This window comes from Capnocytophaga sp. H2931 (genome assembly GCF_002302535.1).
In the GTDB taxonomy this organism is placed as follows: domain Bacteria; phylum Bacteroidota; class Bacteroidia; order Flavobacteriales; family Flavobacteriaceae; genus Capnocytophaga; species Capnocytophaga canis.
This window is the reverse complement of record NZ_CP022381.1, coordinates 512,843-570,513: the sequence shown is the minus strand read 5'-3', so window position 1 is coordinate 570,513 and position 57,671 is coordinate 512,843. Positions and strand designations below refer to the sequence as shown.

General features: G+C 36.0%; 55 protein-coding genes (2 of these 55 running past the window's edge). 18 read left to right on the top strand and 37 right to left on the bottom strand.

What is annotated here, in order from left to right; translation table 11 throughout:
- From CGC52_RS02415 to lpdA, 8 genes are all read left to right on the top strand, one after another.
- Positions 1 to 45 carry the end of a DUF6089 family protein gene (locus tag CGC52_RS02415; protein ID WP_095893341.1) on the top strand. It extends 651 nt beyond the left edge of the window, so 45 of the gene's 696 nt are visible here — the last part of the coding sequence; its start codon lies beyond the left edge, outside the window; its stop codon occupies positions 43 to 45.
- Between the two features lie 4 nt (positions 46 to 49).
- Positions 50 to 778 carry an isoprenyl transferase gene (locus CGC52_RS02410; RefSeq protein WP_042008751.1) on the top strand — a complete coding sequence of 243 codons (729 nt, stop codon included), beginning with the start codon at positions 50 to 52 and terminating at the stop codon, positions 776 to 778.
- 1 nt (position 779) lies between these two features.
- Positions 780 to 3,323: an outer membrane protein assembly factor gene (locus CGC52_RS02405; protein ID WP_042008755.1), complete on the top strand. Its 2,544-nt coding sequence runs from the start codon at positions 780 to 782 to the stop codon at positions 3,321 to 3,323.
- Between the two features lie 95 nt (positions 3,324 to 3,418).
- Positions 3,419 to 4,237, top strand: coding sequence for an OmpH family outer membrane protein (locus CGC52_RS02400; protein ID WP_095893340.1), 819 nt, complete (start codon positions 3,419 to 3,421; stop codon positions 4,235 to 4,237).
- 57 nt (positions 4,238 to 4,294) lie between these two features.
- A complete protein-coding gene (locus tag CGC52_RS02395; RefSeq protein WP_095893339.1) occupies positions 4,295 to 4,828 on the top strand; it encodes an OmpH family outer membrane protein in 534 nt (177 codons plus the stop codon).
- Between the two features lie 115 nt (positions 4,829 to 4,943).
- The gene (locus CGC52_RS02390) at positions 4,944 to 5,192 is read left to right on the top strand and encodes a FeoA family protein (protein ID WP_042008762.1); all 249 of its coding nucleotides are present in this window, start codon (positions 4,944 to 4,946) and stop codon (positions 5,190 to 5,192) included.
- Positions 5,189 to 7,309: a ferrous iron transport protein B gene (gene feoB, locus CGC52_RS02385; protein WP_042008764.1), complete on the top strand. Its 2,121-nt coding sequence runs from the start codon at positions 5,189 to 5,191 to the stop codon at positions 7,307 to 7,309. Before CGC52_RS02390 ends, feoB begins: the two co-directional genes overlap by 4 nt.
- Before the next feature lie 137 nt (positions 7,310 to 7,446).
- Entirely contained in the window at positions 7,447 to 8,850 is a 1,404-nt protein-coding gene (gene lpdA, locus CGC52_RS02380) for a dihydrolipoyl dehydrogenase (RefSeq protein ID WP_095893338.1), read from the top strand.
- 90 nt (positions 8,851 to 8,940) lie between these two features.
- On the opposite strand, the gene CGC52_RS02375 is transcribed toward lpdA, so the two are convergent.
- The 4 genes from CGC52_RS02375 to pdxH form a co-directional block, all read right to left on the bottom strand.
- Positions 8,941 to 9,465 (bottom strand): methylated-DNA--[protein]-cysteine S-methyltransferase, encoded by a 525-nt coding sequence (locus CGC52_RS02375; RefSeq protein WP_095893337.1) that lies wholly within the window; start codon positions 9,463 to 9,465, stop codon positions 8,941 to 8,943.
- The gene (locus CGC52_RS02370; RefSeq protein WP_042008772.1) at positions 9,465 to 10,034 is read right to left on the bottom strand and encodes a hypothetical protein; all 570 of its coding nucleotides are present in this window, start codon (positions 10,032 to 10,034) and stop codon (positions 9,465 to 9,467) included. Before CGC52_RS02370 ends, CGC52_RS02375 begins: the two co-directional genes overlap by 1 nt.
- Complete coding sequence (locus CGC52_RS02365; protein ID WP_095893336.1) at positions 10,034 to 11,182, bottom strand: hypothetical protein; 1,149 nt, start codon at positions 11,180 to 11,182, stop codon at positions 10,034 to 10,036. Before CGC52_RS02365 ends, CGC52_RS02370 begins: the two co-directional genes overlap by 1 nt.
- Positions 11,183 to 11,262: 80 nt before the next feature.
- The gene (gene pdxH, locus CGC52_RS02360; RefSeq protein WP_095893335.1) at positions 11,263 to 11,910 is read right to left on the bottom strand and encodes a pyridoxamine 5'-phosphate oxidase; all 648 of its coding nucleotides are present in this window, start codon (positions 11,908 to 11,910) and stop codon (positions 11,263 to 11,265) included.
- Between the two features lie 97 nt (positions 11,911 to 12,007).
- On the opposite strand from pdxH, the gene purB reads away from it, so the two are divergent.
- Positions 12,008 to 13,342, top strand: a complete 1,335-nt coding sequence (purB, locus tag CGC52_RS02355; protein WP_095893334.1) for an adenylosuccinate lyase — start codon at positions 12,008 to 12,010, stop codon at positions 13,340 to 13,342.
- A 64-nt stretch (positions 13,343 to 13,406) separates the two neighbouring features.
- Here purB and rmuC read toward each other — a convergent pair whose 3' ends face one another.
- From rmuC to CGC52_RS02305, 10 genes are all read right to left on the bottom strand, one after another.
- Positions 13,407 to 14,735, bottom strand: a complete 1,329-nt coding sequence (rmuC, locus tag CGC52_RS02350; RefSeq protein WP_095893333.1) for a DNA recombination protein RmuC — start codon at positions 14,733 to 14,735, stop codon at positions 13,407 to 13,409.
- 197 nt (positions 14,736 to 14,932) lie between these two features.
- A complete protein-coding gene (gene hemN / locus CGC52_RS02345; RefSeq protein WP_042008786.1) occupies positions 14,933 to 16,297 on the bottom strand; it encodes an oxygen-independent coproporphyrinogen III oxidase in 1,365 nt (454 codons plus the stop codon).
- A 716-nt stretch (positions 16,298 to 17,013) separates the two neighbouring features.
- Positions 17,014 to 18,363 carry an acetyl-CoA carboxylase biotin carboxylase subunit gene (gene accC / locus CGC52_RS02340; RefSeq protein ID WP_042008789.1) on the bottom strand — a complete coding sequence of 450 codons (1,350 nt, stop codon included), beginning with the start codon at positions 18,361 to 18,363 and terminating at the stop codon, positions 17,014 to 17,016.
- Positions 18,364 to 18,456: 93 nt separating this feature from the next.
- Positions 18,457 to 18,951, bottom strand: a complete 495-nt coding sequence (gene accB, locus CGC52_RS02335) for an acetyl-CoA carboxylase biotin carboxyl carrier protein (RefSeq protein ID WP_095893332.1) — start codon at positions 18,949 to 18,951, stop codon at positions 18,457 to 18,459.
- 50 nt (positions 18,952 to 19,001) lie between these two features.
- Positions 19,002 to 19,991: a beta-ketoacyl-ACP synthase III gene (locus tag CGC52_RS02330; RefSeq protein ID WP_095893331.1), complete on the bottom strand. Its 990-nt coding sequence runs from the start codon at positions 19,989 to 19,991 to the stop codon at positions 19,002 to 19,004.
- A 191-nt stretch (positions 19,992 to 20,182) separates the two neighbouring features.
- A complete protein-coding gene (locus CGC52_RS02325; protein WP_095893330.1) occupies positions 20,183 to 20,797 on the bottom strand; it encodes a deoxynucleoside kinase in 615 nt (204 codons plus the stop codon).
- Positions 20,798 to 20,799: 2 nt separating this feature from the next.
- Complete coding sequence (locus CGC52_RS02320; RefSeq protein ID WP_042008799.1) at positions 20,800 to 21,297, bottom strand: Lrp/AsnC family transcriptional regulator; 498 nt, start codon at positions 21,295 to 21,297, stop codon at positions 20,800 to 20,802.
- Positions 21,298 to 21,389: 92 nt separating this feature from the next.
- Positions 21,390 to 22,469: a mannose-1-phosphate guanylyltransferase gene (locus CGC52_RS02315; protein ID WP_095893329.1), complete on the bottom strand. Its 1,080-nt coding sequence runs from the start codon at positions 22,467 to 22,469 to the stop codon at positions 21,390 to 21,392.
- Between the two features lie 155 nt (positions 22,470 to 22,624).
- Positions 22,625 to 23,146 (bottom strand): porin family protein, encoded by a 522-nt coding sequence (locus CGC52_RS02310; protein ID WP_052458347.1) that lies wholly within the window; start codon positions 23,144 to 23,146, stop codon positions 22,625 to 22,627.
- 428 nt (positions 23,147 to 23,574) lie between these two features.
- Positions 23,575 to 24,504, bottom strand: coding sequence for an SPFH domain-containing protein (locus tag CGC52_RS02305; RefSeq protein ID WP_369800737.1), 930 nt, complete (start codon positions 24,502 to 24,504; stop codon positions 23,575 to 23,577).
- Positions 24,505 to 24,858: 354 nt separating this feature from the next.
- Between CGC52_RS02305 and fabG the strand changes: the two genes are divergently transcribed.
- From fabG to coaBC, 4 genes are all read left to right on the top strand, one after another.
- Positions 24,859 to 25,605, top strand: coding sequence for a 3-oxoacyl-[acyl-carrier-protein] reductase (gene fabG / locus CGC52_RS02300; RefSeq protein ID WP_095893328.1), 747 nt, complete (start codon positions 24,859 to 24,861; stop codon positions 25,603 to 25,605).
- A gap of 28 nt (positions 25,606 to 25,633) precedes the next feature.
- The gene (locus CGC52_RS02295) at positions 25,634 to 26,431 is read left to right on the top strand and encodes an outer membrane protein assembly factor BamD (protein WP_095893327.1); all 798 of its coding nucleotides are present in this window, start codon (positions 25,634 to 25,636) and stop codon (positions 26,429 to 26,431) included.
- Positions 26,432 to 26,456: 25 nt separating this feature from the next.
- Positions 26,457 to 26,771, top strand: a complete 315-nt coding sequence (locus CGC52_RS02290; protein ID WP_042008807.1) for a DNA-directed RNA polymerase subunit omega — start codon at positions 26,457 to 26,459, stop codon at positions 26,769 to 26,771.
- Between the two features lie 305 nt (positions 26,772 to 27,076).
- Positions 27,077 to 28,303 carry a bifunctional phosphopantothenoylcysteine decarboxylase/phosphopantothenate--cysteine ligase CoaBC gene (coaBC, locus tag CGC52_RS02285; RefSeq protein WP_369800736.1) on the top strand — a complete coding sequence of 409 codons (1,227 nt, stop codon included), beginning with the start codon at positions 27,077 to 27,079 and terminating at the stop codon, positions 28,301 to 28,303.
- Between the two features lie 85 nt (positions 28,304 to 28,388).
- Here coaBC and sucC read toward each other — a convergent pair whose 3' ends face one another.
- The 3 genes from sucC to CGC52_RS02270 form a co-directional block, all read right to left on the bottom strand.
- Positions 28,389 to 29,582, bottom strand: coding sequence for an ADP-forming succinate--CoA ligase subunit beta (sucC, locus tag CGC52_RS02280; protein WP_095893326.1), 1,194 nt, complete (start codon positions 29,580 to 29,582; stop codon positions 28,389 to 28,391).
- 119 nt (positions 29,583 to 29,701) lie between these two features.
- On the bottom strand, positions 29,702 to 30,412 hold the full coding sequence (locus CGC52_RS02275) for a phosphatidylcholine/phosphatidylserine synthase (RefSeq protein WP_095893325.1): 711 nt from the start codon (positions 30,410 to 30,412) through the stop codon (positions 29,702 to 29,704).
- A gap of 106 nt (positions 30,413 to 30,518) precedes the next feature.
- Positions 30,519 to 31,334 carry an FKBP-type peptidyl-prolyl cis-trans isomerase gene (locus CGC52_RS02270; RefSeq protein WP_042008080.1) on the bottom strand — a complete coding sequence of 272 codons (816 nt, stop codon included), beginning with the start codon at positions 31,332 to 31,334 and terminating at the stop codon, positions 30,519 to 30,521.
- A gap of 84 nt (positions 31,335 to 31,418) precedes the next feature.
- Here CGC52_RS02270 and CGC52_RS02265 point away from each other — a divergent pair, with 84 nt between their 5' ends.
- The gene (locus tag CGC52_RS02265; RefSeq protein WP_095893324.1) at positions 31,419 to 31,808 is read left to right on the top strand and encodes an RNA-binding S4 domain-containing protein; all 390 of its coding nucleotides are present in this window, start codon (positions 31,419 to 31,421) and stop codon (positions 31,806 to 31,808) included.
- Positions 31,809 to 31,959: 151 nt separating this feature from the next.
- Here the strand turns inward: CGC52_RS02265 and CGC52_RS02260 are convergent, their stop codons facing one another.
- The 15 genes from CGC52_RS02260 to CGC52_RS02190 form a co-directional block, all read right to left on the bottom strand.
- The gene (locus CGC52_RS02260) at positions 31,960 to 32,559 is read right to left on the bottom strand and encodes a DUF4254 domain-containing protein (RefSeq protein ID WP_042008074.1); all 600 of its coding nucleotides are present in this window, start codon (positions 32,557 to 32,559) and stop codon (positions 31,960 to 31,962) included.
- A gap of 78 nt (positions 32,560 to 32,637) precedes the next feature.
- Positions 32,638 to 33,417, bottom strand: coding sequence for an ABC transporter ATP-binding protein (locus CGC52_RS02255; protein ID WP_042008072.1), 780 nt, complete (start codon positions 33,415 to 33,417; stop codon positions 32,638 to 32,640).
- A 39-nt stretch (positions 33,418 to 33,456) separates the two neighbouring features.
- Entirely contained in the window at positions 33,457 to 34,194 is a 738-nt protein-coding gene (locus CGC52_RS02250; protein WP_042008069.1) for an ABC transporter permease, read from the bottom strand.
- Positions 34,195 to 34,305: 111 nt separating this feature from the next.
- A complete protein-coding gene (locus tag CGC52_RS02245; protein ID WP_095893323.1) occupies positions 34,306 to 35,868 on the bottom strand; it encodes an OmpP1/FadL family transporter in 1,563 nt (520 codons plus the stop codon).
- A gap of 36 nt (positions 35,869 to 35,904) precedes the next feature.
- Positions 35,905 to 37,014, bottom strand: coding sequence for a hypothetical protein (locus CGC52_RS02240; RefSeq protein ID WP_095893322.1), 1,110 nt, complete (start codon positions 37,012 to 37,014; stop codon positions 35,905 to 35,907).
- Between the two features lie 261 nt (positions 37,015 to 37,275).
- Positions 37,276 to 38,499 carry a peptidase T gene (pepT, locus tag CGC52_RS02235; protein WP_042008063.1) on the bottom strand — a complete coding sequence of 408 codons (1,224 nt, stop codon included), beginning with the start codon at positions 38,497 to 38,499 and terminating at the stop codon, positions 37,276 to 37,278.
- A gap of 9 nt (positions 38,500 to 38,508) precedes the next feature.
- On the bottom strand, positions 38,509 to 40,938 hold the full coding sequence (locus tag CGC52_RS02230; RefSeq protein WP_095893321.1) for a glycoside hydrolase N-terminal domain-containing protein: 2,430 nt from the start codon (positions 40,936 to 40,938) through the stop codon (positions 38,509 to 38,511).
- Between the two features lie 110 nt (positions 40,939 to 41,048).
- Positions 41,049 to 42,236, bottom strand: coding sequence for an OmpA family protein (locus CGC52_RS02225; protein WP_042345687.1), 1,188 nt, complete (start codon positions 42,234 to 42,236; stop codon positions 41,049 to 41,051).
- A gap of 94 nt (positions 42,237 to 42,330) precedes the next feature.
- Positions 42,331 to 42,621 carry a ribosome hibernation-promoting factor, HPF/YfiA family gene (gene hpf / locus CGC52_RS02220; protein ID WP_042008057.1) on the bottom strand — a complete coding sequence of 97 codons (291 nt, stop codon included), beginning with the start codon at positions 42,619 to 42,621 and terminating at the stop codon, positions 42,331 to 42,333.
- Between the two features lie 37 nt (positions 42,622 to 42,658).
- Complete coding sequence (locus tag CGC52_RS02215) at positions 42,659 to 43,564, bottom strand: tyrosine-type recombinase/integrase (protein WP_042008055.1); 906 nt, start codon at positions 43,562 to 43,564, stop codon at positions 42,659 to 42,661.
- 70 nt (positions 43,565 to 43,634) lie between these two features.
- The gene (gene ggt / locus CGC52_RS02210; RefSeq protein WP_095893320.1) at positions 43,635 to 45,335 is read right to left on the bottom strand and encodes a gamma-glutamyltransferase; all 1,701 of its coding nucleotides are present in this window, start codon (positions 45,333 to 45,335) and stop codon (positions 43,635 to 43,637) included.
- 5 nt (positions 45,336 to 45,340) lie between these two features.
- The gene (locus tag CGC52_RS02205; protein WP_095893319.1) at positions 45,341 to 46,345 is read right to left on the bottom strand and encodes a M28 family metallopeptidase; all 1,005 of its coding nucleotides are present in this window, start codon (positions 46,343 to 46,345) and stop codon (positions 45,341 to 45,343) included.
- A 111-nt stretch (positions 46,346 to 46,456) separates the two neighbouring features.
- The gene (fmt, locus tag CGC52_RS02200) at positions 46,457 to 47,404 is read right to left on the bottom strand and encodes a methionyl-tRNA formyltransferase (protein WP_095893318.1); all 948 of its coding nucleotides are present in this window, start codon (positions 47,402 to 47,404) and stop codon (positions 46,457 to 46,459) included.
- 164 nt (positions 47,405 to 47,568) lie between these two features.
- Positions 47,569 to 48,438, bottom strand: a complete 870-nt coding sequence (gene dapA, locus CGC52_RS02195) for a 4-hydroxy-tetrahydrodipicolinate synthase (RefSeq protein WP_095893317.1) — start codon at positions 48,436 to 48,438, stop codon at positions 47,569 to 47,571.
- Positions 48,439 to 48,445: 7 nt separating this feature from the next.
- Positions 48,446 to 48,961: a hypothetical protein gene (locus CGC52_RS02190; protein ID WP_231549978.1), complete on the bottom strand. Its 516-nt coding sequence runs from the start codon at positions 48,959 to 48,961 to the stop codon at positions 48,446 to 48,448.
- Positions 48,962 to 49,010: 49 nt separating this feature from the next.
- Between CGC52_RS02190 and CGC52_RS02185 the strand changes: the two genes are divergently transcribed.
- A complete protein-coding gene (locus CGC52_RS02185; protein ID WP_232751830.1) occupies positions 49,011 to 49,814 on the top strand; it encodes a 5'-nucleotidase C-terminal domain-containing protein in 804 nt (267 codons plus the stop codon).
- A gap of 36 nt (positions 49,815 to 49,850) precedes the next feature.
- On the opposite strand, the gene CGC52_RS02180 is transcribed toward CGC52_RS02185, so the two are convergent.
- The 5 genes from CGC52_RS02180 to CGC52_RS02160 are packed head-to-tail and all read right to left on the bottom strand — an operon-like array spanning position 49,851 to position 55,328.
- Positions 49,851 to 50,465: a YigZ family protein gene (locus CGC52_RS02180; protein WP_095893316.1), complete on the bottom strand. Its 615-nt coding sequence runs from the start codon at positions 50,463 to 50,465 to the stop codon at positions 49,851 to 49,853.
- Positions 50,462 to 51,511, bottom strand: coding sequence for a bifunctional diaminohydroxyphosphoribosylaminopyrimidine deaminase/5-amino-6-(5-phosphoribosylamino)uracil reductase RibD (gene ribD / locus CGC52_RS02175; protein ID WP_042343016.1), 1,050 nt, complete (start codon positions 51,509 to 51,511; stop codon positions 50,462 to 50,464). Before ribD ends, CGC52_RS02180 begins: the two co-directional genes overlap by 4 nt.
- 16 nt (positions 51,512 to 51,527) lie before the next feature.
- Positions 51,528 to 52,886: a DNA repair protein RadA gene (gene radA, locus CGC52_RS02170; RefSeq protein ID WP_095893315.1), complete on the bottom strand. Its 1,359-nt coding sequence runs from the start codon at positions 52,884 to 52,886 to the stop codon at positions 51,528 to 51,530.
- Positions 52,883 to 54,007, bottom strand: a complete 1,125-nt coding sequence (locus CGC52_RS02165; protein WP_042008037.1) for an alpha/beta hydrolase — start codon at positions 54,005 to 54,007, stop codon at positions 52,883 to 52,885. The genes radA and CGC52_RS02165 overlap by 4 nt, the downstream gene beginning before the upstream one ends.
- Before the next feature lie 22 nt (positions 54,008 to 54,029).
- A complete protein-coding gene (locus CGC52_RS02160) occupies positions 54,030 to 55,328 on the bottom strand; it encodes a hydroxymethylglutaryl-CoA reductase, degradative (protein WP_095893314.1) in 1,299 nt (432 codons plus the stop codon).
- A 172-nt stretch (positions 55,329 to 55,500) separates the two neighbouring features.
- On the opposite strand from CGC52_RS02160, the gene CGC52_RS02155 reads away from it, so the two are divergent.
- The 3 genes from CGC52_RS02155 to CGC52_RS02145 all read left to right on the top strand — a co-directional run.
- Positions 55,501 to 56,205, top strand: a complete 705-nt coding sequence (locus CGC52_RS02155) for a phosphoadenylyl-sulfate reductase (RefSeq protein ID WP_095893313.1) — start codon at positions 55,501 to 55,503, stop codon at positions 56,203 to 56,205.
- A gap of 241 nt (positions 56,206 to 56,446) precedes the next feature.
- The gene (cysD, locus tag CGC52_RS02150; RefSeq protein ID WP_013996864.1) at positions 56,447 to 57,340 is read left to right on the top strand and encodes a sulfate adenylyltransferase subunit CysD; all 894 of its coding nucleotides are present in this window, start codon (positions 56,447 to 56,449) and stop codon (positions 57,338 to 57,340) included.
- Positions 57,341 to 57,546: 206 nt separating this feature from the next.
- Positions 57,547 to 57,671 carry the 5' portion of an acyl-CoA reductase gene (locus CGC52_RS02145; protein WP_095893312.1) on the top strand. It continues 931 nt past the right edge of the window, so the window shows 125 of its 1,056 coding nt (coding positions 1-125); its start codon is at positions 57,547 to 57,549; the stop codon falls past the right edge of the window.

Below are 57,671 nucleotides of genomic sequence, written 5' to 3'. Positions count from 1 at the left end.
CTAACGTATACATTCGGTAGAAAACCTTGCTATTGCAGAGAATAACAAAATGGAAAATAAGCAAATCATAAATTATCCAAAACACTTAGCCATTATTATGGATGGCAATGGGCGTTGGGCGAAAAAGAAAGGTATGATGCGTATTTTTGGTCATCAAAATGCGGTCGATGCCGTTCGTGATTCAGTGGAATATTGTGTTGAACATCGAATAGAATTTCTGACGCTATATGCATTTTCAACTGAAAACTGGAATCGTCCGAAAGAAGAGATCAATGGTTTGATGGAGTTGTTAGTCAAGTTTTTGAAAAAAGAATTTGAAAAATTGAATAAAAATAATGTCCGTCTGAACGCCATTGGGAATTTAGACCGTTTTCCTACCAAAGTCAAAGAAGAATTATTAACCACTATTGCTAAGTTGGAACATAACACAGGTTTGACACTCACTTTAGCTTTAGGCTATGGTTCGCGCGAGGAGTTGCAGACTGCCATAAAAAACATAGCAAGCGATGTGAAAAAAGGTGCCATTTTGGTTGAAAATATTGATGAGAAAACAATTCAGAAATATCTCTACACACATGATTTGCCTGATGTAGATTTACTTATAAGAACCAGTGGAGAATGTCGTATAAGTAACTTTTTGCTATGGCAAATTGCGTATGCAGAACTGTATTTTACCGATGTCCTTTGGCCAGATTTTTCAAAAAAACATCTGAACGAGGCCGTTTTAAATTATCAACAGAGAGAGAGAAGATTTGGAAAAACAAGTGAACAACTTTAATATGTCGTTAAAAAAATATATATTCATAGCACTGTCAGCTATCGTGGGGTTAGTAAACGCACAAGAAGAAGAGCGTTTGACGTTGAAAGAAGGGAAAAAATATATTATCGGAGGTGTCGAAGTGATTGGTTCACAGCGGTATAATCCTCAGACTATTTTAGTGTCCTCGGGGTTGAAAGTAGGGGAGGAAATAGTTATCCCTAGCGAGAAATTCAGTGCAATTATCCATAAATTATGGGGATATAAATTATTTAGTGATATTGATATCTATATCCAACGTGTGGAAGGTGATAAGGCTTTTTTAGAGTTGGTAATCAAGGAAATACCATCTTTAGTTACAGCTAAGGTTACGGGAGTACGAACCAAAAAAGGCGAAACTTTGTTGGAAGATGCTAAAATCAAACCAGGAGTTAAAGTGACCGAAAGTTTAATTGCTGATACTAAAAACTACATTATTACCAAGTATAGAAAGGAGGGATATTTTGATACTAAGGTGACTATTGATACCAAGGTTGATACCACTGATGCTAACGGAGTGAATATGCTCATCCATGTTGACAGAGGGAACAAGGTGAAAATAGCAAACGTTAATTTTGAAGGAAATGAAAAATTCTCGGATGCAACTCTCCGAAGAAAAATGAAAAAAACAAAACAACGCTTATTTGGACGCTTTTGGAAACGCTCTAAATACGTAGCTAAGGAATACGATCAAGATTTGGTGTCGCTTATTGATTTCTATAAAGAAAACGGATATCGTGATGCACGAATCACCAAGGATACCGTTGGATATGATGCTGATGGAAAACTCCAAGTAAATATTGCATTGGAAGAAGGTCGTAGATATTATTTTGGAGATATTCGTTTTCTCGGAAACTCAATTTATAGTGATCACGCTTTACATCAGGTTTTAGGTGTAAAAAAAGGAGATGTTTATAATGGAGTGGTGCTAAAAAAACGGGTTAGAGATAATTCAAAACCTGATTCTGATGATATTTACAATTTATATCAAAACAGCGGTTATCTGTTTGCTGATGTTTTTCCAGTCGAAACTTCTGTAGTAAATGACACTATTGATTTTGAGCTAAGAATTAAAGAGGGTAAACCCGCTTATTTTGACAAGGTAACCATCAAAGGTAACTTAAGAACCAACGATCACGTAGTTTATCGAGAACTTCGTACACGTCCGGGCTACTTATATAACAAAGATGCTGTTATCCGAACTGTAAGAGAATTAGGTCAATTGGGTATCTTTGATGCTCAAAATATTTCGCCAAACATCAAAAATCCCGATGAAATTCAAGGGACTGTTGATTTAGAGTATGACCTAACAGAATCAGGTGGAAGTCAAGTGCAATTACAAGGAGGTTATGGAGGAGGTTCTTTCATCGGGACTTTGATACTTTCATTCAATAACTTTTCCATTAGAAAATTGTTTGATAAAGAGGCGTATATGCAAAAAGTTCCGCTTCCGATGGGAGATGGGCAGTCTCTATCAATTAATTTACAAGCAAGTAGATTTTACAGAACTTATGGATTTTCTTTTATGGAACCGTGGTTAGGAGGTAAACAACCAGTTCAATTTTCACTGTCGTTTAACAGAACTGAGCAGTTCGGGTACGACTATCGAACCTACGATGTGGATAAAAGTAGACGAGTTTATATTACAGGGATTAATTTAGGAATAGCAAAGCGTTTGCGAGTACCGGATGATTATTTTCAAATTTCACATTTGTTCAGTTTCAACAACTATGATTTGAAGAATTACTCATTAGGATTGTTCTCTTTCCAAGAAGGAAACTCGAATGCGTTTTCGTACACTATCTCCCTTTCAAGAAACTCAAGTGGCCCTAATCCAATCTACCCAATGACGGGAAGTAATTTCTCGGTGAGTGCTAAAATAACACCACCTTATTCAAAGTTCAATGGAGTTGATTACGCAACGTTAGCAAGTCAAAGGGTTACGGCATTAGCGAACGGAGATATGGCTACTGTTGCGGCGATTGACCAACAGCGTTTCAGCTGGTTAGAGTTCTACAAACTGAAAGCCTCAGGAACGTGGTACACCAACATTGTTGATAAGTTCGTGGTGAAATTAGGTACAGAATTCGGATACTTAGGAGCGTATAACAAGGATAGAGGAATTGTTCCTTTTGAAAGATTCTTTATGGGAGGAGATGGTTTAGGATATTACAACATGGACGGACGTGAAAATATCCAAATGCGTGGATATACTAATTATTCGCTTTCGTCCGATGGAGGAGATAACATATACAATAAATTCTCTTTGGAGTTACGTTATCCAATCACGTTAAAACCGATGGCTTCTATTTATGGATTGGCATTCGCTGAGGGAGGAAATACCTACACAGGTTTTTCTAATTTTAACCCATTCCAGTTGAAGCGTTCGGCAGGATTAGGATTGCGTTTGTTTATGCCGATGTTCGGTATGTTGGGGATTGATTTTGGATATGGATTTGACAAACCATTAGGCTCAAATACCGTGGGGGGATGGCAAACGCATTTTATTTTTGGACAGCAATTCTAATTTGGCATGATATTTTCTGTAGTAGAAAAGGTTATGCGTAATAAATGTAAATCCAAAACTATTAGCTTGATTATCACATTCCTGTTTTGTAAGTGATGAATAAAATTGTAAAAAATATAATCAGTTTAGGTTTGCTCATCGCAACAACGATGCTTTATGCACAAAAAAGTTCACGTATAGGGTATGTCGATATGGATTATGTCCTGTCCAACTTGGAAGAATATCAAGTAGCAAGTGAGCAATTTGCACTTCAAGTAGCTCAGTGGCAGGTTGAAATTGAAAAGCGGGAAGCCGATATTCAGAAAGAGAAACAGAAACTTGACGCTGAAAAATCCTTGTTGACGCCTGAACTCATTAAGGATAAAGAGCAAGAAATCGCCTTATTAGAATATCAGTTAAATGCCTACAAGGAACAGAAGTTTGGAAAGGAAGGAGAGTACTTTACTCAAAAGTTTATGTTAGCTAAACCAATTCAAGATCAGGTGTTTAATATAGTTCAAGAGATAGGGAAGCTCAGAAATTACGACATGGTTTTTGAAAAAAGTGAAGTGTCGATGCTCTACTCTGCCAATCAACACAATTTGAGTAACGTAGTGTTACGGGTCTTAAAACGTAAAGATAATGCAGAGGATAGGAATCGGGATTTTACCGAGTTATTAAAAGAAAGTTACGATTTTGAGTTTGTCGATGAACGAACCAAACGCCAACGTGAAATAGAAAAAGAACGTGCAAAGCTACAGGCTGAACGGCAAAAGGTGTACGAACAAGAACGAAAACGTAAGGCAGAAGAAAAAGCACAGCGAGATCGTGAACGAGAAGCCAAGGTGAAGCAACAACAGCAAGAGCGGGAGGAGCGAATCAAAAAACAACAAGAGGAACGAGAAGCCAGAAGGAAACAGCAAGTAACGAAATAAATAATAAAAACGATTTAAAATAAACAAGACTAATTATTAATTTAACAATTATTAAGGATGATGAGAAACATTAGAACAATTATGGTAGTGTTAGCTCTTATTTTTGGAGCAACATCAATGGCAACTGCGCAAGTGAAAGTAGCACACATTGACGTACAAAAACTTCTTGAAGAAATGCCTGAGAGAAAAGCAGCAGAGGCTCAATTGAAAAAATTGGAGCAAAATTATACCGCTGATATTCAAGCGTCTATCAAAGAACTTCAAACCAAAGCTCAGACCTACCAAAATGAGGCAGCTTCTCTATCTGAAGCTCAGTTAAAAGCAAGACAAGCTGAGTTTGAGAAAAAAGGAGAAGAAATCCAAACGATGGAAAACAATATTCGTCAAGCTGAGCAAAACGCAAGACAAACGTTATTGAAAAAACAACAAGAATTAGTAGAGCCAATTTTGAAAAAAGTGAAAGCTGCTATTGAAAAAGTTGCTAAAGCACAAGGTATCCACTATGTACTTGATTCGAGTGCTGGTTCAGGGGTAATCGTAGCTTCTGGAACAGATTTGTACGAATCAGTGAAAAAGGAGTTGAAATTCTAACACTTAAAAATAATCTAATATGAGGTTGTCTGAAACATTCAGGCAACCTTTTTTTGTATATATATATTTATTACTATATTTGCCTCAAAAAATAAGTCTAAATAAAAGATAAGTTATGGAAAATATTTCCACAGCACATAGAACGACAATTTCAGACCTAAAAAAAGGGGAACGAGGTATTATTAAACATATTGATATTGAGAATGTTCCTTTAAAATTGATTGAATTGGGGTGCTTTGTTGGAAGTGAAGTTATGGTTATTGAGAAATCGTTGTTTGGAAATCCTATCTACGTAAACATGAATAACTCCTATCTTTCTATCCGTAAAGAAATGGCTTCATTAATTGAAATTGAAAAAATATGACAAAAGACAGCATACGAGTGGCTCTTATTGGGAATCCTAATACGGGAAAGACCTCTATTTTTAATGCTCTGACAGGGTTAAATCAGAAAGTGGGGAACTATCCGGGTATTACAGTGGAGAAAAAAATTGGATATTGTAAGCTTTCGGATGGAACAAAAGCAGAAATTATAGATTTACCTGGAACCTATAGTTTGAATGCTAACTCAATGGATGAACGCGTTGCTGTGAATATTCTGTTGAATAAAAAAGGGGAATTGTATCCCGATGTGGTAGCTGTTGTCACCGATGTTGAAAATCTGAAACAAAATATGTTGATTTTCACACAGATAAAGGATCTGAATTTGCCTACAATTTTGATTGTTAATATGGCCGACCGGATGGAAAAACGTGGCATCAGTATTGACATTCAAGCCTTGGAGAAGGAGTTACGAACAAAAGTAGTTTTAGTGAGTACGCGAACAAAAAAAGGATTGAATGAACTAAAAGATGTTATTACTAATTATGCTGAACTTTCAACCGATAAGTTTTTTAATATCAATAGCTTAGATGAAGGGTATTTCACAAGGATAGCAGATTTATTTCCCAAAGAAAATCCATATAAATTGTGGCTAATAATTTCTCATAACGTAGATATTATCGACCAATACAAAGAAATTGATCTCAGTGGTGTAAAAAGTTCAAAATCAGAGAGCGAAATTAAGCGATTGAAACAACGTGAGACCATTTTGCGTTACAAACATATTAATGAAATCTTAAAAAAGACTTATTCCGTTAATCTGGCTGATGCCCGAGGACTTCGTGCTTCACTTGATAAAATTTTGATTCATAAAGTATTTGGATATCTAATTTTTGCACTTATCTTACTGCTTGTTTTTCAGGCCGTTTACGATTGGAGTTCTTACCCAATGGATTGGATTGAAAAGGGATTCGATTGGCTTTCAAGAAAGGCTGAGCAAATCTTGCCCGAGGGAGCTTTGACAAATCTGCTGACTCAAGGAATCCTTCCTGGAATTTCAGGGATAGTTGTGTTTGTACCTCAGATTTCTATTTTGTTTTTCTTTATCTCTCTATTGGAAGAAAGTGGCTATATGAGTAGGGTAGTGTTCTTAATGGATAACCTGATGAAACGCTTCGGACTTAACGGGAAAAGTGTTGTACCTCTCATTTCAGGGGTTGCTTGTGCTATTCCTGCCGTAATGGTTGCCAGAAATATCGAGAGTTGGAAGGAGCGACTTATAACTGTGTTAGTTACTCCTTTTATGACTTGTTCCGCTCGTTTGCCTGTCTATCTGATAATCATTGCATTAGTAATTCCTGATGGTAGTGTTGGCTTTATCAGTTATAAAGCTCTTACTTTATTAGCTCTCTATGTTTTGGGATTTGTGGTGGCATTGTTATCAGCTTTTATTTTGGATAAGATACTGAAAATTAATAAAAATAAAAGTTTTTTCATTGTAGAAATGCCTGATTATAAGATGCCTTTACTACGGAATGTGGGGACTACGGTTTATGAAAAAACCAAAAGTTTTGTGTTGGGAGCAGGAAAAATTATTTTGGCAATCTCTATAATTCTTTGGTTTTTAGGCTCTCACGGTGTTGGCGAAAAATATGAGAATATTGAGGCAGAAGCCGAAGTGCTAGCACAGCAAAATCAATGGGACAAAACAGAAAAGGCTCATTTTGTAGAATCTATGCAGTTGGAATATTCTTATTTGGGATATATCGGGAAAGCCATAGAACCTGTTTTCAAACCTTTGGGATATGATTGGAAGATTAGTATTGGAGTTTTGTCATCATTTGCTGCACGTGAGGTGTTTGTTAGTACCTTGTCATCGATTTACAGTTTAGGAGCCGATTTAGATACGGAAGAGGAGGAGGGAGAACGCACTATTTTGAATAAATTACGAAGCGAAGTTCGTCCCGATGGAACGCCTGTCTACACCTTCGCCACTGGTATTTCCTTATTATTATTCTATGCCTTTGCCATGCAATGTCTCAGTACTATGGCCATTGTTAAACGAGAAACCAACAGTTGGAAATGGACAGTAATACAGTGGTCTTTTATGACAGGCATAGCCTACTTGAGTGCGATGATTGCATTTGTATGGTTGAGTTAGAGAATGCTATGGTAATTAGCTGTTTTTTTCACATACAGTTATTTCGAGAAAAATAACAATGATTGATTCTAAATCCTTGTAATCTTTCTTTTTTATTCGTAAGTTTGTGGTTCTAATACAAAAAATAAAGAAAATATATGAAAAAATATGATGTTGTAGTCATCGGTTCAGGGCCTGGAGGATACGTAGCTGCGATTCGTTCGGCTCAGTTGGGATTTAAAACTGCAATTGTTGAAAAATACAACACCTTAGGAGGTACCTGTTTGAATGTAGGATGTATCCCTTCAAAAGCTTTGTTAGATTCATCACATCACTACGAAGATGCCCTAAAACATTTTGCGGCTCACGGAATTGAAATCACTGGTGAGGTAAAAATCAGTTTAGAAAAAATGATTGATCGTAAAAAGGCCGTAGTAGAGCAAACGTGTGCAGGTATCAATTTTTTGATGGATAAAAATAAAATTGATGTATTCCATGGAGTAGGGAGTTTCGTGAGTAATACCCAACTTAAGATTACGAATGAAAACCAAGTTGAGGAAATTGAGGCAAAATATATCATCATTGCTACAGGTTCAAAACCTTCGACCTTACCATTCATAACCGTTGATAAAGAGAGAATCATAACTTCAACAGAAGCTTTAAAACTTAAAGAAATCCCTAAACATTTGATAGTTATAGGAGGAGGAGTTATTGGATTAGAATTAGGTCAAGTGTATAGACGTTTGGGCGCAGAAGTTTCCGTAGTGGAATATATGGATAGTATTATTCCTACGATGGATAAAGGTTTAGGAAAAGAACTCACAAAGGTACTTAAAAAACAAGGTTTTAAGTTTTACACAAGTCACCAAGTTAAAGAAGTTTCACGTTCAGGTGAGGTAGTAAATGTTAAGGCTACTAATAGCAAAGGCGAAGAAGTTAGTTTGCAAGGGGATTACTGTTTAGTAGCTGTTGGTCGTCGTCCCTATACCGAAGGATTAAATCTTGAAGCGGTAGGAGTGAAAAAAGATGAGCGAGGTAGGGTAGAGGTAAATAGTCATTTGCAAACCTCGGTACCTAATATTTATGCCATAGGAGATGTGGTTCGAGGAGCGATGCTTGCCCACAAAGCAGAAGAAGAAGGGGTTTTGGTGGCTGAGCAATTGGCAGGACAAAAACCACACATTGACTATAATCTCATTCCAGGAGTGGTTTATACATGGCCAGAGGTGGCAGCTGTCGGAAAAACGGAAGAACAGTTGAAAGCTGAAGGAGTTGCCTTCAAAGTGGGTCAATTCCCAATGCGTGCCTTGGGACGTGCCCGAGCGAGCATGGATATTGATGGCTTCGTCAAAATTTTAGCTGATGCAACAACGGATGAAATTTTGGGAGTGCATATGATTGGAGCTCGTGCTGCCGATATGATTGCAGAAGCCGTGACCGCAATGGAATTCAAAGCAAGTGCCGAGGATATCTCTCGTATCAGTCATGCTCACCCAACTTTTACAGAAGCTATTAAAGAAGCTGCTTTAGCAGCAACCGATAATAGAGCGTTACACGTTTGATAAGGGTTCATAAAGTTTATAATCCAAAAAGAGATTGTCTTTTGGAACAATCTCTTTTTGGATTTGTAAAATTAGCTTGTTTTCCGGTTTTTAATACAATATCAGTTGGTTGCTTTCCAATTCAAGTAAAAACTTCTTACGCCAGAGCCCTCCTGCATAGCCTATGAGGGAGCCATTTTGACCAATTACTCGATGGCATGGAACAATAATCGCAACTGGATTCATTCCGTTGGCGGAGGCAACTGCCCGAATCCCCTTGATGTTACCTAAAGTGATAGCTTGTTCTTTATATGAAATCGTTTTTCCGTAAGGAATGTTGAGAAGTGATTCCCACACTCGTTGTTGAAAATCCGTACCGCGAAGATCTAAAGGTAAATTAAACTCGGTGATTTCCTTTGAAAAGTAGGCTTTTAGTTGCTTTTCTAACTCTAAAAATAGAGGTGTTTTTTCTTCAACAATAGAGGCTTGAAAGCATTTTTTTAACTTATCTAATTCTATTTCGGTTTGTTCATTGTCATAAAAATCTAACATACAAACTCCATGGGAAGAAACACATGCTAACAATTCCCCGATGGGTGTGGTTATGTAGCTCTTATAAATGGTGTTTTCTATCATCAGAAATGAAAATTAAATTGAATGTAGCCTATTTTTGCTAACCGACTTTCAAACCATGCTGAAGTTTTTTTCAAGTCGAAAGTATTGTTATCCTTTGTAACACTGTATTTTATAAAGAATCCAGGTTCCGTACATATAGAAAAGTGCTTACTAATTCTATATAAAATTCCAAAAAAAGGATTGATTGCTAGTGTTTTAGTTCGCTGCTTTCGCGAAGTATAATCAATATGCCTTCCCCATAGGTCGATTCCATAGTAGAACGACCAATTTCCACTTTGTTTAAATATTGTTTCTACCCCAATTTTTAGACCAATATCGTAAATGGCATCATCTGTAGTTTCTATTCGATAATCTCCAGCCAAGCGATAACCGAGTTTTTCCTTAGGAGAGTATTTGTATTCAAACAAAAAAGCATTAGCGTCACTCGGAAAGGCCATATTCACGAATTTAGATATACCAATTCCAACCTGATGCTTTTGTGTTGTAACAAAAGAAACATTGCTCTCCTGTTGAGCGAGAGCAATGTTTGCTATAAACAATATTGTAAAAAAAATGATTATTTTATTCATTATTTTCTTCCTTCAAAAAATCTTTTGAAAATCTTTTCTACTCTTTCAGGAAAGTCTGAAACGAAATTCTCAGCTTTCTCTTTTGAACCATCTTCAAAAATCAAATAAGGAATTAATTTTTCAGTATTATCTTTTTCAAGTTTTAAATCAGCTATCTTTTTTGAGTTTTTGAACACCTCTGATTTGATGAATGAGTTAATTTCTTCAGCTGACATATCATCGATGTTCTTTTTGGAACCATAAAGTCCTTTTAAATCAGCTAAACTTCTGATTATTAATTCATTATGAGATATTTCTAAAGTGATTTTTTCGATATCTGATTCTGGATTGATATTTTCAATGTCGGTGTGAGTTAGCTTTACTTCTCCTTTCAATGATGTAGAACACGCGTTTGGAGAACTGAAAACAAAGTCTAATCTGAATATATTTTCACTGGTTTTATTCCATTTTAGATTTGCAGTAAATGGGTTTGCATATGCTTCAATATCTGCTTTTTCAATCATGATTGATTCTCCTGTCTGCATGTATGCGACATCATTTACCTTTATGCTGAAAATTTTAGAAGAATCAACGGTAACTGAAATATTCCCTCTTTTAGGCAACTTAACTTCTTTACCTTCAATTGTGAATGTTTGGTCTGTATAGCCATCTAAAATCAGTGTGGCGTTGTTAGTAGTTGCGTCTTTTTTTGAAGGGAAATGCAAAGTTATGTTATTTCCGTTGCTTTTCTTCCATTTTTTAGATGTATTGTCCCAAGTGTAGACTCCTTTCATTAATTGATAATTAAAAGAGTCATCAAACACATCACCATACTGATCTTCAAAAGCATCAGATAAGATACTCATCCAAGAGTGATTTTCTACTTGAGTATAAACATATTCATAAGGAGGATTTCCGTATGTATGAGTTGTTGTTACTGTTTCGGCAATGGTAAAAAAACTCTCGTAGAAGAAATTAGAAAAGCCTCCATCGTTTAAATCTTTAAGACAATTGTAAAAATTATCAGTTGTTTGCTCAATGAATTGTTTTGCTTCTTCTCGAGATAGCGGAGTTGTGTCATCTTCTTTTCCGTCTTTAGAACAACTCACAAACGTGATTGCAACTAAAAAAGCAATCGTAATTTTTTGTGTCAATCTTGTAAAATTCATAATATATTTTTGTCTGCAAAGGTATTTTTTTTCTGTAGGGCATGAAGTTTTTGTGCTTTTTTTAACAGTTTTTTCTGTTATTATGGTGCTAATCGTTCTATTCTCCAATCATAATCGTCCGTTAGTGTATATCGTATTCGGTCGTGTAAACGATTAGGACGACCCTGCCAAAACTCAATGGATTGTGGACGAACTAAATATCCCCCCCAGTATGATGGACGTAGCACTTCTTTGTTGATGTATTCTTTTTCAAGATTTTCTAGTGTTTCTTCCAAATAGTGACGACTTGAAATCACCTCACTTTGAGGCGAAACTAAAGCTCCTAATTTACTTCCGAGAGGTCGCGATTCAAAATAACCATCAGATAAATTTTCAGGTAATTTTTCAGCTATTCCCTTGATAATTACTTGTCGTTCCATATTAGCCCAAAAAAATGAAAGACATACATTTGGGTGAACTTCAATGGCTTTGCCTTTTTCACTTGAGTAGTTGGTAAAGAAAATAAATCCTTCGTGAGTGTATTTTTTTAGCAATACCACTCGGGCTTTGGGAAAACCGTCCAAGCCTATGGTTGAAACCGTCATTGCATTAGGTTCGTCCACTCCGCCACTTTCTTCTACTTCGTAAAACCACGTTTGAAACAATTGCAATGGATTTTCAGGGATATCATTCTCAACAAGAACTTTTTTATCATAAATTTTTCGGTAATTTCCTAAATCTTTCTCCATAGAATAGTTGTTTTGAGATCACAAAAGTACGTAAAAACCATGAGAGGTAACAAATATTTTTCTATATTTGTACCTTATTTTTAAAACATAAAGCACAATGTCATTACAAGCTATATCTCCTATTGACGGTCGTTATGCCGATAAAACAACTTCCTTGATTCCTTATTTTTCGGAAGAAGCTCTTATTAGATATCGAGTTTTGGTTGAAATTGAATATTTCATTGCTCTTTGTGAGTTGCCATTGCCACAGTTGGAAGGATTCCCTACTGAATTATTTCCTGAATTGAGAAATTTGTATATAAATTTTGATCAAGAGGCAGCAAAGGAGGTTAAAAATATTGAAAAAACTACTAATCACGATGTTAAAGCGGTTGAATATTTTATCAAAGCCGCATTTGACAGATTGAATATTTCCCAGTTTAAAGAATTTATTCACTTTGGTTTAACTTCACAAGATATTAATAATACAGCTGTTCCGCTTTCGCTAAAAGAAGCTACTTCAAATGTTTATTATGTTGAATTACAAGGTGTGATAGATAAATTGGCTCAGTTGATTGATGAATGGAAAGATATTCCACTATTGGCACGCACTCACGGACAACCTGCATCACCCACTCGTTTAGGGAAAGAATTTGAGGTTTTTAAAAAACGTATTGAAGAACAAATAAAACAATTAAAGGCTGTTCCGTTTGCTGCAAAATTCGGAGGAGCCACAGGGAATTATAACGCTCATAAGGTTGCATATCCAGCTATTGATTGGAAGGCTTTTGGAACTCAATTTGTAGAACAAAAATTAGGGCTACACCATTCATTTCCAACCACGCAAATTGAGCATTATGATCATTTAGCAGCAATGTTTGATGCTTTCAAACGTATTAATACCATACTGATAGACTTCAACCGTGATGTATGGACGTATATTTCAATGGATTATTTTAAACAGAAAATCAAAGCAGGTGAAGTAGGATCATCAGCGATGCCACATAAAGTCAATCCTATCGATTTCGAAAATTCAGAAGGAAATCTAGGAATTGCAAATGCCATTTTTGAACATTTGTCTGCAAAATTACCCATTTCTCGCTTACAGCGTGATTTGACCGATAGTACCGTACTCAGAAATATAGGAGTTCCTTTTGGACACACGCTCATTGGACTTAAAGCAACCCTCAAAGGGCTGAACAAATTGCTATTGAATGAAGAAAAAATTCGTTGGGATTTGGAGCAAAATTGGTCAGTAGTGGCAGAAGCTATTCAAACGATCCTGCGTCGTGAAGGTTATCCAAATCCGTATGAATCCCTCAAAGGATTAACACGTACGAACGAAAAAATTAATCAACAAACCATAGCAACGTTCATCGAAACCCTGGAAGTTTCTGACGTTATAAAAGCCGAGTTAAAAGCCATCAAGCCAGAAAATTACACTGGAATTTAGATAAATAATTCAAAAAGAGCTATTTGAGGAATCTAAAACTTTTTTGATTCCTCGAATAGCATTTTTATTCCTCATTCCATTCATCTGTAGGCAAAGCTCTTTTTAAAATAGCTTCGGGTAAGGATTTTTTAGATTTTACCCCCATAGCTCTTAGCCGTTCAACGCTACGTACCAGATTTCCTTTTCCTTCTACAAGTTTATTCATAGCGTTGCTATATTCCCCTTTCGCTTCATCCATTTTTTTACCGATTTTAATCAAATCAGAGACGAAGCCTTCAAATTTGTCATACAAAGCCCCTGCCTGACGCGAAATTTCATAGGCGTTTTCTTGTTGTTTTTGATTTGTCCACATGGAGTCAATGGTGCGAAGAGTAGCCAATAAGGTCGTTGGAGTCACGATTACAATGTTTTGAGCAAAGGCTTTGGTGTAGAGCGATTCATCTTCTTGTAGAGCTACCGCAAAAGCAGGTTCAATGGGAATAAACATCAACACAAAATCAGGACTTTGAGTATATAAGTCCTCGTATTTTTTACTAGAAAGTTGTTCAATATGCCTACGTATGGAATTAGTATGTTGCTTTAAAAATATAGGTCTTTCTTCCTCTGAAGCATTTACAAAACGTTCATAATCAGTAAGTGAAACTTTTGAATCCACAATTATTTTCTTTCCATCTGGTAAGTGAATAACCACATCGGGAATTGCTCGAGTGCCATCTTCACGTACAAATGACTCCTGAACAGTATATTCCCGCCCCTTTTCCAAATTGGATTTTTCGAGTACTTTTTCCAGCACCAACTCACCCCAGTTCCCTTGAATTTTACTGTCACCCTTCAGTGCTTTCGTCAGATTTTCAGCTTCTTTCGTAATTCGTAGATTTTGGTTTTGCAGGTCAATAAGTTGCTGTTTCAAAGCCGAGTGAATACTGATATTTTCCTTTTGGCTGTGTTCTACTTTTTGCTCGAAATCTTTGATTTTTTCTTGCAGTGGATTCAGAATATTCTTTAAATTTTCACGGTTTTGTTCTGTGAATTTGGATGATTTTTCTTCCAAAATTCGGTTAGCTAAATTTTCAAATTCTTTGGTAAACCTTTCTTGAAGCTGTTCAGATTCTTTATCTTTTTCTCTGAGTTTAGTTATCAAGTGATCTTTTTCAACATCCGATTTTGCCAAATCAAGACTTAGCTTCTCTTTTTCTTTTCGGATTTCTTCCTTTTCACCTTTTTCGATTGCTAAACGATTTTCCAACTCTTGAATTGTTCGTTGTTGCAACTCCTCCCGTTCCAAAGTTGTGGAAAGTAAAGAGTTTGTTTTTAATTTATTGATGTAATTTCCGATGAAAAATCCGACAAGTAAACAGAAGAAAATCAGTAATATATATATGATTGCATCCATAAAGAGTGATGTTTTTGTTAAAATTATTTCTACGAAGAGCAAATATACTTTAATCTTTACATAAAACAAAAAGAAAAGGGATAGATTTCACAACCATCCCTTCTCAAATCACTAACTAAAAAACTCAATCACTATGATTACTTTATAACATTCAACGAAGTTTCTTAAAAAGAAGCTAACATTTTTATTTATATCTGTTATACAGTCATACTAAAAATTTTTGTATTCGGTATATTCCGCTGTAAACGTAGATCAAACGCCATACACAAATTCCTCACAAAAGGTCTTCCCTCATTGGTTACTCGTATGCTTTTCTCCCTCAGCTCAATAAGACCGTCACTGACCATTTCATTTAATTTTGACTTAATAGACTCTATTTCAGAGGTGTACATTTTGTCTTCTTCCCATGAAGTATTGAAATGACACATCAAATTTAGGATATGCTGACGGATAATTAGATCTTCTTCATTTAAGATATGTCCTCTAAAAACAGGGATCTCATTCCGCTGGATCCGTGCGTAATAATCCTCCAAATCTTTCTCATTTTGAGCAAATCCGTACCAGCTATCACTGATAGAGGACATTCCTAAACCAATCATTACCTGGGTTTTTGAGGCTGTGTACCCCATAAAATTTCGGTGTAAGCTGTTGGTTTCAAATGATTTGTACATTGAATCAGTTGGTAAAGCAAAATGATCCATACCTATTTCAACATATCCTGCATCTATCAAATGTTTCTTGCCAGTTTCGTAGAGTAACCGCTTCTCCTCCCCCGAAGGCAGGTTGCTCTCATCAAATCCCCGCTGTCCACTACCTTTAATCCAAGGAACATGGGCATAGCTATAAAACGCAATCCTATCAGGGTGCAAACTATTCGTTTTATCAATAGTAAACAGTACGTCGTCAAGAGTCTGGAAAGGCAATCCGAATACTAAATCATGGCTCACGGACTTATATCCTATTTTTCTTGCCCATTCTGTAACTTTTTTTACGTTTTCGAACGGTTGTATGCGATGAATTGCCTTTTGAACTTTTAAAGAATAGTCTTGAACTCCAAAACTTACTCGTTCGAATCCTAAACTGTACAAAACTCTTAAATGAGTCTCTGTAGTGTTGTTAGGATGTCCTTCAAAGCTAAATTCTTTATCCTTAGCAATGTCAGCATATTCAAAAATGCCCTCAAGCAAACGTTTTAACTCTTCTGGTTTAAAGAACGTTGGTGTGCCTCCTCCCAAATGAATCTCTTTAATGAGAGGTTTTTCTTGCAACACATCTAAATATAATTTCCATTCTTTCAAAACAGCATCAATATAAGGACTCTCCATTTCGTGTCGTTTGGTGATGCGTTTGTGACATCCGCAGAAAGTGCATAAACTTTCGCAAAATGGCAAATGGATATAAAGGCTGATTCCCTCTGTTTTGTTGCTTTCGTGAAATGATCTTTTTAGACTATTTAGCCATTTATCATTCGAAAAAGATTCATTATCCCAATATGGAACCGTTGGATAACTCGTGTAACGCGGCCCCGCAACGTTGTATTTTTGTATAAGTGAAACAGTCATACTTATCAAGTACCCCGCAAAAATAGGGGAGTTTATGTTAATAAAAAATGATATATATCAGTTAGTTATAAAAAAAGATTTTTTGTACTCTTTTTTGGTTGATAATTTTGATTTTTATCACATCCAATGATGGAATTTTACAATTTTTAAAAAAAATGATGAAATTGTATTCGTAATATTTTGATTTTCAATTGTTAATTTATGACTTAATATTATATCTCTAACTTACGTATTAAAAAATAACAATATTATTTTATCAATCTAGCAATGTTTTAAATTTATTGAGTTCAGTACTTAATTGTATATATTTTTTAATGGTTCAACACTGGTTTTTCAGTATTTTGACCGTTTTTCATCGGCATTGGAGATTTGGCGTTAAGAAAATCAGTGAATAAAGCGTGAAAATTTTCCGTTGTTCGAATCGACCGCAGGAAGCAAGTTTCGAAAATTTGTCGGAAGCCGACTGCTTATTTTTTAATGCTCGTGCGGCTCGCACTTTTGATTCTTTTCGTCTAAGGAAAAGAACAGTGTATGAAAATAAATAATGAACTCAATAAATTTATATTTTTTACTTAATACGAATTTTAGTTGATTTTTGTGTTGATTACAAAGGTAAATAAAAATATTGAATAAAAAAATCGACCACACGCCTGAGTTAAAGTTTTTTATCAGAGGTGTAGCCGAAGTTTTATTTGAGCGATATCTAATTAACAACCTTATTCTCTTGGAGTTTTCATCTTGAAAGTTTCCATAAATTTGGTAGTGTAATTACCTGCGATATAATCAGGGTCGTCCATCAATTGTAAGTGGAATGGAATGGTTGTTTTAACGCCCTCTACCACAAATTCATCCAATGCACGTTTCATTTTAGCAATGGCCTCTTCACGCGTTTGTGCCGTAGTGATTAATTTAGCGATCATTGAATCATAATTTGAAGGAATCACATATCCGCTGTAAACGTGTGTGTCCAAACGGACTCCATGTCCGCCTGGAGCATGTAAGGTAGTGATTTTTCCAGGGGAAGGACGGAAATCGTTATATGGATCTTCAGCATTAATACGACATTCAATAGAGTGTAATTTAGGTAGATAATTTTTACCCGAAATAGGTACACCTGCGGCAACTAATATTTGTTCTCGAATCAAGTCGTAGTCGATAACTTGCTCAGTAATAGGGTGTTCTACTTGAATACGAGTATTCATCTCCATGAAGTAGAAATTACGATGTTTGTCTACGAGAAATTCTACAGTACCTGCTCCTTCATATTTGATATATTCAGCAGCTTTTACGGCAGCTTCCCCCATTCGTTTACGTAGGTCGTCTGTCATAAAAGGCGATGGGGTTTCTTCGGTTAGTTTTTGGTGACGACGTTGCACCGAGCAATCTCTTTCAGAAAGGTGACAAGCTTTACCATATTGATCTCCAACAATCTGAATTTCAATATGACGAGGTTCTTCGATGAGTTTTTCCATGTACATGCCATCATTTCCGAAAGCTGCTCCTGCCTCTTGTTTAGCGCTGTCGAGGGCTTTTTCCAAATCTTCTTCTTTCCAAACTGCACGCATTCCACGTCCACCACCTCCAGCGGTAGCTTTTAACATTACAGGATATCCCATTTCCTTAGCTACTTTTTTAGCATGGTCGAGCGATTCAATGAGCCCATCAGAGCCTGGAACCGTAGGTACACCTGCTGCTTTCATGGTTGCTTTTGCAGTAGCCTTATCACCCATTTTTTCAATCATCTCAGGGGAGGCACCAATGAATTTAATTCCGTGTTCTGCACAAATTTTTGAAAATTTTGCATTTTCCGATAAAAATCCATACCCTGGGTGAATAGCATCAGCATTTGTAATTTCTGCAGCAGCGATTATATTAGGTATTTTTAAGTAAGAATCTTTGCTGGCGGGAGGTCCGATACAAACGGCTTCGTCAGCAAAACGAACATGCAAACTATCAGCATCAGCAGTGGAATAGACAGCCACCGATTTGATACCCATTTCACGACACGTACGAATGATACGCAAAGCGATTTCTCCTCGGTTTGCAATTAATATTTTTTTAAACATAGTATTCAAATTTACGAGTTATTTAAACTATAATCATTTAAGTTGTTACTAATTAAATCGTTATAGTTCAAAAAGGTGAAATGCTTATCTTAATTAAGAAGGATCTACTAAGAACAATGGTTGGTCAAATTCAACAGGTGATGAATCGTCTACTAAGATTTTCACTACTTTTCCAGAAACTTCTGATTCGATTTCGTTGAATAATTTCATAGCCTCAATGATACAAAGTACATCACCCTTGGCTATAGTGGAACCTACCTCAACGAATAATGGTTTGTCTGGACCTGGTCGTCTGTAAAAAGTTCCAATCATTGGTGATTTTACAACGATATATTTGTCATTATCAGTATTTGCAGTTGGTTTTGATTCAGCAGGATCAGCAGAGGTTGTAGGTGTTACTACAGCTTGTTGTACAGGTATCTGAGGCACTGCAGATATAGGCATTTGTTGAACAAATACTTGCTCTCTAGCACTTTCATCAGGGTTGGTTTTGATAGTGATTTTAATATCCTCCATTTCAAGTTTCACTTCACTTGCCCCCGATTTGGCAACAAATTTGATTAGGTTTTGAATGTCTCTTAAATCCATAAGTATTCGTTATTAGATTATTGTCGTAATTATTTATGTTCTTAAATCATTTAGTAAGCCCATTTGAGGTAAACAGCTCCCCAAGTGAATCCTCCACCAAAAGCTGCTAACACAATGTTATCCCCTTTTTTGAGTTGTTTTTCGTAATCATTTAGCACTAATGGGAGTGTTCCAGAGGTTGTATTTCCATATTTCTGGATGTTTACCATCACTTTATTTTCCTCCAAACCAATGCGTTGTGCAGTAGCGTCAATGATACGTTTGTTTGCTTGATGAGGAGCTAACCATTGTATGTCGTCTTTTGTCAGGTTGTTGCGTTTCAGAATTTCCTCTGCCACTCCTGACATCCCAGAAACGGCATACTTGAAAACTGTTTTTCCGTCTTGGAAAACAAAATGTTCTTTGTTTTTTAGTCGTTCCTCGGTTATGGGATAAAGTGAACCACCTGCTTTAGTGTACAGGTAATTTCGCCCGATGCCATCACTTTTTAGAATTTCATCTTGTACACCGAATCCTTCAAAATTAGGCTCAAAAAGAGCTGCTCCAGCTCCATCTCCAAAGATGATACACGTGGCACGGTCTGTATAGTCAATTATAGACGACATTTTGTCGGCTCCAATTAGTAATACTTTTTTGTATCTTCCTGATTCAATGTATCTTGCAGCTACTGATGTTCCGTACAAAAAACTTGAACAAGCAGCTTGTAAATCAAAAGCAAATGCATTAGTAGCCCCAATTTCAGTAGCTACATAAGGCGCCGTTAACGCTACAGGCATATCTGGCGTTGCAGTAGCTAAAATAACTAAGTCAATCTCTCTAGGGTCTACACCTTTTTTATTGATTAAATCTTCTGCAGCTTTTATGGCCAAATAGGATGTTCCTTTATCAGGGTCTTTTAAAATGCGCCTTTCCTTAATTCCTGTTCGAGTAAAAATCCATTCATCGTTGGTTTCAACCATTTGTTCTAACATTTCGTTAGACAACACATAATCAGGAACATATCCTCCAATAGCTGTGATAGCAGCATTTATCTTTGTCATAGTAATTACAATACGTTTGAAATATTTTTACTTGAGATTGTTATGAAAACATTCGCAAAGATACATATTTTCTTAGATAATACGGTAAAAAAGATAGTTTTTTTCGAGTACTTAGATTCAACCTCAGCTGTATACTATCGAAATATACCATGCCAATCAAGCATAAAGATTTGCTTATAGAAAGGGGGCATTTAAAACAATCCGTACAATACTGCGTCTATTTTATTAATAATCACACCCAAATCTTCGGGATTATCTACAAAATCAACGTTATCCACATCAATTATAAGTAATTTGCCCTTGTCGTATCCTTTTATCCATTGCTCGTAGCGTTCGTTCAGTCGGTTTAAATAGTCGATTGAAATAGAGCTTTCATAGTCTCGTCCTCGCTTGTGAATTTGTTTCACTAAGTTAGAAATGGAACTTCTTAGATAGATTAATAAATCAGGAGCAGATACCAGTTTTTCCATCAGTTGAAAAAGAGAACTATAATTGTCAAAATCACGTCCGCTCATTAATCCCATTTCGTGTAAATTGGGAGCAAAGATGTGGGCATCTTCGTAGATAGTGCGATCCTGAATAATGTCGTTGCCTTTCTCACGAAAATCTAAGATTTGCCGAAAGCGACTATTCAAAAAATAAATTTGCAGATTGAAACTCCATCGCTCCATTTGATTGTAAAAGTCATCTAAATATGGATTGTCAACAACGTCTTCATAATGAGCTTCCCAATGGTAATGTTTTGCCAAAAGAGTTGTTAAGGTCGTTTTCCCTGCACCGATATTTCCTGCAATAGCGATATGCATCTTTATTGATTTTTTAGATTAAACTCCGATTCATCACGCAAACACTTAATCATTGATGTGTTTTTGATTTCCTTAATTACAAAGGAACTTTGGATGTTTGAAATGATTTCTAATTTTGATATTTTATGTACGACAAACCGCTGATATTCTTCCATGTCATTTAATACTAATTTTAACAAGAAATCGTAGCCTCCCGCCATATAGGAAGCCTCCAACACTTCGTCAAGGGTACTGATGTATCGTTCAAACTCTTCAAAAAGTTCGCCTTGATGTCTAAGTAATTTCACCTGACAATAGGCTATTAGTTTCTTACCTAAGAGTTTTCCATTAACAACAGCAACGTAGTTGGAAATGTAGCCCAGTGATTCTAATTTTTTGATTCGTTCATGGACTGGTGTGATGGAAAGTCCTACTTTTTCAGCTAACTTCTTGATGGATTGCTTACTGTCCTGCTGCAATTCATCTAAAAGCATTAAGTCGGTATAATCTAATGTGTACATAATGTAAAGGTTTTTTAATTAGGTTTCGTGAAAAAAAAATAAAACATCAAATGAGAGAAAATGTCTTGTAATACAACATAAATTGAGTATAATTACCCCCAATGTTCTCCAAAATTATTTTTTACTTTTGCTACGATTTCTTTGATATTTTGTTCCTTTTCTTTTGGATATATTAAAAGAATGTCTTTTTTGTCTACAATTATGTAATCGTCAAGCCCTTCAATGATAACCATTTTATCAGTTTCCGTACGGACAATATTTTTTTCTGAATTAGAAAACAATACTTTAGCATTGACTGCCACGTTCTGTTGATTATCCTTAGGGAGCTTTTCATAGAGTGATCCCCATGTCCCCAAATCATTCCAATCAAAACGGGCAGGTAATACGAAAATATTCGTTGAAGGCTCCAAAATAGCATAATCTACCGAAATATTGGTTGCTTTTGGATAGTTTACCTTAATAAAATCAAATTCTTTTTCTGTATTATAGAATTTTTCCCCCTCTTTAAATAGCTCGTAAAGTGTGGGTTTGTAGGTTTCAAAAGCTTTTAAAACACTGCCTACATTCCATATGAAAATTCCTGCATTCCAAAGAAAATTGCCTTGAGTCAAAAAATCTTTAGCTGTTTCGTAATTAGGTTTTTCTCTGAATTTACAAACTTTTTTGATGTTGTTATTATCACTTTTGTCATACTGTATGTAGCCATAACCCGTATTCGGAAAGGTAGGAACAATTCCTAGAGTCATAAGTATATCTTGACTTTGTGAATTTCCAAAACATTCCAGAACATTTTCTGTAAATTCAGCCTCATCTTCAATCCAGTGGTCACTCGGAGCTACAATCATTACTGCATTAGGATTCCTTGTTTTTATTTTCATAGCCGCATAGAGTATGCAAGGAGCAGTATTTCGCATAGCTGGTTCTAAAACAATGTTTTGTGTAGCGATATCTGGAATTTGGTCTTTTATCAACTCTTCGTATCGTTCGTTAGTTAAGATGAGAATATTTTCTTTGGGAATAAACTTACTCAATCGAGAAAATGTTCTCTGTAGTAAGGTTTCTCCTATTCCCAGCATATCGTGGAATTGTTTTGGATAATTTTCCGTACTCACAGGCCAAAAACGAGAACCTACTCCCCCTGCCATAATAACCCCATAACGATTCTGTTGCATAGCTAATATTCTTGATATAGTTAATTAAATTACTCAGCAAAGATATATATTTTTTTCTAACGAAAGTAGATTCATTAGAAAAATATTAATAAAAAATCCAAAAAAGAAAAGTTTATTTCTTTCTTGGATTTAGTATGTTGGTGTAAAAACAGGACTTATAAAAGTTTAAATCCAGCTCCTATTTGAATAACATTGCTACGTCCTCCTGCTATGGTTATATCGGAAAGCCCCATCACATAACGTGCGTAAAATACGAACGCAGGAATGTTAATCTCAATTCCCAAAGCTAAATCAATAGGAGATTTTTTCAAGAGATCTTGGTATTTTTCGTCTGAGTTTGCAAGGAAACTAAATTGAGGTCCCGCTTGAATGTAAAGTGTTTTTAAAGGAGTTACCTCAAATAGGACAGGAACACTGATATAGTCCAAATTCGATTTTTTAAATGATAATCGGTTGTAGAGTACTTCTCCTTGTACCTGTAATTGATCCAGAATGCCTATTCCTAAGAAGGCTCCTGCGTGGAATCCAGTATTTAAATCGTTTTTGATATCTTTTACATCTGAAATTTTCTGCAGATTGAGCCCTGCTTTCACTCCTAAATCAATGCTCTGAGCATACATCTGTACTGTGCTAAGTGTTCCGAAAAACACTGAAGCGATAATAATAAATCTTTTCATAGTATTCTTTTTTATTTTGAATTATATTTTGAGCAAAATTAAAAAATAAAATAATAAAATCAAAATAATAGTTAAAGAAAAGTTTCAAATTTTAGTTGCAAAGCATTGAACTTTCTTCTCATCTATAGGCTATTATGGATACATATCAAAAGAATTTCTATGAAAAAGATTATTTTCAAGTGTTTACACTGTCAAATGATGTTTTTTTTTAATGGGAGAGAAAATAATTTTGAGTATAATATGCTTAAATTCAAAATAATATACTCGGTCACGCTAATGTTTTTAATTGAAAAGTTTGGTTTTTCTTGAAGGTGAGTGTCGTTGACGTAATTTATAGATGTTTAAAAATCAGTTTAATTTATTCACACTCCGACTCTGAAACTATGGTATAGTTATTCGAGTCGAAGTGTTATTTGTGTCTTGATTTCCTACGATTTTGATTTACTATCTTGATTCTTCATTTTTTCGGCTATTTGATTTGATGCCGTGAATGAAGTAATCATATTGTTCAGCATATCGCTTCCTGCTTGTGGAGAATTTGGCAATAAAATCAGATTGCTATTTGTTTGTTGTCCAACGGCTTGAAGTGTGTCATAGTGCTGCGTAACAACAATCAAAGCTGAAGCTTCCTGTGAACTAATTCCAACTTTGTTTAGTACGTCCACACTTTCCACCAAACCACGAGCAATTTCGCGTCGCTGATCAGCGATTCCTTGTCCTTGCAAACGTTTACTTTCCGCTTCGGCTTTTGCTTTTTCTACAATTAGAATCCGTTGAGCATCTCCCTCATATTGAGCAGCAACTTTCTCACGTTCGGCAGCATTGATTCGGTTCATTGCCGATTTTACCTGTGCATCAGGGTCAATGTCTGTGACTAAAGTTTTGATGATGTCATAACCATAGGTTTCCATCGCTTCTTGTACCTCTCGTTTTACAGCAATAGCAATATCATCTTTTTTAACAAAAACATCGTCCAAACGCATTTTTGGTACTTCAGCACGAACCACGTCAAACACATAACTCGTAATTTGGTCGTGAGGATATTCTAATTTGTAAATCGCATCATACACCTTATCTTTAATAACCACATACTGTACCGAAACTTTTATTTTAACGAATACATCATCTAAAGTTTTAGTTTCAACAATGACATCTAATTGTTGTATTTTTAGACTAATACGAGCTGATATTTTGTCGATAATTGGAATTTTGATTTGCAAACCCGAATGACGAATACTTTGGAATTTGCCAAAACGTTCAATCGCAACTGCAGTTTGTTGTCTTACTGTAAAGAACATTCCAAAAAAAACGATTAGTATCCCTATGATTAAGGGAAGCGAAGAGAATAGATTTTCCATAAAAAATAAATTGTTTAATAAAATTGTTGGCTAATATACAACTTTTTTCGAGAATTACAATAGTCTACAAAATATTTTATGCTTGTATTTTTGTCTTTTTTAGGTTGTTTCGCATTCTTTATTAAGGCGTAGCTACAGCAGAGATAAGACTGAAATTAGACGGTGAAAAGTTCAAAAACTTTATTCTATTCCTGTTAACATTGTAAGTGAGGCTTTTTACCAAAGCCAAATTCATCTTATAGAAAGGATTTCTCTTGAAAAAAGATGTCAAAACTTCATTTAATAAAAAAATATTCGTAATTTTGCCGATTGAAAATACTTTTCTTTAATTGTAACAATTTTAAATATCACAAAATGAGATTATTAGAAGGAAAAACTGCGATTATCACAGGAGCAAGTCGAGGTATAGGAAAAGGCATTGCAGAAGTGTTTGCATCACAAGGGGCGAATGTTGTGTTTACTTACAGTGCATCGGTTGAGGCAGCACAACAACTAGAAGAAGAATTGAAAGCCAAAGGAGTGAAAGCCAAAGGTTTTCAAAGTAATGCTGCCGATTTTGAAAGTGCTCAGCAATTGGCAGATGCCGTACTTGCCGAATTTGGAAGTATAGACATTTTAGTGAATAACGCAGGAATTACAAAAGACAATCTTTTGTTGCGTATGCCAGAAGAGGACTTCGACAAAGTCATTGAAGTGAATTTAAAATCAGTCTTTAACATGACCAAGGCGGTACAACGAGCAATGTTAAAACAACGCAGAGGGTCAATCATCAATATCAGTAGTGTTGTTGGAGTTAAAGGAAACGCAGGACAAGCCAATTATGCAGCTTCCAAAGCAGGAATGTTAGGGTTTACCAAGTCGGTTGCCTTGGAGTTGGGTTCAAGAAACATCCGTTGTAATGCAATTGCTCCCGGCTTTATTGAGACAGAAATGACTGCTGTTTTGGATCCAAAAGTAGTGGAAGGATGGCGTGAAGCTATTCCGTTAAAACGAGGCGGAACAACAGTAGATGTAGCAAACGCTTGTCTTTTCTTAGCATCAGATATGTCTGCTTACGTCACAGGACAAGTCCTGAATGTAGACGGAGGAATGCTAACGTAATTAAAACCAATGTATTATATCTATCAAAATGCAATTTAAAAAATATATTATCATAGGATTATTGAGTGTTGGATTTAGCTCATGTGGTGAATATCACAAGGTGTTGAAATCCGATGATTCAGCACGTAAATATGCTATGGCGGAAGAATTGTATAAGACAGGGAAATACCGCAGAGCCACAGAATTGTTTAAGCAGATTGCCAATGAATATGCTGGACGACCACAGGGGGAACGTATTTTCTATATGTATGGAGATGCTTACTATAAATTGAAGCAGTACACCTTAGCAGCATATCCTTTTCAGCGTTTCCAAAATCTATATCCTCGTAGTGAAAAAGTGGCAGAGGTAGCATTTTTGGAAGCCAAAATGTTTTATATCGATACTCCTGAATACAGTGTTGATCAGCAACCAACAAATGAGGCATTGGAGAAATTGCAATTATTTTTAGACAAATATCCGAATTCTGAATATGCTAAGGAAGCGAGTGATATGGTTGTTGACCTATTGACACGTCTTCAAAAAAAAGAGTTTGAAATTGCGAAACAGTATAATACCATTCGTGACTATCAGGCATCTATGACCTCGCTGGACAATTTTCTAGCAAATAATCCAGGGAGTGTTTTCCGTGAAGAAGCTTTGTATGTGCGATTGAACTCAGCATATGAATGGGCCATCAACAGTGTTGAACACAAGAAAAAAGAACGATTGAACACAGCCAAAGAAGCGTATGAAATCTTGTTGAGATCATTTCCTGAAACAAAGTACAGAAAAGAGGCGGATAAAATGCTCGAAAAAATTGAATCAACGTTAAAAAATTTTTCATAAAAACATCAATAAAACACTGAATACTATGGATTTAAAAAAAATAGACGCTCCTATTTCAACGATTACTTATAGTCGTGCCGATATTGAGGCTGAAACAGGAAATATTTATGAAGCTATATCAATCATTGCAAAAAGAGCCGTGCAAATTAACGCGGAAATTAAGAAAGAATTGATTGATAAATTAGAGGAATTTGCAACTAATAATGATAATTTGGAAGAAATATTTGAAAATAAAGAACAAATAGAGGTTTCTAAATTTTATGAAAGATTACCAAAACCACAAGCAATTGCTGTGAAAGAATGGTTAGACAAAAAGGTATATCACAGAGAAACTACTTAAAATTTTTCGTTTTCATAGTAAAGGGGAAAGCAATTGAAATAAGAAGTTGCTGTCCCTTTTTTTGTCTACATATATTTATTCATGCTTAATTCTTTAACTCCGTTATTTATGCAGTCACAGGTAATTTGCTAAATATTAGCAGATTGAGCAAATTCGTTTCTGTAGCTAATTTTGTTTTATATTTAGAAATTGCTCTAAACTAAAGAAAAATATCGGTACATGTATCGTCAAAGTTCTTACATTTTCTAAAAATTAGGGTAAAGGCACACCAGAAGAATTTGTATGTATTTGTGATGAACATCTATATGAGACAAGCGATAAGAAAATCAAAAGATATGTCACTACAAGGGAAAAATATCGTTTTAGGAATTACGGGGGGCATTGCCGCTTACAAAACGGCTCATTTGGTACGCCTTTTTGTAAAAAAAGGAGCAAATGTTAAGGTAATTTTGACTCAAAGTGCTACAGAATTTATAACTCCATTGACTCTTTCTACCTTGTCGAAAAATGAGGTATATACTTCATTTTCAACGACAAATGCACGCTGGAATAACCACGTAGAATTAGCCTCTTGGGCTGATTTCATGATCATAGCTCCTGCTACAGCTAACACTTTAGCAAAGATGGCTACGGGGTTATGCGATAATTTTTTATTAGCAACTTACTTATCAGCTAACGTTCCAGTGTTCGTAGCTCCTGCTATGGATTTAGATATGTATGCTCATCCTACACTCAGTAAAAATTTATCTCAAATTGCAGAGCATGGAAATCATGTTATTCCTGCTACTTTTGGTGAATTAGCAAGTGGGTTGGTTGGACAAGGTCGCATGGCAGAACCTGAGGATATTGTTTCTTTCATCGAAAATACGTTTGATAATAATTTACCGATGAAAGGCAAACGATTACTCATAACTGCAGGGCCAACTTACGAAGCTATTGATCCTGTGAGATTTATAGGCAATTTTTCGACAGGAAAAATGGGCATAGCTTTAGCAAATGAGGCTTTACAACAAGGAGCTATCGTTGATTTGGTATTAGGGCCTTCTGCGGAGAAAAATATACATAAAAACATACGGCTACATCGAGTAATAACTGCTGATGAAATGTATGAAAAGGTAGCCTCATTATTTGAAAACACGGACGTGGCTATTCTTTCGGCAGCTGTTGCAGATTATAAACCTAAGAATCCTGCTTCTGAAAAAATTAAGAAAAATGACAATGAGCTTCATTTAGAATTGGTTAAGAATAGAGATATACTTGCTTCATTAGGTGCTAACAAAAAACATCAGTTGCTTATAGGATTCGCTTTAGAAACAGAAAATGAACTTGCCAACGCCAAGTCAAAGTTGAAGCGTAAAAATTTAGACGCTATTGTACTCAACTCACTCAAAGACAAGGGGGCAGGATTTGGCACGGAAACCAATAAAGTTACTTTTATCACTCATGATGCAGAAGTTTCTTTTCCCTTGAAAGATAAGAATGAGGTAGCAAAAGACATTCTCCGCGAAATCTCGGATCGATTCTACAAATAATAGTGTTGATTTAAAGTACAAACACACAGATAAGAACTTAACTTCTTGTCTGTGTGTTTATAAACTTAAAAATTGTATTACTACATTATCCTAAAACTTCTTTCACTTTATTAGCAGCTTCTTGGAACATAATAGCAGAATGTACTGCCAATCCTGAATTGTCAATGATTTCTTTTGCTAATTCAGCATTTGTGCCTTGTAAACGTACAATGATTGGAACTGCTATATCTCCTCCCATATTTTTGTAAGCATCAACGATTCCCTGTGCTACGCGATCACAACGTACTATCCCACCGAAAATATTTACTAAAATAGCTTTCACTTGTGGGTCTTTTAAGATAATACGGAAAGCCGTTTCCACACGTTTAGCGTCAGCTGTTCCTCCAACATCCAAAAAGTTTGCAGGTGAACCTCCTGCTTGTTTTATCAAGTCCATCGTTGCCATTGCAAGTCCTGCCCCGTTTACCATACACCCAACATTTCCATCCAAAGCTACGTAGTTCAGTCCTACAGCTTTAGCTTCAACTTCAATTGGGTTTTCTTCACGTAAATCACGTAAATCAACATAGTTTTTATGACGGTATAAAGCGTTGTCATCAAGAACAACTTTGGCGTCTACTGCAAGAATTTTATTGTCTGAAGTTTTTAATACGGGGTTGATTTCAAACAGACTTGCATCGGATGATACATAGCAATTGTACAAAGCGGTAACGAATTTGACCATTTCTTTGAAAGCATCGCCTGTAACTCCTAAATTAAACGCCACTTGACGAGCTTGGAAAGGTAATAAACCAACAGCAGGATCGATTTCTTCTGTAAAAATCAAATGAGGGGTTTTTTCAGCTACCGTTTCAATGTCCATTCCTCCTTCAGTCGAGTACATAATCATATTTTTCCCTTTTGAACGATCTAGTAGTACAGACATATAGAACTCTTCAGGTTGGCTTTCTCCTGGATAGTATACATCCTCCGCGATAAGGACTTGATGAACCTTTTTACCTTCAGGAGGGGTTTGTGGAGTCACCAAATTCATTCCTATGATTTGTTCAGCAAGAGGCTCAACATCTTGCAGTCCTTTAGCTAATTTTACTCCTCCACCTTTGCCACGACCACCCGCGTGAATTTGTGCTTTTACTACATACCACTGGGTTCCTGTTTCTGCGGTTAGTTGTTTAGCAGCATCTACTGCTTCTTTTGGACTTTGAGCCACAATACCACGTTGTACGCGTACGCCAAAACTCGAAAGTATTTCTTTTCCTTGATATTCGTGTAAATTCATTTTTTAGATTTATTTATAATTCACAAAGATAGAAAACAATTTTTATAAAAAAAAATATTCTGTTTTTTTTGATTAATTATTTTTGTGAAACTTGTACAAAAAACAAATGATATTTTGTGCTAATTCTTCCTTTTTTGTAGTAATGAAATGAATACATAGGCAACAATGATCAAAGGAATTGCTACAAATTGCAGAATAATCAATGAAAGGACGCATATTCCTAAGAAGATATATTTAATTTTATTGTTCTTGAAACTAAAATCTTTGAATTTCAAGGCGAAAAGAGGAATTTCAGCATTGAGCATATACGAACTTAATAGCGTAATACATACTAAAAACCAAGTATTTTGAAGGATGATTTCAAAAAAATCCGCTGGTTGGAATTGTAAAATAACAGGCAATGATAGAATAAATAGAGCGTTTGCAGGAGTTGGTAATCCAATGAATCCCGTTGACTGTCGAGTATCTATATTAAATTTAGCCAATCGATAAGCGGAAGCTAAAGTTATTAATAGTCCGAAGTAGGGAAAAATATCAGTTAGTAGAGTTTTATTTTCGTTTACAAAATCACTTTTAGCGATGAGTTGAAACATTACAATTCCTGGGACTACACCTGCTGTAACCATATCTGCTAAGGAATCCAGTTGTAGACCTAATTCAGATTTTACGTTCAACAAACGAGCAAAAAAACCATCAAAAAAGTCAAAGAATATCCCTAATGAAACAAAAAGTCCTGTCATGGCAAAATTGCCTTTTACGGCATAGATCACCGCAATACTTCCGCATAATAAATTCAGTAGAGTTATCAGATTTGGGATGTGCTTTTTCATAAAAATTGTGCTTTGTTTTCGACAAAAAAAGGCTGTCCGATAGTTTTGGAAAGCCTTTATTTTGAGTTTGTTAAATTTTGTGTTGTGTCAAGTGATTAATTTATAATTATTTACAAGTGTCTGCATCCAAGTAGTCGGGATGGGAGTCGTTATCACAATTGGTATATGTAATTATTCCATAGTCATCTACTTGAATTTCTTCCAATGAAGGTTTGCCATCTCTGTCGTGGTCAGCTCGTTTGGTTTTTATCAAATGTATTGTAAACATCAAAGGGGAGTAGGCAGGAATACTTTGTTTTGATGTGTTGAAATATGCTAAACGTGAGGGCATAAAAAATACACCAACCCCGCCATCAGTTGGAGTTTGAATAGTTCCATCAACATTGACCGTGATTTCAGAAGCTGAATCTTTCAACTCAGCGATGCTGTGTCTGAATCCTCGAATTACATTTATGGCATTTGGATTTGTCACATCACCTAGCAAATCAAACCAATTCGACTGTGTGTATCCTACTGACCTGTCAAATTCTATTCCTTTTAATAACTGTCCTCTGTAAGCTATGTAAACCGAATCGGCTATACTTGATTTCATTCCTGTTCCCTCTTGTACAGGCAGGTAGTAGAGTTTATGACGTACTTTTTTGTTATTAGCATCATAAGCATCAATTTCTATGGTTTTTACCAAATCCATGAGAGATGTTTGGTTTGCATTTGCCCCAGCAATGGTGTCTAAAACTACCTCGTTATTTTTAAAAGTATGGAAGTGTGTTTTTAAGTAGTTGGTAATAGCTGCGTCGTTCTCATCACGTACTTCAGTTACATCACGAGGAGGCGTTATAGGCTTTGATTCTTCCTCTTTTTTACAGGAAATAATCGATAAAATAGCTAATAGGCTGATACTTAGTGTTATTTTTCGCAACATATATTTTTTTTGTTTTTTCAAGGGTGCAAGATACGAAATTATATTATTTTTGCCATATACTTTCATTGTTAATATTCAGATTTTATGAGAATTGATAAATTTCTTTGGTGTGTACGCTACTACAAAACTCGGAATATGGCTACGGAGGCCTGTAAAAAAGGACATGTACGGATTAATGGTGACATTGCCAAGCCTTCACGAGAGGTTTTTAATTCCGATAAAATAGCTCTTCGCAAAAACCAAATTACCTACGAATTGAAAGTGCTGGATATTCCTCCATCACGCGTAGGAGCTAAGTTACTGGATTTATATCGACAAGATTTGACGCCTCCTGAAGCTTTTGAACATGCTGAATTGATGAAATTATCACAAGAGTACTACCGAAAAAAAGGCGAGGGTCGTCCTACTAAAAAAGATCGACGTGCCATAGATAGCTTACTCAACGATGCCGATGACGACGATTGGGATATTTAATTAAATCCTAAACTATTTATTAAAAATTGAAAGCATTTTCAAAAGGTGTTTTTTTACAAAATCTTGTTTTTAAGGTCTTTGTAAAGAAACAAGCTATGCTTAAAAAAGAAACGTGGCATCACGAACGAATATTTCAGAGTAATCTTCTATGCTATTTCCCTCTCAAAATCGGATTCAGTTCCTCGTCGTTGTACATTTTCATCTGTTTGTAAACTTTCATGTACTTCCTACCAGCTTCAATATCAGCTAATAATTGATCAAGAGCATCAGAAAGATCTTTGCGTTGTTCAATTAGTACGTTGAGTTTTTCTTGACATTTGGCTCTATGTTTGTCTGAAGCATCAGGTCGATTTACTTCCTCTTGCATGTGATAAATTTTCAATGCCAAAATCGACAGTCTGTCCACTGCCCATGCTGGGCTTTCGGTGTTAATTGTTGCATTTTCAATAGGTTTTACATTTTTATAGGTGTGTAAAAAGTAACTGTCTATATACTCTACCGTATCGGTACGGTCTTGATTTGAAGCGTCAATTTTCCGTTTTAAATCTAAGGCTTCGACAGGGTCGATATTCGGATCACGAATAATGTCCTCGTAGTGCCATTGTACAGTGTCTATCCAATTTTTACGATAGAGTAAATGCTCCATCGAAGATGAAGGATATGGATTGCTAAATGGCTGATACACATCATCTAAGATATGATATTTTTGAATGCTTTCTTCAAAAATCGCTAAGGCTTTTTCACTAAACATATGTATATATTTTAGAGGTGTTTAAAATTCTAATGGTATATAATTATAATTTAAAACTTTGATTGTTAAATGCTTACGTTATTTGAGTGTGGTGGAATGTTCATCCAAATAAGCTCTTCGTACTTTTTTAAATAGTTCCGAGGAGTATACAAAATCCGTAACAGCTTCATTGTCAGTTATAAAAATTGTATCTTTTGAACCTTCCCATTCTTTATATCCATTTTTGAGGAATATGATTTTTGCTCCAATTTCCATTACGGAGTTCATATCATGGGTGTTAATAATAGTGGTAATATTAAATTCTTCGGTGATTTCCTGAATCAAATTGTCGATAACGATAGCCGTTTTTGGATCAAGACCTGAGTTAGGTTCATCACAAAATAAAAAATTCGGACGATTGACGATTGCACGGGCGATGGCAACTCTTTTTTGCATACCTCCAGAAATTTCTGAAGGCAATTTATGCTCAGCATTCACCAATTTCACACGATTGAGTACCATATCAGCTCTTTCGCGAATTTCTTCTGGAGTTTTTGAAGAAAACATCTGTAATGGAAATGTTACATTTTCAAGTACAGTCATAGAATCAAATAAAGCACTTCCTTGAAAAACCATTCCCATTTTTTGGCGTAGCTTTGTGCGTTCGTTGCGCTTCATTTCAGCATAGCTAACCCCGTCATAGATAATATCACCCTCATCGGGTGTGAATAATCCTAATAAAGATTTTAAAAAAACAGTTTTTCCAGAACCACTTTGACCGATGATTAGGTTAGTTTTTCCTTTTTCAAAAGTTGTTGATATACCTTTCAGTACAGGTACTCCGTTAAATGATTTATGTAGGTTTTTAACTTGAATCATAGTTTTGCTTGTTCCTTTTTTTAAATGAGTGAAGTAATTTTAGGCGTAGAACAACTGTGTCAATACCGAATTAACTATAATAATCACAATACTCGTCCATACGAACGATGTTGTACTTGCCTTTCCAACATCTAAAGCTCCACCTTTCATGTAGTAACCGTGATATGCAGGGACTGTAGCTAAGAAAAAGGAAAATACCAATGTTTTGGTAAAGGCATAAACTAAATCGTATGTTTTGAACTGCATTTGTACCCCTTCTATAAACTCGCCTGAAAAAGCAGCTCCACTTGCCACAGTTGAGACCCAACCTCCTACAATACCTACGAACATGCCAATCGCAACCAGAAAAGGAAAGAAAAGCAGTGCAATGATTTTCGGAAAAACCAAATAGTTTAGTGAATTTACTCCCATAACATCTAAAGCGTCAATCTGTTCTGTAACTCGCATTGTTCCGATGCTTGAAGTTATGAATGATCCTACCTTTCCTGCTAAAATTACTGATGTAAATGTCGGTGCAAATTCCAAAATGATGGATTGACGTGTAGCAAAACCTATTAGTGATTTCATTACCAAAGGAGAGTCTAAGTTCAATGCTGTTTGAATAGCAACGACTCCCCCTATGAAAAATGAAACAAATAGGATGATTCCTAATGAGTTGACTATCAGATCATCAATTTCTTTGATGATTAGCTTTTTTGTGATTGACCATCGCGTCCTTTTTCTGAATATATCGTAGAGCATTATAAAGTAACGCCCAATAGCTTCAATGTGTTTCATAGTGAAAAATAAGAGCAAAAATACAAAAAAATATTGGTTTACAAAAAAGTAAGGCTATCCTTTTTACGAATAGCCTATCCTTATTTATTAAATAACAAATTGTATAGATTTTTAGAATAATTTTATTGACATTGTCAATAGAATGTTACTTCTTGTCGATGTCATTTTTGCAGGTGTAGTTAAGACCGATTCATAGATACGATGGTAATTATCTTGCTTTGCAACGTCATACGACAAATCGAAACGCACACCACCAAGAGCGTATCCTAAGCCTAATGAATATCCCGTCAAATCACCTATGTATTTAATTCCTGTTTTGTAAGGACTTTGTTCATGACGGATTCCTGCTCGTAAACTCAATGCTTTGATTCGGTATTCTCCACCTAAACGAATAGTCGAGGTGTCTCCTAATTCATTTTGAATGACTGTGTTTTCCGATTTTAAATTTTCTGTTCTGAAATATGTTTTCCCATATCCTTTGTAGATATAATCAAAGCTAATTAAGCCGTTTTTTCCAAATATATAAGCAGCACTTGCAGTCCATGAACCTGGTGTGCGGAATTTGTACTCATCGTATACAACTACTACTCGTGGGTCTGCAAAAAACGCTCGGTTGTTTGTTTCTATGTACTGAGTTGTTTCATCTTGTAATGTGTACCAAGTAGGCGAAGTATAAGAAACTCCTAAACGTAAATCTTTCGTAGCTTTAGCTATAGCCCCCAACTGAAAGGAAATTCCATTCCCTAAAGTTTTCAATTCGTTTCTGAAATATGCATTTTTGATATCTCCGGAATGATCATATCCTTCATAGTGGCGTGTAACACTCGAATAATCAACAGTATGGGCATTGAATCCTAAACCTAAATAAATATCATCACCATACTGGGTAGCGAAACTAAAGTTGTACTTATGTATTCCTCCTTTGGTCGCAACATCGAAATTCTGCTTGGTTGAAACTCCTGCCACCTTGTTTATGTAGTTAGTCTCTGCTAAAATATTATCTGCTAATTGGTCAGAGTCGGAAGGTTGAATTTCTCGAAATCCAATTTGAGGATCTACCAAGCCTACTGTATATCCCAATAGAGCATTACGTAGGGTAAATGCTCTTGGTGATCGTCCCATAGCATCATAAATATCAGTCAAACTATTTCTTCTAACAATAACCTTATTTTCGTAGTCATCTAACATCAAGTCTTGCTGGGCGATACCATTGGCAAAGTGTTGAAAATAGTCTCCTAAATTTTTCCCTGTTGTAGAGCCTCCATAAATAAAATCTCGGTTGAAATCGGCTGAGGTTTGGTAGTTGAACGACAGTGCGAATTTTTTCCAATCTGAATCATCCGTATTCGGAATACTGAAAACTACTCCAAACTGATCGAAAGTGAAGTTTGAGTATTTGTTAGTCACTGTAGTATTGTGTAATGTATTTTTGGAGTTGAAACTTTCTCCTCCCAAAGTGAAAGTTATTTCGCCTGTTGAAAAAACAGCACTACCTGCAGGATTCACACTGATAGCGGATAAATCTCCTCCCAGTGCACCAAAAGCCCCACTCATAGCTCGGTAACGAGCCGTTCCGTTCAAATCTTCAACAGAATAACGCAATGCATCTGTTAAATTTTGAGCTGAAGTAACACCAACTATGGATGAGCATATTAATAATAACGTTTTTCTCATTTTCTATTCGTTTAAATTCAAATGTATATTCTAGGACTAGTAACTTCTTCGGGTAGTTCCGCTACTACTGCGGTTTGAGTTTCCGCTACTGCTTCCTCCTGAGTCGTAAGAACGAGATGTATTCCTACTATTATCGTAACCTCTGTTTGTGTTGGAAGGTGTGTAGCTTCTTGACGAATTGTTATAGCGTTCTTGATTTGAGTTGTAGTTAGAACTTCTTTCTCTACTTTGGTAGGATTTAGAATCTGAGTTTACTCGATTTTGGGTAGAATTGCTCGGTGAGTAACTTCTTGACGAAGTACCTCTATTATTATTACTGTTGCCATAATTTGAATTTCGTTCAGTTCGATATGTTCTTGAGTCTGAGTTGCTTCTATTAGGCACATATCCTCTTGAAGAGTTACCCCTATTGTAGTCATCGTAATAACCGCTTGAATCGCCTCTACGTCCTACAGTTGGTGAATATCTTCTACCATCATATCGGTAGTAGTTTCCATTGCTGTAATACCCTCCATTGTTGTAGTATCTATCACGGTAATAATATCTATCACCGTAATAGTATGGATATCCATAGTAATGTCCTCTGTAATACGGATAATATCCATAGTGATAAGGGTGGTAATAGCGTTCATAATATCCCCAACCCCAGCCTATTGAAAATCCCCAAGTTCCTCTATTTCTGTAATATGGGTAGTAACCTCCATAATAAGGTGTCGGATACCAAGCTCCATATCCCCAATAAGAATTGTAGCGATAATAAGGATCGTACCAATAGCTATTATAATCATAAATATTTACAGTCACTTGTGAAGGATTGTCTCCCCAACCAGCGTACGCTTGTCTTCCATTTTCTGTATAAGTGTTTGATGAATAGTTATCTACATCAGTAAACACGGTATAATTGTCATCAGGGGTAAACTGTTGAGCCTTATCTCGGAAGTAATTACTGTATTTATTCTCGCGTACAACTATTGTTTGCTGTGCAGGACGATGCTCCACAACTTCTACATATCGTACCGATGGACGCTCTCCATAGATTCCGTCATCGTAATATGTGTAATAAGAACCGCAGGAAGCCAAAAGCAACGGTAACATCACTAAAAAACTTCTCACCGCAAGAACTCTGATTTTGTTATACTTTTTCATAATACTGAATTTAAAAATTTCACTTCATGTTGAAATCATAGACTTCACTAATAAATCAACAATATCTGTGCCAAATTTTGAACAAAAGCAATCCATAGTTTTTTGGAATAAAGAAGAAGCTTTCTGAAAAGTTAATACGACGTACCTCCGAGCAGTAAGCAATATCCTAAGCTGTTGATATTTAAACGCTCTTAAATAGCGGTACAGTAAGAAAAACTTTTCGGAAAGCCTTTATAATTAATATGTTGGAAATTAGCTGTTTTACTTTTTAGCTACTAATTTTGCAATATTTACAATTACTTGTGTAGCTTTTTCCAAACTTTCTACAGGAACATATTCAAATTTCCCGTGGAAATTATGTCCTCCGGCAAAAATATTCGGACAAGGTAACCCCATAAAGCTCAGTTGCGAACCATCTGTTCCGCCACGAATAGGCTTGATAATAGGGGTGATTCCCAGTTCTTTCATCGCTTTTTCGGCTACTTCTACAATATGAAAAACAGGTTCAATTTTTTCACGCATGTTGAAATATTGGTCTTTGATTTCTACCGTAACAGCATCTTTATGAGTTTTGTTTAATTCCTCAACAATTTGTTTTATAGTTTCTTTTCGTTTTTCGAATAACTGACGGTCGTGGTCACGGATGATAAGTTGCACAGTCGTGTTTTCAATGTCGCCTGTTATATCCATTACGTGAAAAAATCCTTCTCTGCCTGAAGTTTCTTGTGGGATTTCATTTTCAGGCAACATTGATATAAACTTGTTGGCAATCAACAAGGAATTGACCATTTTGTTTTTCGCATAACCAGGATGTACGCTTTTCCCTTTGAAATACACTTTTGCCATCGCAGCATTAAAGCTTTCGTATTCCAATTCTCCGATTTGACTTCCATCCATGGTATAAGCCCAGTCGGCGCCAAATTTTTCCACATCAAACTTGTGGGCTCCACGTCCAATTTCTTCGTCAGGGGTGAAACCAACACGGATTTTACCATGCTTAATTTCAGGATGTTGTATCAAATATTCCATAGCGGTAACAATTTCTGCAATTCCTGCTTTGTCGTCAGCCCCTAATAAGGTAGTTCCGTCTGTAGTGATAATTGTTTGTCCTTTGTAAAGCAATAGGTCTTCAAAATATGAAGGGGAAAGTACTATGTTTTTTTCTTTGTTCAGTACGATGTCGCTTCCATCATAATTTTCAATAAATTGAGGATTTACGTTTTCTCCCGAGAAGTCAGGCGAAGTGTCGAAATGAGCAATAAATCCAATGGTTGGTACTTCATAATCAACGTTTGATGGTAAAGTTGCCATTACATACGAATTTTCATCAATTGTAACCTCTTCCATGCCAATTTGTTTTAGTTCTTCGGCTAAGAATCGAGCCAAGTTCCATTGTTTTTCTGTACTTGGAGTAGTTTGACTTTCAGGGTCAGATTGTGTGTCTGTTTTTATGTACGTAATGAAACGTTCTACTAATTTTTGCATATGGATTAACTATTTTATTATATAAATCTGATTTTTCTTAGTTTTAAAACCTATTTTTTTGTTTGTTTTAGAAGATTTAACAACTCTTTTAAGTTTATTATTCGTTTTTAGATATATACTTTTACCAGCAGGAAGCATCACATAGCATGTACTTCCGCTTAAGGAGATGATTTCCGCCTCTTTAAGATTGTGATCTTCCCAAGAAAAGCTAACTTCAAAGTTATTTCTTGCCTTCATTCCTTTCATTTCTCCATTTTTCCAGTCAGGATGGTTTGGCAGAGCAGGTAAAATTCGGATAACATTGTCTTTTCCATGACTTTGTAAAAGCATTTCTGAAATTCCAGCCGTTCCTCCAAAGTTTCCATCAATTTGAAACGGAGGATGAGCACAAAATAGATTAGCGTACGTTCCACCATCTCTCCAGTTATTTGAACTAATTTCAGTAGGTTTTAATAGCTGCCGAATCAGTGTAAGTGCATGATCACCATCTTGTAATCTTGCCCAGAAATTTATTTTCCAAGCCTTGGACCAACCTGTTCCAGCATCACCACGTATGTTTAAAGTTTTGCGAGAAGCTTCAGCGAGTTCAGGCGTGTCCCAAGGGGTTATTTCATCATACGGATATAGTCCGTAGAGATGTGATACATGTCGGTGTTTAGGGTCAGAGTCCTCCCAATCGTCCAACCATTCGTTCAAATCACCATCTTTTCCGATAGTGTTTGGTGCTGTGTTTTTAATTATATCTAGCCATTGAGAGTGTTTTTCTTTGTCGACACCCAATAATTGGGACGCTTTTAAGGTGTTGGAAAATAATTCTCTAAGAATTTGCATGTCCATTGTAGGCCCCATGCAAGTGAATCCAACTTGTTTTTTTCCATCTTTTAATTCTGGAAGTACATATCCGTGTTCAGGAGAATTTGAAGGAGAAGTAACCCAAAAATTTGTTTGAGGATCTTTCACTAAAATATCTTCAAAAAAACGAGCAGATTCTTTTAAAGTTGGATAGTATTCTCGTAAGAAGTTAATATCCTGAGTGAATTTGTAATGCTCCCAGATATGTTCACAAAGCCAAGCTCCTCCCGTAAGTGTCGAACCCCAACTTGCTCCTTCGCCTGGAGAGGTGAAAAACCAAGGATTGCTAATCACGTGAGCTACCCATCCGTTAGCATTGTAATAAGCCTTAGCCGTTTTTTTTCCATTCTCCATTAGGTTTTTAGTGAAACGATGCAAAGGCTCAGCTAAATCGGATAAATTAGTTTGCTCAGCTAACCAATAATTCATCTGTACGTTGATATTTAAATGATAATCACCATTCCAAGGCGTTTGATACTCCTCAGCCCACAACCCTTGCAGATTCGCTGGTAACAATCCAGGTCGTGACGAGCAAATCAGTAAATAACGCCCAAAATTGTAGTACAAAACAGGTAATAAAGGATCATTTTCGCCTTTATAAAAGCGTTGTAATCGTTCATGTGTAGTGAAATTTTCAGTAGGAATGCTACTTGGCATATACCAACGATTGCGATTGAAAACTTCCTGATATTTTTTTTGACTATCAGATAAGGCAACCTCAAATGATGTACTTTTATGTAGGTATGAATGTGCTTTTTCTACCACGTTTTCTGAAGATAATTTCCCTGTATTATGATCGTAATTTGTTGAAGCACTTATTTTTAAAATAATATTTTTTGAATTGTTGACAACTAAACAATCATTATTTTGTTCTAAAACTCCATCTGCTTCCACCTCTACGACTGAAGCAAACCTCATTCCCTTTTCAGTTTCATTAGGCAACGTTCCACTCATAATGATTTGGTTCCCTTGATATGAAACGGAAGCATTTTCCTTACGCGAAAGAGCTACGTTAAGTTGTAAGGGATTCGATGCAGAAATTTTAATCCATAAAATGTCGTTTTTAAAATCAGCGAAAGCAATTTGTTGAATTTGGTTATTATCACGTTCAAAGGAGGTGGTGGCAATAGCTTTCTCAAGATCTAAAATTCGTTTATAATTTTTTACTGGAGAAGAGTTTTGCCAATCCAAGGTAAGATCTGCCAATATTTGATAACAACCGTAGTGACATTTCATGCCATTCCCATGACAAGACCCACGTCCTTCAGATACAAAATGCTTTTGAAGTAATTCTTGTGCCTGGAGATTTTTTCCTTCAAAAAGTAATTGTTGGATTTCTTTCAGATAGGCATTGGCATTTGGGTTATCAGACTCCTGATGTCCTCCTGACCAAAGTGAGATTTCGTTTAAAACGATGCGTTCCACATCAGTTTTTCCGAAAATCATTGCTCCTAAGCGTCCGTTTCCGATAGGAAGGCTTTCGGTGAAATGCTTGGCCGATTCGTTGAATACCACCGAAACGTCTTGTTTTTGAGCGTTTACCACATAACAGATGAAAAACGCTAAACATACAAATGATTTTTTCATTGTTACTTAATTAGAAAATTAGCACCCAAATTTATGACTTTTTACCACAAATAACAAAAAAACCGATTAGAAATTTCTAATCGGTTTTTCAATTTACTCTTCTATATGAACTATTTCAATTCGAAAGTAGCTTTGCGAACAATTTGACGTGCCTGAGCAGAGTTTTTGTTAACACTTTTATCTTCCCCTCTTCCTTCAGAGGTAATTCTTGAAGCATTAATTCCAGAGTCAATCAACAATTGTTTAACAGTGTCAGCTCTTTTCTTAGATAAACTTTGGTTGTAATTTGTTCCTCCTAACTCATCTGCAAAACCTACAACATTTACCCTTGAACTTGGGTTTTCTTTCAAGAATTTAGCAACAAAATCAGCAGCCCAAATTGAATAAGACTGAGGTTTGCTTGAGTTGAAATCAAAGTAAACGTTGATATATCCTTTTCGTATTAAATCACTAGCTGTGTCGCTATTGATTTCACCCGAGTGAGATACACTGTTCTTTGTAGCGTAGTTTTGATTCAAGTAGTTTTCGATTTCATCAGGAATATTATTTCCGTTAGCATCGTTCATTTTATTTTCTTTTTTAGCCACTTCTTTCTGTAAACCAGCTACATCTTTCTCTAACGCTGCTATACGGTCATTCAAATCTGATTTTTCAGTTGCAATACTATGCCAATCAGCGTGTTTTCCATGTTTCCCGATAGCAAACTGTAGGCCGACAGTAGTTACAAAGTTAATTCCCTGAATTGCTTTATTTTGAGTTGCTGTAAAGCCATCAAACGTTCTGTCTTGTTTTCCGTTAAAGTAAAAAGAACCGTCAACAACTAACGTAATTCTGTTAGAAATACGCAACTGAGGGGTTAAACCAACAACGCCGAAAGCTACTTGATCCTTACCTGAGAAAGCATCTGCCTTTAGCTGACCGTATCCAACACCTGCATGAGCCAACAATCCTAAATCACTCGTCCATTCTTCAAAGCCTAAAACACGACCTATGTTCGCAATTCCTTGTAAATTAACATTCCATAGGTTTGATTCAAACTTTGGTGTATTGTCCTTATTCTTGAAAGAATCGTATCCTCCACCTAAGCGAAGACCAAACTTATTGTTGAACATATAGCGAACACCACCGCTCACGTTCCATGGGCTAAGTGTTGAAGTTGAATAGCCTTCAGACATTTCAATCAAAGGGCTGTTAACACCCCCTTGTAAGTCAATTGACCATTTGTTGTAATCTTCTTGAGCTTTTACAGAAACTATTGCTAAGGCAAATATTCCTAAAGTAAAAATCTTTTTTTTCATTTTTCTCGTTTTTTATATAAATTAATACTGCTTTTTGTTGTGGGGCAACAAAAATAATACTAATTTGAAAATTAGAGAAAAAATTTTGTCATATTTAACGTTTTTCTTTGTATTTTAACAACATTCGCTCCAAGGGAACTACAGATGCATCTACTCCTTCCTCAAAAGACTTAAATTGTTTCTTTACGACCAAACTTTCACCCGGAACATGAACCTTAATTTCTACAATTTTATTTTCTTTAGCGCTTGTGTTTTCTAATTTTAGATGGACATCTGCTTCGATTATTTTATCATAGAAGAGGTCTAACTTATCTAACTTTTTTTGGATAAAATCAACCAATTTTTGGTCAATAGTAAAATCTACTGGATGTACGTGTACTTTCATAACTTTAATTTTATAAAAGGTTAAACAACTTTTTTATTTATTCATTTTTTATTGCTCGAGGATGAGCTCCGTTGTACTGCTTTTTCAATTCTGCTAAACTACTATTAGTATAAACTTGGGTACTCGCCAAACTGGAATGTCCTAACAGCTCTTTAACAGTGTTCAAATCGGCTCCTCCGTCCAATAAATGACTTGCAAATGAGTGCCTCAATACATGAGGGCTTACGTTTTTCTTTGTTGTTATTGTGCTAAAGTACGAATTAATTATGCGATAAACAAGTGTTTCGTAAATTTTTTTTCCATTTTTTAGTAAAAATAAATAATTTTCACTTTCTGAATTTGCAACTTCTTGTCGTACAAATAGATATTCTTTCAATGATTTTTCTAACTCAGGAAGCATTGGTATGAGGCGCTCTTTGTTGCGTTTTCCTAATACTTTTAGTTGATGCGAACCAAAATCAATGTCTTTCAATTGCAAATTGATTAATTCGAAACGACGTATGCCCGTGCTGTAAAGCGTTTCTATAATGGCATGATTTCGAATAGCCTCAAAACAATTTTTGTCTTCACATAGCGACAGTACTTTTTTTACTTCATCTTCAGAAAAGGGAAGTTTTATGTTTTTTTCTGTCTTCAACGAGGGAATTCCTTTTTCAAAAGGGCTTACTTCAATTTGACTTGATTTTTTCAGAAAAGAAAAGTAAGTTCTCAAGGCAGCCAATTTCCGATTGACGGTTTTAAAAGTGATGTTTTGCTCAGTTAAATGGATAATCCATTTTTTTAAGTCTTCTTGTTGGGCATTTTCGATATTTTGGTTTTCTTTAGGATTTAGTTCGTTTAGAAATTTTTCAAATGATATCAGGTCATGTTTGTACGCTTCCACAGTGTTTGTGGAATAATTTCGCTCTATGGTAAGATAGTTTATGAAAGCACTGACAGACATTGTTTTATAGTTATGTAGTGATATATATAATATTATTATAGAAAGAGTGAATACATTGTTGATTTTTAGGTTAGAAACCGATTGCCCTATCGTCCCCTCGAGGATCAGCTCCGCCCTCTAATTCTCCATTCGGATGTACTAAAATGGCATCTACTTTACCTATTATAATGTTATCTTCTTCCTTGATAAGATACCCTTTACCCATAAGTTCTTCGACTGTTTTTCGATCAAATCCTTTAGGTTCTAACTTTACTTCATCGGGTAACCATTGGTGATGAAAACGTGGTTGATTTACAGCTTCTTGCATCGTCATTCCAAATTCAATTACGTTCAGAATATTCTGTAGGACAGAGGTAATAATGGTTGATCCACCTGGAGTACCGATGACCATTTTGAGTTTTCCGTTATGTTCCACAATGGTAGGGGTCATAGAACTTAGCATACGTTTGTTAGGAGCTATTGCATTAGCTTCTGAACCGACTAATCCGTAAACATTAGGGACGCCTGGTTTGATACTGAAATCATCCATTTCATTGTTAAGGAAAAAACCTGCTCCCTTAACATATACTTTGGAGCCGTAATTCGTGTTTAGTGTTGTTGTTACAGCTACGGCATTTCCATAAGAATCTACAATGGAATAATGAGTGGTTTCTTCACTTTCGTAAGATGATAATTTTCCATGACTTATTTCCGATGAACGACTGGCTTTATCCCATGAAAAATCTGACATTCTGTATGTTAGGTAATTTGGATTGAGTAGGCTATCTAATGAAACTCGTACGAAATCTATATCTCCCAGATAGTAGGCTCTATCGGCATAAGCACGGCGTTCGGCTTCGGTTAAAAGTTGGATGTATTCTGTTTGATTGTGAGGATAATTACCAATATCATAAGGTTCTATCATTTTCAATATTTGAGCTAAACAGATTCCTCCACTCGAAGGTAAGGTCATGGAGATGATGTTAAAATCTTTGTATTGAAACGAAATTGGGGTTCGCCACTGAGCTTTGTAGTTTGCCAAATCATCATGGGTGATAATGCCCCCCAATTCCTGTACGTAATCCACTATCCGTTTGGCAGTTTCTCCTTTGTAAAACTCATCTCGTCCATTGTCACGAATCCGTTCTAAAGTCTTTGCCAAATCTTCGTATTTGACTACTTGACCTGCCGTCCATCCATTGTCAAAAGGGGTAGGGTAGTTGTTAGCTTTTTTGATTAGTTCTATATTTTTGTTCATGTATCCATTGGCTTGTAATTCGGTAATAACTACTCCATTACGAGCTAAATCAATAGCAGGTTGTACTAATTCAGCAAAAGGTAATGAACCTAATTTTTGATGAACTTCAAAAAGTCCGTCAATAGTTCCAGGGATGCCTATTGCCAACGCACCAAGTGTGCTTTTGTGTTCAATAACCTCTCCTTTGCTATCCAAATACATATCTTTAGTTGCACCCGCAGGAGCTTTTTCACGATAATCCAGCGCTCCTGTTTTCCCATCAGCTAAGCGGTAAACCATAAATCCGCCTCCGCCAATGTTTCCTGCATTGGGATATGCCACAGCCAAAGCTAGTTCCACAGCTATCATTGCATCGAACGCATTGCCTCCTTTTTGCATTATGGCTACTCCTATTTTTGAAGCCTCTTCCTTGGCGCTTACGACCATTGCATTTTTAGCCAGTAAACCATAGACTTTCTCTTTTTCAGTAATTTGAGGTGAATTGCATTGCAAAAAAAGAAGTAATAAACTTAAAAGAAAGACCGATTTTTTCATCTTTGTTAATATTTATCGTTGGCTAATTTCCACATTATCAAATAAGAAGCACGTGTGATTTCTATGATTTTATCCCAATTTAAGCGATCGGCATGGTCAGTAGGTTTGTGATAATCTGGATGTCCATCGGTATGAAACCATACAATTGGGATTTTATACTTAGCAAATGAACCATTATCACTTCCACCGACAGGATTATCCCAAGCTCGGTAATCAGGTTCTAAATCAAGTTTGTAGCTTTTTAAATCTTGTTTTAACCATGTTTCAAAAATAGGGAATGAAGCCGTATAGAAATACACCACATGTTTTGGTTCGGCAGGACGATTATTACGCCCAATCATGTCATAATTCAAATAGGACTTTATATTATCTCTAAAAGAGCATTTGTCGATGAAATATTGTGAACCAAGAAGCCCTCGCTCCTCACCATCCCAAAAAGCGAAAATAATGGTTCGCTCAGGTTTTTCTCCCGATTCTTTGAAAGCCTTTGCCAATTGCAGTACGGCTGACACTCCCGAAGCATTGTCGTCTGCACCGTTATATATATTGTCACCAAATAAATTTGCATCCATTCCCAAATGGTCGTAATGAGCACCCACGATAACGTACTCATTTTCCTTTTTACCTCGAATCATTCCTAAAACATTAGCCATTTCCAAACGAACGTGGAAAGTTTTCTGTAAACGTGTGATTATCGAGTCAGTAACCGTGTATCGTTTCGGTTCACGAGCCGAGTTTTCAGGTCGGTAAGCAGTAAAGTGTTGTAGATAGTTATTTGAAGATAATAAGGGTTCTATGCCGTATTGTTTGAGTTGAGCGACGATGTATTCTCGAGCAATTCGTCCCCCTCGAAACCCTGATTCGCGACCTTCTAAAAGGTCATTTGCTAAAAACTCAATATGAGCTTCAGCGTTTTTGCGGTCAATGGCTTGAAATCCTTTTTGTATTGGTTTTTGGGCATTGACATTCAATGCGATAATCAATGTAAAAAATAAAGCAATGTATTTCATAGTTTTTGGTAATTAAGATTTGTCATTATTTATATCTGAAAACTTATTGCGATTCATTGTGTATATTTTATGTTTTAGAAAGTGTGATAGATTTATATAAGTCAATATAAATCAATGAAATATAGCCTCTTCGTTGAAAGAAAATCCGTTAAGTAAATCAGAGGCTTTCATTCGTTTTTTTCCGGGTATTTGGAGTTCAAGCACATTAATATATCCTTTTTTTACGGCTATATGAATTTCTTTCTTCTCGGTGGTAACTTTTCCAAACGGAAGGTCGTGAGCCTTTTCCATAAAAATGGCATCATAGATTTTGATGTTCATTTCTATTTCGTTTTGACGTAAGAGCGTCCAAGCTGTTGGATACGGGCTCATTCCTCGGATGAGTCTTTCTATGGCGATTCCTTCGGTTTGCCAGTTAATTTTACAAGTTTCTTTGAAAATTTTTGGAGCTTCAGTAAAAGTTTCATTCATAGGTTGTTGCTTCGGGAGGCAGTTTCCTTTTTGTATAGCATCGACCGTTTTTAATACCAAAGCAGCTCCCTGTACCATCAGTTTATCGTGTAATGAACCTGCGGTTTCTCGGTCTGATATGGGAGTTTCTGTTTGCATGATTATAGCCCCTGTATCAATCTTTTCATCAATAAAAAAGGTAGTCACCCCCGTTTTTTGTTCTCCGTTGATGATTGCCCAGTTGATAGGAGCTGAACCTCTGTAATGAGGTAATAATGAAGCATGTAAATTAAACGTTCCGCATTTTGGAAGTTGCCAAACTACCTTCGGAAGCATCCGAAAAGCAACCACTATTTGCAAATCGGGCTCCAAATCTTTGAGTGATTTTATGAAATTCTCATTTTTCAAATTTGTCGGTTGTAAAACCGGAATTTGTTGACTTTCTGCATATATTTTTACGGGAGATGCGTGTAATTTTTGTCCACGACCAGCAGGTTTGTCAGCAATGGTGACAACACCTACGACATTGTATTGATTTTCAACTAACTGTTTTAAAGTCTCCAGAGCAAAGTCTGGCGTACCCATAAATACGATTCTTAAATTTTTCATGTTTTGATATTAAAAGAAGAACTATTAGGAGGTTGTGTCAAAAAACTGTTTTCATCTCCCTATAAGTTCATAATGAGAGCATTATGAAATTTTTTCTCTCGGATAAGTTTATCAGTTATGGCAAATGTAGCTTATTGTTTGTTAAGTAGATATAATCTATAAAATTACTGTAAAGAAGCCTGAATTTCAGCCTTTAAACTATCAGAAGCCTCAACTAAAGGTAAGCGAACATGAGGTTTACACAATCCCTTAGATGCTAAATAGGCCTTTATACCTGCAGGATTTCCTTCTTTGAATGTTAAATGTATTTTTTCAATTAGTTTGTACTGCAACTCATTGGCTTTTTGAATGTTACCCGTTCTTCCGAAGCGAACCATATCTGAAAATTCCTTTGGAAATGCAATAGCTACCACCGAAATTACTCCGCTTCCTCCCATGTACACCGATGGTAACGTAGTCATGTCATCTCCGGATAGGAAAGTAAAATTGGTAAGTTTTTCGCGTAATATTTTCATACATAGCACTAAATCGCCTGAGGCTTCTTTCACAGCTACGATATTTTTAAACTCTTTTGCTAAACGAACAGTAACCTCCCCCGACATTGAGACACCTGTGCGTCCTGGAACATTATAGAGAATCAATGGAAGTGGAGCATTTTTTGCAATTTCAGCAAAGTGAGCGTACAGTCCATTCTGTGAGGGTTTGTTGTAATATGGCGTAACAGACAAAATAGCTACAAAATCGGAGAGGTCAGTTTCCTTTATTTGTTGTATAACCTCTTGGGTGTTATTTCCTCCGATACCAATTACCAAAGGAACTCGTTTTTTATTTGCCTCAATGATTGTTTTGCATACCAATTTTTTCTCTTCTTTGGTTAAAGTAGGAGCTTCACTGGTAGTTCCTAATGCCACGATGAACTCTACACCTCCATCAATTACATAGTCCACAATGTTAGCTAATGCTTCAGTATCTACTTTATTATCGGCTGTAAATGGAGTAATTAGAGCCACTCCTGTTCCTTTTAGTTGTTCCATGTCTGTTTTATTTTAATATCGTTTCCAAAACTTTTTTAGTCTCTTCAATGAAGATATTTTCCTCTTCAAGTTTACAATTGATGATGATGTCATTGTAAGTCATATCAATACCTTGAAAACCAATTCGTAATTTTGCTTTGATAGATGACGAAAGCAATAACAGTGCGAGTTTAGGTTCATTGAAATAGTTTATCAGTACATCATACTCCTGCTCAGCAAGTCTGTCAGCATGATAGTTACGTATTTTCCCTTGCCAATTAATTTCTCTGTCCGTTAAAAAAGGAACTCCATTAGCATGGGTTTCGTCCGATTTTCGTTTATATCCTAAAAAAATATAATTTTCAGGGCGTACTCCATAGAATTTTGTCAATTGTAAAAGAGGATCGATGTCCTTAATCACATCCATATCAATGAGGCATCCTATTTTCACGATTCCATTGTCAAACCTTGAAGAAAAGGATTTTAGCTCTTCTATGTTTCGTTGGATGCGTTTTTTTACGTAATATGTTTTTAGAAATTCCAAAATTATTTTATCTTTACGGTCTGAATGCAAATATAAAAAATAAAATATTATGAAAATATCATTTATGAAAAACTTATTCCAATATCAACGACTTTTTTTTGTTGGTTTTGCAACATTTTGTTTTTTATCGTCATGTGGTGATAAAAAACAGCAACTCACACACATTGAAGCAAAAAGCATTGAAATTGATAACCAAATTTCAGAAGATACTGAAATAGATAGTTTTATAAGTCCTTTTCGTAAACATATCCAAAAGGAAATGGCTGTTAAATTAGCTTATAACTTAGTTGCATTGGAGAAAGGAAAGGAAGAAAACGAAGCTAATGCGGCGATTGCTAATTTTATGGCAGATGTTTCGTATGAAATGTTAAATCCAACCTATTTTAAAAGAACAGGCAAAAATATTGATTTTGTTCTTTTGAACTGGGGAGGTATTCGTTCCGATTTGCCTCAAGGGGAAGTTACCATTGGAACAGCTTATAGGTTGATGCCTTTTGAAAATAAGTTCGTGTGTTTGGAAATAAAAGGTAATAAGGTGCTTGAAATTGCAGAATATCTGCATAAAGGCAAACGACCACATCCTATTTCAAAGCAAGTGAATTTGAAAATGACTGATAAAGGCGACGTTAAGTTGTTTACCATCAATGGAAAGCCTCTTGATTTGAACGCTACTTACATTGTTGCTACATCAGACTATCTGATGCATATGGGTGATGGGATGCTTTTTTTTCAAGATCCGGTGAGCGTTTACGAAACGGATTATGCAATCCGTAACGTACTTATTGACTATTTCACCAAAGTAGATACGCTTCATTTCACAAAAGACAATCGAGTAGAGCGAATTAAAGAATAGGGAAGAAGAGGAGATAAGAAATGTTGAATTTTAAAATCATTTTCCTTCATTTTCAATAACTTGAACGCCATAAATGCTTTCAAAAATTGCTTTAATGTGATCCCATTCGCTGTCGCGTACTTCTATGAAAAGTCTGCAATCTAATCCAAGTTTTTGGTCAATTACTTCCAGATTTTTTTCTTTGACCACACGCATCACTTTGTTTATGTCTTTGTAATCAAAGACAATTTGAAGGGTTTGGGTCACGATTTTTTCGATGATTTCAGCTTCTTGTAAGGTCAATTGGGCTGATGTTTTGTAAGCCTGTACCAAGCCACCAACTCCCAATTTAATACCACCAAAGTAGCGTACCACAATGATGAGTACGTTGGTAAGGTCAAAGGATTGTATTTGTCCATAGATAGGAATCCCAGCTGAGTTGTTGGGTTCACCGTCATCATTCGCTCGGTAGTGCTGTTGCGCTCCGTGTCCCAATTGCCATGCGTAGCACCAGTGTCGAGCAGAATGGTGTAGTTTCTTTACGGCTTCCAAATGACGCTTGACATCTTCTTCCGTTTGTATGGGAAAGGCATACCCTAAAAATTTACTACTTTTTTCCTTAAAAATTACTTCTTCTACAGGAGAAGCAATAGTTTTAAACACATCATTCATTGTTGTGAATTTTTGTAAATAAACAAGTGATCTTCTCCAAAGAGCATTGTTTTTTGCAGTGAAGCATCTTTCAACGCAGGAGCTTTGATACCATTTTTGAAAGTCGATTTTCCAATAAAAACAAAGGCTTCATCCCATAGTTTTGCATCTATAAACTGCTGCAGAACATTTCTACCACCCTCTACGATAAGACTTTGTATGCCTTTTTTGTAAAGTATTCTGCAAATTTGTTCAGCAATATTCTCCGAAAAACAGATATTTTCAAAAAACGTATTCTTAAATTTAGCGTTTTCTCTTTTTTCTGTAATGAAAATGGTGTCGGTTGATTCGTCCCAAACAGAAAATTTTTTGGGTGTTTTTAGTTCTCGGTCAATAATCACTCTAAGAGGATTTTTACCTTGCCAATGGCGAGTGTCTAGTTTTGGATTGTCGTGAAGAACAGTATTTGTTCCTACTAAAATAGCTTCCTCTTTACTGCGAATTTTGTGTGTGTATTGTCTTGAAAATAAGTTAGTTATCCAATGAGGGTTTACTTCCTTTTTTTGCTCAGGTGCAATGAACTTGTTAGAAGTTTCGGCCCATTTTAAAAAGATGTATGGGCGTTTTTTCTGATGGAAAGTGAAAAAACGTTTGTTAAGTTCTTGACATTCATCTTCTAAAACCCCTACAATTACTTCACAACCGGCTTCTTTCAGTTTTTTTATGCCATTACCACACACTTTAGCGAAGGGGTCAGTTGTTCCGATGACCACTTTGGGAATCCCGTGTTTAATAATAAGATCAGCACACGGAGGGGTTTTTCCAAAATGGCTACAAGGTTCCAAACTTACAAAAATGGTACTTTTTGAAAGTAGGTTCTTATTTTTGACTGAATCAATAGCATTTACTTCAGCGTGTGGTTTACCAGCTTTTTGATGCCATCCTTCACCTAGGATGCTATCTTCAAAAACAACGACACTCCCTACCATTGGATTGGGGTAGGTAGCTCCTAATCCATTGTTAGCTAGTTGGATACATCGTTTCATGTACTTTTCGTAGTAGGTCATTTTTATTCTATGATTTTTATCCGAATAATTCTTGGATTGTATCTTCTATTTTGGCTACTTTTACGATGTTGATAGCCGTATTTTTCAAAGCCACTTTGCTATATTTTGATACAAAAATGGTGGTGAAACCTAATTTTTCCGCTTCGGTAATGCGTTGCTCCACACGCTGTACAGGTCGTATTTCCCCACCTAAGCCTACCTCTCCAGCAAAACAAATGTTTTTTTCAATAGCAATGTCTTCGTTGGAGGATAGAATCGCCATGGCTACTCCCAAGTCAGTAGCAGGGTCGTCAATATTAATCCCTCCAGTGATATTTAAAAACACGTCCTTAGCTCCCAATCGGAAACCAGCTCGTTTTTCTAGTACAGCCAGTAACATATTGAGGCGTTTAGCATTGAATCCTGTAGCACTTCGCTGTGGTGTTCCATAAACAGCAGTACTTACAAGTGCTTGAATTTCAATCATCAGCGGACGCATTCCTTCCAAAGTGGCCGCAATTGCTGTTCCGCTAATTGTTTCATCGGTTTTGGAAATCAAAATTTCAGAAGGGTTATTAACCTCCCGCAATCCGTTGCTCAACATTTCGTAAATTCCAAGTTCAGAGGTAGAACCAAAGCGGTTTTTCAGTGATCGCAGTATACGGTAAACATGATTTCGGTCGCCTTCAAATTGTAATACGGTGTCGACCATGTGTTCCAAAATTTTAGGACCTGCAATTTGCCCATCTTTGGTGATATGCCCGATAAGGATAACAGGTGTATGTGTAGTTTTTGCAAATTTTATCAACTCGGAAGCACATTCTCTGACTTGTGAGACACTCCCTGCCGAAGCCTCAATATAATCCGATTGCAAGGTTTGTATGGAGTCAATAATAACAATTTCAGGTTGTAACTCTTTGATTTGTTGGAATATATTCTGTGTTTTTGTTTCTGTGAGTATAAAACAATTATCCAATTTATGTACAATGCGATCGGCTCGCATTTTGATCTGTCTTTCGCTTTCTTCTCCCGAAACATAAAGCGTTTTGTAAGGCAGATTTAAGGCGGTTTGCAGTAGAAGTGTACTTTTTCCGATGCCAGGTTCGCCGCCCAATAAAGTTACGGATCCGGGAACAATGCCACCGCCCAGTACGTTGTTCAGTTCGTTATTATTGCTGTTGAGCCGAGTTTCTTCTTGCGTACTTATTTCAGAAATGGGAACATATTTAGGTGCTTTTTTGGATTTCGGAGTATCGTCCTGCCATGCTTTTTTTGCTTCTTTTTGGATGATTTCTTCAACAATAGTGTTCCACTGTTTACAAGCATAACACTGCCCCTGCCATTTGCTGTACTGAGTACCACAATTCTGACAAAAGTATGATGTTTTTATTTTCATTTTCTTAGCTTTACGATACGTTGGTCGATAATGTCCTTTTTTATGAAATCAATAGGAAGTTCAGTATATGCTTTTTGATAGGCACGTAATGCTCTCTTGTTATCCCCAGTATGCTCGTAGTATTCTCCTAAGAAGAAATTTGGCATAGCGGTTTTCTCATATCCATTATCTTTCACATAATCAGATAGTTTTATTAATGAATCCCAGTCTTCTTTTTCTATAATTACATCATAAGTTGCCATAATATCATTCAAAACAGGTGTTTTTTTGAACCCTAATTCCGATTCTATTTTTTTGTACTTATCCTCTAAATAGTAAAAAATATCTTCAGATAAAGGTTGTAAGTTTTCCTTGAACTCTTTAGCATCAATTGGTTTATAGGAGCTGAAAATCAGGTCGAAAGCTCTTGGTATTCCTGATAAAGCTACTGAGTGTAATGAAGTTTTTGGAAAATCGTCGAAAAATAATTTTACATCTTCAGTTGTTAGGTTATTAACAATTTGGCTATTCAAACTTTTTGTGTTAGTGTAGGCTGTTTCATGATCGTAGTTTGTTGTAGCAATGTAGTAGAAAACAGTTCTTTTAACAGCGTTGAGTTTATCCGAAATGGTTTCCGAAATAGCCGGTAATGTCTTGGGATTTAGACTGATAACGACGTTAAATAAAGGTTCTTTTCCTAAAAAGAAATAATTACTTACATAAGCACCTTCATCCTTGGCAATAATTCCTTTGAAGTTATTTACGCTATATTTTCCATGAATATAAGGAATGAGTTCTCCGCCCATAAAATCCAAAAAATTAGCTGATTGGCGAGTCAGTTCCCCGTTTTTTCCAGTTTTTACGTCCTCAAGAGTGTTGTAAACTCCAACGATGATGCATTTAGGCATATTTTCAAAATACTCATAGTAACGAGCGTTTGCAAGTACAGGCTCCATCAAAGAACCGGCGTTTAGCACTACTAATAGTGGATAAGCCTCTTTATCAGAATATTTTTCAGGTAGATAAATGGCTAATTTTCGTTTTTCACCCAATTTTCGTGACGAAAATTCTTCTGAAATAATTTGAGCATAGGCAGTTCCTAAAAAGAGAAATAGAAAGCCAAGAGAGAAGATTTTTTTCATATGTATTTACGTGTGTATAATATCATTTTGTTTGTTCAAAAATACGAACTACTTCGCTGTGTGTAACCGTTTTATCTTTGAAGTATTCGGTGATTTGTTCTTTTTGTCTGTCACTTGCTCCCAATTGGTTTAAAATGTTCATTAGATGCATCTTCATATGTCCTTTCTGAATTCCCAAAGTAATCAAAGAACTTACAGCAGCAAAATTTTGAGCCAAGCCAACGGTGGCTACAATTTGCATTAGTTCAGAGGCAGAGGGTTTTTCTAAAATTTGTAAGGCTGTTTTTACCAAAGGATGTAAGTTTGTTAGTCCACCTACTGTGCCCAAAGCCAACGGTACTTCGATTTCGAAATGAAAAATTTCATCTTTGATATGCGCTTTTGTCAAACTTTGGTATTTTCCTGAACGAGCGGCATAGGCATGAACTCCTGCCTCCACAGCCCTGAAATCATTCCCTGTGGCTAAAATGACAGCATCCATTCCGTTCATGATACCCTTGTTATGCGTAGTTGCTCGTCGTACTTCGGAATTAGCTATCGCGATGGCTCGTACAAATTTCTCAGCAAATTCCTTACCGCTCAATCCTGCAACAGCCAAATTTTCCACAGGCGAGGATGTACTTACTTTTACCAAACATTCGGGTACATAATTCGATAAAATTGACATTACGATTTCGTATTTCCCATCAATTTCAGGATGTTTTAAAGCTTCTTGACGAAATGTTTCTGCAAATTGTTCTAAGCACGAATTGATGAAATTTGCACCCATAGCATCCAGCGTTTCAAAGGAAGCAAACAATTGGTAGTAATTGGCTAATTCTGAGGTTTTATCCACCAAGCGAAGTGTTGAAATGCCTCCTCCTCTTTTTTCCATATTAGAGGTAATGTGTTTTGCATCAGTAAGCATTTTTGAGTGTATTTTCTCAAAAAAACACTCTAAATCAGCTTTTTTACCATAAAACATGAGATGTACTTGTCCATTTTTTTCTGTGGAAATGACTTCGGCTTTAAATCCTCCACGTGTTTCCCAGTATTTTGCAGCTCTACTTGCAGCCGCTACAATAGAGCTTTCTTCAATTGCCATTGGAACGGTGTAAGTTTTTCCATTGATAACAAAATTTGGGGCTACGGCAAACGGTAGGTAGAAATTCGTTACCGTATTCTCAATAAATTCATCGTGTAATTTTTGGAGAGTTTCATCGGCGTTGTGGTATTTTTTAAAATTAGAGAAAGCATCCTTATCATCAGGGAAATAAGTGTCGCAAAGCCATTGTATTTTTTGCTGTTTAGTCAGTTTGGAAAATCCTGAAATGTTTTTCATCGTTGTTTTAATTGTTAAATAAGCATAGGGTACAAAGATATGAATTTTTTTGTGTTTAAAATCAACATCTCACCAACATATTTTGAATGTTATTCAGATACAGTCTGTATAAGAAAATCATGTTTTTATTTTGGTAATAAATGTGTACTTTTGCTTCCGTTATACTATGTTTATGAAAGAACAAATAGATTTATATCTGAAAGAAATTGCTGATAAAAGCGAGATAGAAACCCTGCGTTATTTTGCTGGACAATTTCCTAATCAGGTCGTTTTCTCGACGAGTTTTGGTATGGAAGATCAAGTCATTACCGATTTGATACTCAAAAACGGCATACCTATCAATATTTTTACTCTTGACACAGGGCGTATGTTTGCAGAAACGTATGCCACTTGGGACAAAACAGCGATGGCTTACGACACAAAGATAACTCCTTATTATCCAAAAGCAGAATTTATTGAGAACTATGTAAAAACAAATGGTATAAACGCTTTTTATGAATCTGCTGAACTTCGAAAAGAATGCTGTTACATTCGCAAGGTGGAACCCTTAAAACGAGCATTAACAGGAAATAAAGTATGGATTACAGGGCTGAGGGCTGAACAATCTTCAAATCGAGAGCAAATGCCTATGGTTGAATGGGATGAAGGCAACCAGATTATCAAATTCCACCCAATTTTGCATTGGAAAACTACCGAAGTTTTGGATTTTTTAAGAGCTAACGGAGTGCCATACAATCCATTACACGATAGAGGTTTTATAAGCATAGGTTGCCAGCCTTGTACACGAGCTGTTAAGGACGGAGAAGACTTTCGTGCAGGTAGATGGTGGTGGGAGGACAAAAGTAAAAAAGAGTGTGGGTTGCATTCTACAAAGTAAAAGGATGGCATCACAATACCTTTTTTTACAACCTCTTGTTTCTATGAAAAATGTAATGAAAAATGTATATTTGCAAAATATTTCAATTTGAAGTATGCGAATATGCTAACTAATCTCGAAATAGGTATTTTGATTTTTTTTTGGCTCGTATTCACCTGATGGAAGCATAAAAATTAATAATGTGTTTGTTTCCTGAGTTTGGTAAATTAAAAAAATAACAAATAATATTGAACATTTAGATATGGATTATTTAGAACAATTGGAGGCAGAAGCCATACATATATTCCGCGAGGTTGGTGGTCAGTTCGAGAAACCAGCGTTGCTTTTCAGTGGTGGGAAAGACTCCATCGTGTTGGTACACTTGGCTTTGAAGGCGTTTCGTCCGTGTAAGTTTCCGTTTCCGCTTGTGCATATCGATACGGGGCATAATTTCCAAGAAGCGTTGGATTTTCGCGATAATTTAGTGAAGAAACTCGGTGAGCGACTCATCGTCCGCAAGGTAGAAGACACCATTAAAGCAAAGGGCTTGACCGAACCTAAAGGAAAGTTTGCAAGTCGTAATGCCTTACAATCTTATACTTTGTTGGATACCATCGAAGAATTTGAGTTTGATGCTTGTATCGGTGGAGCAAGACGCGATGAGGAGAAAGCTCGTGCCAAGGAACGAATTTTTTCCGTGCGTGACGACTTTGGCGGTTGGGACCCGAAATTACAACGCCCCGAACTTTGGCACACCTATAACGGGAAAATACATAAAGGCGAAAACGTGCGTGTGTTTCCTATTAGCAATTGGACGGAGTTGGACGTTTGGAACTACATTCGTCGTGAAAAAATAGAGCTACCGAGTGTGTATTTCTCGCACGAACGCGAAGTAATTGACCACAACGGACAGCTGATTGCTGTTTCGCCATATATTCAGATTGACGAAAATGACGTGATAGTAAAACGCAAAGTACGTTACCGAACCGTTGGGGATATGACCTGTACGGCAGCGGTAGAGTCTGAAGCCTATCAGATTGATGATATTATCAACGAAATTACCGCCACCCGAACCAGTGAGCGAGGAGAAACCCGAATTGACGACCGCATCTCCGAAGCTGCAATGGAAGACAGAAAAAAAAGCGGATATTTTTAAGATAAAATCAGAAAGTTGTATTCTTAAAAAAATATATCGCAGAGATAAAAGAATTATTCTTTTTACATAAATTAAAACATTTCATTCAAAAAGGAAAAATTAAGTATTAAGAAAAAAAGCGTGTATATTTTAAAAATATTAAATTCTTTTACTTTTATAGAGTAAATGTAATAAAAATGTCCGAAAAGGAATGTTAAAACCACTTTATGAAAAATAAAATAGATAGTTTTGTTGTTTTAGGGCAGTTTTTGGAGCAGTTTTCGGTTTTTCCGTATGTAAAAAACGTTTCTTTGCCTCAAAATGAAGTCTTTTTTGATGGTTTTGTTGGGGT

Bases quoted from the DNA above. Each gene is read 5' to 3' on its own strand.
- CGC52_RS02410 (WP_042008751.1), top strand. From the start codon at position 50: ATGGAAAATAAGCAAATCATAAATTATCCAAAACACTTAGCCATTATT.
- CGC52_RS02405 (WP_042008755.1), top strand. From the start codon at position 780: ATGTCGTTAAAAAAATATATATTCATAGCACTGTCAGCTATCGTGGGG.
- CGC52_RS02400 (WP_095893340.1), top strand. From the start codon at position 3,419: ATGAATAAAATTGTAAAAAATATAATCAGTTTAGGTTTGCTCATCGCA.
- CGC52_RS02395 (WP_095893339.1), top strand. From the start codon at position 4,295: ATGATGAGAAACATTAGAACAATTATGGTAGTGTTAGCTCTTATTTTT.
- CGC52_RS02390 (WP_042008762.1), top strand. From the start codon at position 4,944: ATGGAAAATATTTCCACAGCACATAGAACGACAATTTCAGACCTAAAA.
- feoB (WP_042008764.1), top strand. From the start codon at position 5,189: ATGACAAAAGACAGCATACGAGTGGCTCTTATTGGGAATCCTAATACG.
- lpdA (WP_095893338.1), top strand. From the start codon at position 7,447: ATGAAAAAATATGATGTTGTAGTCATCGGTTCAGGGCCTGGAGGATAC.
- CGC52_RS02375 (WP_095893337.1), bottom strand. From the start codon at position 9,465: ATGATAGAAAACACCATTTATAAGAGCTACATAACCACACCCATCGGG.
- CGC52_RS02370 (WP_042008772.1), bottom strand. From the start codon at position 10,034: ATGAATAAAATAATCATTTTTTTTACAATATTGTTTATAGCAAACATT.
- CGC52_RS02365 (WP_095893336.1), bottom strand. From the start codon at position 11,182: ATGAATTTTACAAGATTGACACAAAAAATTACGATTGCTTTTTTAGTT.
- pdxH (WP_095893335.1), bottom strand. From the start codon at position 11,910: ATGGAGAAAGATTTAGGAAATTACCGAAAAATTTATGATAAAAAAGTT.
- purB (WP_095893334.1), top strand. From the start codon at position 12,008: ATGTCATTACAAGCTATATCTCCTATTGACGGTCGTTATGCCGATAAA.
- rmuC (WP_095893333.1), bottom strand. From the start codon at position 14,735: ATGGATGCAATCATATATATATTACTGATTTTCTTCTGTTTACTTGTC.
- hemN (WP_042008786.1), bottom strand. From the start codon at position 16,297: ATGACTGTTTCACTTATACAAAAATACAACGTTGCGGGGCCGCGTTAC.
- accC (WP_042008789.1), bottom strand. From the start codon at position 18,363: ATGTTTAAAAAAATATTAATTGCAAACCGAGGAGAAATCGCTTTGCGT.
- accB (WP_095893332.1), bottom strand. From the start codon at position 18,951: ATGGATTTAAGAGACATTCAAAACCTAATCAAATTTGTTGCCAAATCG.
- CGC52_RS02330 (WP_095893331.1), bottom strand. From the start codon at position 19,991: ATGACAAAGATAAATGCTGCTATCACAGCTATTGGAGGATATGTTCCT.
- CGC52_RS02325 (WP_095893330.1), bottom strand. From the start codon at position 20,797: ATGCATATCGCTATTGCAGGAAATATCGGTGCAGGGAAAACGACCTTA.
- CGC52_RS02320 (WP_042008799.1), bottom strand. From the start codon at position 21,297: ATGTACACATTAGATTATACCGACTTAATGCTTTTAGATGAATTGCAG.
- CGC52_RS02315 (WP_095893329.1), bottom strand. From the start codon at position 22,469: ATGCAACAGAATCGTTATGGGGTTATTATGGCAGGGGGAGTAGGTTCT.
- CGC52_RS02310 (WP_052458347.1), bottom strand. From the start codon at position 23,146: ATGAAAAGATTTATTATTATCGCTTCAGTGTTTTTCGGAACACTTAGC.
- CGC52_RS02305 (WP_369800737.1), bottom strand. From the start codon at position 24,504: ATGGAAAATCTATTCTCTTCGCTTCCCTTAATCATAGGGATACTAATC.
- fabG (WP_095893328.1), top strand. From the start codon at position 24,859: ATGAGATTATTAGAAGGAAAAACTGCGATTATCACAGGAGCAAGTCGA.
- CGC52_RS02295 (WP_095893327.1), top strand. From the start codon at position 25,634: ATGCAATTTAAAAAATATATTATCATAGGATTATTGAGTGTTGGATTT.
- CGC52_RS02290 (WP_042008807.1), top strand. From the start codon at position 26,457: ATGGATTTAAAAAAAATAGACGCTCCTATTTCAACGATTACTTATAGT.
- coaBC (WP_369800736.1), top strand. From the start codon at position 27,077: ATGAGACAAGCGATAAGAAAATCAAAAGATATGTCACTACAAGGGAAA.
- sucC (WP_095893326.1), bottom strand. From the start codon at position 29,582: ATGAATTTACACGAATATCAAGGAAAAGAAATACTTTCGAGTTTTGGC.
- CGC52_RS02275 (WP_095893325.1), bottom strand. From the start codon at position 30,412: ATGAAAAAGCACATCCCAAATCTGATAACTCTACTGAATTTATTATGC.
- CGC52_RS02270 (WP_042008080.1), bottom strand. From the start codon at position 31,334: ATGTTGCGAAAAATAACACTAAGTATCAGCCTATTAGCTATTTTATCG.
- CGC52_RS02265 (WP_095893324.1), top strand. From the start codon at position 31,419: ATGAGAATTGATAAATTTCTTTGGTGTGTACGCTACTACAAAACTCGG.
- CGC52_RS02260 (WP_042008074.1), bottom strand. From the start codon at position 32,559: ATGTTTAGTGAAAAAGCCTTAGCGATTTTTGAAGAAAGCATTCAAAAA.
- CGC52_RS02255 (WP_042008072.1), bottom strand. From the start codon at position 33,417: ATGATTCAAGTTAAAAACCTACATAAATCATTTAACGGAGTACCTGTA.
- CGC52_RS02250 (WP_042008069.1), bottom strand. From the start codon at position 34,194: ATGAAACACATTGAAGCTATTGGGCGTTACTTTATAATGCTCTACGAT.
- CGC52_RS02245 (WP_095893323.1), bottom strand. From the start codon at position 35,868: ATGAGAAAAACGTTATTATTAATATGCTCATCCATAGTTGGTGTTACT.
- CGC52_RS02240 (WP_095893322.1), bottom strand. From the start codon at position 37,014: ATGAAAAAGTATAACAAAATCAGAGTTCTTGCGGTGAGAAGTTTTTTA.
- pepT (WP_042008063.1), bottom strand. From the start codon at position 38,499: ATGCAAAAATTAGTAGAACGTTTCATTACGTACATAAAAACAGACACA.
- CGC52_RS02230 (WP_095893321.1), bottom strand. From the start codon at position 40,938: ATGAAAAAATCATTTGTATGTTTAGCGTTTTTCATCTGTTATGTGGTA.
- CGC52_RS02225 (WP_042345687.1), bottom strand. From the start codon at position 42,236: ATGAAAAAAAAGATTTTTACTTTAGGAATATTTGCCTTAGCAATAGTT.
- hpf (WP_042008057.1), bottom strand. From the start codon at position 42,621: ATGAAAGTACACGTACATCCAGTAGATTTTACTATTGACCAAAAATTG.
- CGC52_RS02215 (WP_042008055.1), bottom strand. From the start codon at position 43,564: ATGTCTGTCAGTGCTTTCATAAACTATCTTACCATAGAGCGAAATTAT.
- ggt (WP_095893320.1), bottom strand. From the start codon at position 45,335: ATGAAAAAATCGGTCTTTCTTTTAAGTTTATTACTTCTTTTTTTGCAA.
- CGC52_RS02205 (WP_095893319.1), bottom strand. From the start codon at position 46,345: ATGAAATACATTGCTTTATTTTTTACATTGATTATCGCATTGAATGTC.
- fmt (WP_095893318.1), bottom strand. From the start codon at position 47,404: ATGAAAAATTTAAGAATCGTATTTATGGGTACGCCAGACTTTGCTCTG.
- dapA (WP_095893317.1), bottom strand. From the start codon at position 48,438: ATGGAACAACTAAAAGGAACAGGAGTGGCTCTAATTACTCCATTTACA.
- CGC52_RS02185 (WP_232751830.1), top strand. From the start codon at position 49,011: ATGAAAATATCATTTATGAAAAACTTATTCCAATATCAACGACTTTTT.
- CGC52_RS02180 (WP_095893316.1), bottom strand. From the start codon at position 50,465: ATGAATGATGTGTTTAAAACTATTGCTTCTCCTGTAGAAGAAGTAATT.
- ribD (WP_042343016.1), bottom strand. From the start codon at position 51,511: ATGACCTACTACGAAAAGTACATGAAACGATGTATCCAACTAGCTAAC.
- radA (WP_095893315.1), bottom strand. From the start codon at position 52,886: ATGAAAATAAAAACATCATACTTTTGTCAGAATTGTGGTACTCAGTAC.
- CGC52_RS02165 (WP_042008037.1), bottom strand. From the start codon at position 54,007: ATGAAAAAAATCTTCTCTCTTGGCTTTCTATTTCTCTTTTTAGGAACT.
- CGC52_RS02160 (WP_095893314.1), bottom strand. From the start codon at position 55,328: ATGAAAAACATTTCAGGATTTTCCAAACTGACTAAACAGCAAAAAATA.
- CGC52_RS02155 (WP_095893313.1), top strand. From the start codon at position 55,501: ATGAAAGAACAAATAGATTTATATCTGAAAGAAATTGCTGATAAAAGC.
- cysD (WP_013996864.1), top strand. From the start codon at position 56,447: ATGGATTATTTAGAACAATTGGAGGCAGAAGCCATACATATATTCCGC.